This is a genomic window from uncultured Oxalicibacterium sp., assembly GCF_913776015.1.
Classification (GTDB): Bacteria; Pseudomonadota; Gammaproteobacteria; order Burkholderiales; family Burkholderiaceae_D; genus Oxalicibacterium.
In genome coordinates this window covers 1-57,671 of the sequence record NZ_CAJYMD010000053.1, presented here as the reverse complement: position 1 = coordinate 57,671, position 57,671 = coordinate 1, and the positions used below count along the sequence as shown (strand labels likewise).

Annotated in this window: 43 protein-coding genes and 2 pseudogenes (1 of these 45 running past the window's edge); 25 read left to right on the top strand and 20 right to left on the bottom strand. The window is 53.4% G+C overall.

Annotated elements, in window-relative coordinates:
• Positions 1–681 (top strand): annotated as a pseudogene (locus QZ725_RS09310) (YifB family Mg chelatase-like AAA ATPase) (its annotated part extends 255 nt beyond the left edge of the window); the annotation flags it as partial.
• Positions 682–768: 87 nt separating this feature from the next.
• On the opposite strand, the gene QZ725_RS09305 reads toward QZ725_RS09310, so the two are convergent.
• The 4 genes from QZ725_RS09305 to QZ725_RS09290 all read right to left on the bottom strand — a co-directional run bounded on the left by QZ725_RS09305 (position 769) and on the right by QZ725_RS09290 (position 11,503).
• Entirely contained in the window at positions 769–1,017 is a 249-nt protein-coding gene (locus QZ725_RS09305; protein ID WP_293778809.1) for a helix-turn-helix transcriptional regulator, read from the bottom strand.
• Positions 1,018–1,573: 556 nt separating this feature from the next.
• Positions 1,574–3,457, bottom strand: a complete 1,884-nt coding sequence (locus tag QZ725_RS09300) for a hypothetical protein (protein WP_293778807.1) — start codon at positions 3,455–3,457, stop codon at positions 1,574–1,576.
• A 14-nt stretch (positions 3,458–3,471) separates the two neighbouring features.
• The gene (locus QZ725_RS09295; protein WP_293778804.1) at positions 3,472–7,662 is read right to left on the bottom strand and encodes a hypothetical protein; all 4,191 of its coding nucleotides are present in this window, start codon (positions 7,660–7,662) and stop codon (positions 3,472–3,474) included.
• 13 nt (positions 7,663–7,675) lie between these two features.
• The gene (locus tag QZ725_RS09290; RefSeq protein ID WP_293778802.1) at positions 7,676–11,503 is read right to left on the bottom strand and encodes a hypothetical protein; all 3,828 of its coding nucleotides are present in this window, start codon (positions 11,501–11,503) and stop codon (positions 7,676–7,678) included.
• A 181-nt stretch (positions 11,504–11,684) separates the two neighbouring features.
• Here QZ725_RS09290 and QZ725_RS09285 point away from each other — a divergent pair, with 181 nt between their 5' ends.
• The gene (locus tag QZ725_RS09285; protein ID WP_293778799.1) at positions 11,685–12,170 is read left to right on the top strand and encodes a 3'-5' exoribonuclease; all 486 of its coding nucleotides are present in this window, start codon (positions 11,685–11,687) and stop codon (positions 12,168–12,170) included.
• 15 nt (positions 12,171–12,185) lie between these two features.
• Here the strand turns inward: QZ725_RS09285 and QZ725_RS09280 are convergent, their stop codons facing one another.
• The 5 genes from QZ725_RS09280 to QZ725_RS09260 form a co-directional block, all read right to left on the bottom strand.
• Positions 12,186–12,605 carry a hypothetical protein gene (locus QZ725_RS09280; RefSeq protein ID WP_293778796.1) on the bottom strand — a complete coding sequence of 140 codons (420 nt, stop codon included), beginning with the start codon at positions 12,603–12,605 and terminating at the stop codon, positions 12,186–12,188.
• A 101-nt stretch (positions 12,606–12,706) separates the two neighbouring features.
• Positions 12,707–13,087, bottom strand: a complete 381-nt coding sequence (locus QZ725_RS09275; RefSeq protein ID WP_293778793.1) for a hypothetical protein — start codon at positions 13,085–13,087, stop codon at positions 12,707–12,709.
• Entirely contained in the window at positions 13,068–14,885 is a 1,818-nt protein-coding gene (locus tag QZ725_RS09270; RefSeq protein WP_293778790.1) for a hypothetical protein, read from the bottom strand. Before QZ725_RS09270 ends, QZ725_RS09275 begins: the two co-directional genes overlap by 20 nt.
• Positions 14,886–14,887: 2 nt before the next feature.
• Positions 14,888–16,486, bottom strand: coding sequence for a hypothetical protein (locus tag QZ725_RS09265; RefSeq protein WP_293778788.1), 1,599 nt, complete (start codon positions 16,484–16,486; stop codon positions 14,888–14,890).
• Positions 16,483–17,655 carry a tyrosine-type recombinase/integrase gene (locus tag QZ725_RS09260; RefSeq protein WP_293778785.1) on the bottom strand — a complete coding sequence of 391 codons (1,173 nt, stop codon included), beginning with the start codon at positions 17,653–17,655 and terminating at the stop codon, positions 16,483–16,485. Before QZ725_RS09260 ends, QZ725_RS09265 begins: the two co-directional genes overlap by 4 nt.
• Before the next feature lie 85 nt (positions 17,656–17,740).
• Here QZ725_RS09260 and QZ725_RS09255 point away from each other — a divergent pair.
• Positions 17,741–18,334, top strand: a pseudogene (locus QZ725_RS09255) (ATP-binding protein); the annotation flags it as partial.
• A 117-nt stretch (positions 18,335–18,451) separates the two neighbouring features.
• Here the strand turns inward: QZ725_RS09255 and QZ725_RS09250 are convergent.
• Together QZ725_RS09250 and QZ725_RS09245 are read right to left on the bottom strand one after the other, a co-directional pair.
• Complete coding sequence (locus QZ725_RS09250; protein ID WP_293778783.1) at positions 18,452–18,748, bottom strand: hypothetical protein; 297 nt, start codon at positions 18,746–18,748, stop codon at positions 18,452–18,454.
• 84 nt (positions 18,749–18,832) lie between these two features.
• Complete coding sequence (locus QZ725_RS09245) at positions 18,833–19,618, bottom strand: 5'-3' exonuclease H3TH domain-containing protein (protein WP_293778780.1); 786 nt, start codon at positions 19,616–19,618, stop codon at positions 18,833–18,835.
• A gap of 141 nt (positions 19,619–19,759) precedes the next feature.
• Between QZ725_RS09245 and QZ725_RS09240 the strand changes: the two genes are divergently transcribed.
• Together QZ725_RS09240 and QZ725_RS09235 are read left to right on the top strand one after the other, a co-directional pair.
• Positions 19,760–20,311, top strand: coding sequence for a hypothetical protein (locus tag QZ725_RS09240; RefSeq protein ID WP_293778778.1), 552 nt, complete (start codon positions 19,760–19,762; stop codon positions 20,309–20,311).
• Between the two features lie 169 nt (positions 20,312–20,480).
• The gene (locus QZ725_RS09235) at positions 20,481–20,840 is read left to right on the top strand and encodes a DUF1840 domain-containing protein (protein WP_293778775.1); all 360 of its coding nucleotides are present in this window, start codon (positions 20,481–20,483) and stop codon (positions 20,838–20,840) included.
• A gap of 7 nt (positions 20,841–20,847) precedes the next feature.
• On the opposite strand, the gene QZ725_RS09230 is transcribed toward QZ725_RS09235, so the two are convergent.
• Positions 20,848–21,027 carry a hypothetical protein gene (locus QZ725_RS09230; protein ID WP_293778772.1) on the bottom strand — a complete coding sequence of 60 codons (180 nt, stop codon included), beginning with the start codon at positions 21,025–21,027 and terminating at the stop codon, positions 20,848–20,850.
• On the opposite strand from QZ725_RS09230, the gene rsmB reads away from it, so the two are divergent.
• From rsmB to QZ725_RS09200, 6 genes are all read left to right on the top strand, one after another.
• On the top strand, positions 21,026–22,348 hold the full coding sequence (rsmB, locus tag QZ725_RS09225) for a 16S rRNA (cytosine(967)-C(5))-methyltransferase RsmB (protein WP_293778771.1): 1,323 nt from the start codon (positions 21,026–21,028) through the stop codon (positions 22,346–22,348). The two genes, QZ725_RS09230 and rsmB, sit on opposite strands and share 2 nt — an antisense overlap.
• Before the next feature lie 111 nt (positions 22,349–22,459).
• The gene (locus tag QZ725_RS09220; RefSeq protein ID WP_293778931.1) at positions 22,460–22,975 is read left to right on the top strand and encodes a DUF4390 domain-containing protein; all 516 of its coding nucleotides are present in this window, start codon (positions 22,460–22,462) and stop codon (positions 22,973–22,975) included.
• A gap of 3 nt (positions 22,976–22,978) precedes the next feature.
• On the top strand, positions 22,979–25,291 hold the full coding sequence (locus QZ725_RS09215; protein WP_293778770.1) for an ATP-binding protein: 2,313 nt from the start codon (positions 22,979–22,981) through the stop codon (positions 25,289–25,291).
• 58 nt (positions 25,292–25,349) lie between these two features.
• On the top strand, positions 25,350–26,087 hold the full coding sequence (locus tag QZ725_RS09210) for a response regulator (RefSeq protein WP_293778769.1): 738 nt from the start codon (positions 25,350–25,352) through the stop codon (positions 26,085–26,087).
• Positions 26,084–26,452, top strand: coding sequence for a GTPase (locus QZ725_RS09205; RefSeq protein ID WP_293778767.1), 369 nt, complete (start codon positions 26,084–26,086; stop codon positions 26,450–26,452). Before QZ725_RS09210 ends, QZ725_RS09205 begins: the two co-directional genes overlap by 4 nt.
• A gap of 234 nt (positions 26,453–26,686) precedes the next feature.
• Entirely contained in the window at positions 26,687–26,944 is a 258-nt protein-coding gene (locus tag QZ725_RS09200; protein WP_293778766.1) for a DUF3567 domain-containing protein, read from the top strand.
• 138 nt (positions 26,945–27,082) lie between these two features.
• Here QZ725_RS09200 and QZ725_RS09195 read toward each other — a convergent pair whose 3' ends face one another.
• On the bottom strand, positions 27,083–27,238 hold the full coding sequence (locus tag QZ725_RS09195) for a hypothetical protein (RefSeq protein WP_293778764.1): 156 nt from the start codon (positions 27,236–27,238) through the stop codon (positions 27,083–27,085).
• Between QZ725_RS09195 and QZ725_RS09190 the strand changes: the two genes are divergently transcribed.
• Together QZ725_RS09190 and QZ725_RS09185 are read left to right on the top strand one after the other, a co-directional pair.
• Positions 27,237–27,872 (top strand): methyltransferase domain-containing protein, encoded by a 636-nt coding sequence (locus QZ725_RS09190; RefSeq protein WP_293778763.1) that lies wholly within the window; start codon positions 27,237–27,239, stop codon positions 27,870–27,872. The genes QZ725_RS09195 and QZ725_RS09190 overlap by 2 nt on opposite strands.
• A 114-nt stretch (positions 27,873–27,986) precedes the next feature.
• Positions 27,987–28,754, top strand: a complete 768-nt coding sequence (locus QZ725_RS09185) for a class II glutamine amidotransferase (RefSeq protein ID WP_293778761.1) — start codon at positions 27,987–27,989, stop codon at positions 28,752–28,754.
• A 48-nt stretch (positions 28,755–28,802) separates the two neighbouring features.
• Here QZ725_RS09185 and cls read toward each other — a convergent pair whose 3' ends face one another.
• The 4 genes from cls to def form a co-directional block, all read right to left on the bottom strand.
• Positions 28,803–30,110 carry a cardiolipin synthase gene (cls, locus tag QZ725_RS09180; RefSeq protein ID WP_293778758.1) on the bottom strand — a complete coding sequence of 436 codons (1,308 nt, stop codon included), beginning with the start codon at positions 30,108–30,110 and terminating at the stop codon, positions 28,803–28,805.
• 11 nt (positions 30,111–30,121) lie between these two features.
• On the bottom strand, positions 30,122–33,895 hold the full coding sequence (metH, locus tag QZ725_RS09175) for a methionine synthase (protein ID WP_293778756.1): 3,774 nt from the start codon (positions 33,893–33,895) through the stop codon (positions 30,122–30,124).
• 204 nt (positions 33,896–34,099) lie between these two features.
• The gene (fmt, locus tag QZ725_RS09170) at positions 34,100–35,047 is read right to left on the bottom strand and encodes a methionyl-tRNA formyltransferase (RefSeq protein ID WP_293778754.1); all 948 of its coding nucleotides are present in this window, start codon (positions 35,045–35,047) and stop codon (positions 34,100–34,102) included.
• 87 nt (positions 35,048–35,134) lie between these two features.
• Positions 35,135–35,668 (bottom strand): peptide deformylase, encoded by a 534-nt coding sequence (gene def, locus QZ725_RS09165; RefSeq protein WP_293778752.1) that lies wholly within the window; start codon positions 35,666–35,668, stop codon positions 35,135–35,137.
• A 176-nt stretch (positions 35,669–35,844) separates the two neighbouring features.
• Here def and QZ725_RS09160 point away from each other — a divergent pair, with 176 nt between their 5' ends.
• The 4 genes from QZ725_RS09160 to QZ725_RS09145 all read left to right on the top strand — a co-directional run bounded on the left by QZ725_RS09160 (position 35,845) and on the right by QZ725_RS09145 (position 41,731).
• On the top strand, positions 35,845–36,936 hold the full coding sequence (locus QZ725_RS09160) for a LysM peptidoglycan-binding domain-containing protein (protein WP_293778750.1): 1,092 nt from the start codon (positions 35,845–35,847) through the stop codon (positions 36,934–36,936).
• Between the two features lie 34 nt (positions 36,937–36,970).
• The gene (gene dprA, locus QZ725_RS09155) at positions 36,971–38,092 is read left to right on the top strand and encodes a DNA-processing protein DprA (RefSeq protein ID WP_293778747.1); all 1,122 of its coding nucleotides are present in this window, start codon (positions 36,971–36,973) and stop codon (positions 38,090–38,092) included.
• Positions 38,093–38,383: 291 nt separating this feature from the next.
• Entirely contained in the window at positions 38,384–38,860 is a 477-nt protein-coding gene (locus tag QZ725_RS09150; protein ID WP_293778745.1) for a DUF494 family protein, read from the top strand.
• A gap of 246 nt (positions 38,861–39,106) precedes the next feature.
• Complete coding sequence (locus tag QZ725_RS09145; RefSeq protein WP_293778743.1) at positions 39,107–41,731, top strand: DNA topoisomerase III; 2,625 nt, start codon at positions 39,107–39,109, stop codon at positions 41,729–41,731.
• A gap of 430 nt (positions 41,732–42,161) precedes the next feature.
• Here the strand turns inward: QZ725_RS09145 and QZ725_RS09140 are convergent, their stop codons facing one another.
• The gene (locus QZ725_RS09140) at positions 42,162–44,510 is read right to left on the bottom strand and encodes an FdhF/YdeP family oxidoreductase (RefSeq protein ID WP_293778740.1); all 2,349 of its coding nucleotides are present in this window, start codon (positions 44,508–44,510) and stop codon (positions 42,162–42,164) included.
• Positions 44,511–44,753: 243 nt separating this feature from the next.
• On the opposite strand from QZ725_RS09140, the gene QZ725_RS09135 reads away from it, so the two are divergent.
• From QZ725_RS09135 to QZ725_RS09100, 8 genes are all read left to right on the top strand, one after another.
• On the top strand, positions 44,754–46,172 hold the full coding sequence (locus QZ725_RS09135; protein ID WP_293778738.1) for a PLP-dependent aminotransferase family protein: 1,419 nt from the start codon (positions 44,754–44,756) through the stop codon (positions 46,170–46,172).
• A 161-nt stretch (positions 46,173–46,333) separates the two neighbouring features.
• Positions 46,334–46,639: an ArsR family transcriptional regulator gene (locus tag QZ725_RS09130; RefSeq protein ID WP_293778735.1), complete on the top strand. Its 306-nt coding sequence runs from the start codon at positions 46,334–46,336 to the stop codon at positions 46,637–46,639.
• A gap of 561 nt (positions 46,640–47,200) precedes the next feature.
• Positions 47,201–48,361, top strand: a complete 1,161-nt coding sequence (locus QZ725_RS09125) for a TRAP transporter substrate-binding protein (RefSeq protein WP_293778733.1) — start codon at positions 47,201–47,203, stop codon at positions 48,359–48,361.
• A 99-nt stretch (positions 48,362–48,460) separates the two neighbouring features.
• Complete coding sequence (locus QZ725_RS09120) at positions 48,461–49,093, top strand: TRAP transporter small permease subunit (protein ID WP_293778730.1); 633 nt, start codon at positions 48,461–48,463, stop codon at positions 49,091–49,093.
• Positions 49,090–51,111: a TRAP transporter large permease subunit gene (locus tag QZ725_RS09115; protein ID WP_293778727.1), complete on the top strand. Its 2,022-nt coding sequence runs from the start codon at positions 49,090–49,092 to the stop codon at positions 51,109–51,111. The genes QZ725_RS09120 and QZ725_RS09115 overlap by 4 nt, the downstream gene beginning before the upstream one ends.
• Positions 51,112–51,274: 163 nt before the next feature.
• A complete protein-coding gene (locus QZ725_RS09110; protein ID WP_293778725.1) occupies positions 51,275–51,793 on the top strand; it encodes a sigma-70 family RNA polymerase sigma factor in 519 nt (172 codons plus the stop codon).
• A 1-nt stretch (position 51,794) separates the two neighbouring features.
• Positions 51,795–52,865, top strand: coding sequence for a FecR domain-containing protein (locus tag QZ725_RS09105; RefSeq protein ID WP_293778723.1), 1,071 nt, complete (start codon positions 51,795–51,797; stop codon positions 52,863–52,865).
• 111 nt (positions 52,866–52,976) lie between these two features.
• Positions 52,977–55,382 carry a TonB-dependent receptor gene (locus tag QZ725_RS09100; RefSeq protein ID WP_293778721.1) on the top strand — a complete coding sequence of 802 codons (2,406 nt, stop codon included), beginning with the start codon at positions 52,977–52,979 and terminating at the stop codon, positions 55,380–55,382.
• Between the two features lie 66 nt (positions 55,383–55,448).
• Here QZ725_RS09100 and QZ725_RS09095 read toward each other — a convergent pair whose 3' ends face one another.
• A complete protein-coding gene (locus QZ725_RS09095; RefSeq protein ID WP_293778718.1) occupies positions 55,449–56,378 on the bottom strand; it encodes a hydroxymethylglutaryl-CoA lyase in 930 nt (309 codons plus the stop codon).
• Positions 56,379–56,538: 160 nt separating this feature from the next.
• Positions 56,539–57,564: a biotin synthase BioB gene (bioB, locus tag QZ725_RS09090; protein ID WP_293778715.1), complete on the bottom strand. Its 1,026-nt coding sequence runs from the start codon at positions 57,562–57,564 to the stop codon at positions 56,539–56,541.
• Positions 57,565–57,671: the final 107 nt, after the last annotated feature.

Sequence of the window (57,671 nt, the reverse complement as noted above, 5' to 3'; positions counted from 1 at the left end):
GCACTTGGCATTCTGGCGGCGTCCGGGCAAATGCCCGCCGATACACTGGACCGCTACGAATTCGCAGGCGAACTGTCGCTATCTGGCGAGCTGCGCCCGATACGCGGCGCGCTGGCGATGACTTTCGCGATGCAGCGCCTGCAAGGCAGCAACCCTCGCGAACGCGCCTTCATCCTGCCGCGCGCGAATGCGGATGAAGCCGCACTGGTGCGCGACATGACGATCCTGCCAGCCGATTCGCTACTACAGGTAGTCGCGCATTTTGCTGCGCGAGACAACGAAAGCAGATTGCAGGCGCATCGCTTGCCGCATACATCTATGCATGCACCGCGCTACCCGGATCTGGCTGAAGTCAAAGGTCAGCAGTTTGCCAAACGCGCAATGGAAGTCGCGGCGGCCGGTGGACACAGCATGTTGATGGTCGGCCCGCCGGGCACCGGCAAATCGATGCTCGCGGCCCGGTTTGCCGGCATCCTGCCGCCGATGAGCGATGAAGAAGCGCTTGAATCAGCAGCGGTGCAATCGCTGACGAACGGCTTCGACGCGGCACGCTGGGGCGTTCGTCCATTTCGGTCGCCGCACCATACGGCATCGGGCGTAGCACTGGTTGGCGGTGGCGGCACACCACGACCCGGCGAAATCTCGCTGGCGCATCGTGGCGTGCTGTTCCTCGACGAGCTGGTCCTTAGGTTGCTGTTAGCACTGCCTGTCCGTTTTGCCTATCCGTCCAAGCCTAAGCAAACAATTTTTGATCGGGTCTTGTAATGGTTACAGCCCGGCAACGGCCATCAATTGCGCCCCGGAAATGCCGAGCGCGCGCCTTATTTTAAGCAAATTCACAACTGCTAAGTTTCGCTCTCCTCGCTCTATGCGCCCCATATGGCTTCGATCAAGTCCCGCAAGATCGGCCAGAGCCTCTTGAGAGAGGCCTATCTCTTTTCGTAGCATCCTAATTGTCGCGCCGAGCGCTTTCAACTCTCTCTCATCGACTTCGACAATTTCCCGGGACCTTTGCATTTCATCATGATCGATTTATCATGCATGCACGGCCACGGCATTTACGGCCCATTTAGGGTTCTTTATTTATATCACTTTAATTATGGATGACGTGTGAAAGTTAAACCTTCGTTCGAAACGAGACCAGTACTAGTCAGGTTTCCTGCTGAGCTTTACGAGTACCTGCTCGAGATATCTGCAGCGGAAACTCTAAAACGAGGAAGTCCCGTATCTGTTCCTCGCGTCATTAAAGAACTAGTTCAAACATCTAAAACTAATCGTTAAGCCGGTGAGTGTTGTCTGATCTGGCTGCCCCACATAGACGAGTTATCACGAACCTATGCGGGCGGAAATTAAACATATAGGGGACAACTATGGGCTCCGAAAGGAGTACGTACAACTGGAGATGCTGTGAGGGCGACCTTAACGTGCCATACAAACTTCGGAACATCCACTTCTTATTGAGATATATCCTAAGCGTTGTAAACCTGTTGAACTCTGCGATTACTTTTATCTAACTGGAGTGCCCGCACCTGAAATGCAACAGAAATGGCGCGCGCCTCACAGGCACGATGGACTAGGCAACCGCGGCACTGGCAAGCGCTATAGCGCGAGACCATTTCCTTTTACGAACAGGAATAAACTTCTGAAATGTGGAAATAATAAATAGGAACTTTTCGCTAAAGGCACCGAGTTTGACTTTCAACGCAAATTCATCAAGTTTCTTCCCAGACCACTCCAAACTCTCGTCGTAGCTGCCAGCGAATCCGGATGCCACTAGTATCAAGATGAGATGAATAAGTAATTGTTCGGGCTCATCAATTTCCGGCAATCTCCGAATCACTTTAGTGGCAGTTACTTCAGCAAGAGATAAGTTCTGCTGAGAGGCTGCGATCAATGCCATTTCTTGGATGAGGTTCAACTCATCATCTGCACCAGACATCGTTGAGTCAATTATTTCCACTGCGACCTTGTACAGATGCTCTATTAAGGTCTCGTCGAAAGCATAACTGTATGAAAGAAGGGACAAGTGACTCCAGAGAGCCACCTGATGAGGAAGGTCCTTCTTACCGGCATCAAGGTTTTTGAGAACATCGAGGCTAAGAGTTTTCTGTCCATTATTAGTACTCTTCTGCGGCCTTCCAGAAAGCAGGTCAGGTATCTTATACAAGTGACTCAACGCAATAAATTTTAGCGGAACTTCTGATTCGGAAAATCTTTCGTAAAAAGTTGTGGGAGGAGCGATGCCATATGACGAAGCTATTTGTCTGGCCCTTATGAAAGTCAGTTGCCAGCTCACTTCCGCATATTGATTTCCCAAGTGCCATGTTGGATCCTTTACATGATCCAAGACAGCAATTGCAGTATGTTCGATGCTGCGATGCTTCGCAGCCCATTCCACCAAAGATTCGATAAATTTGTCATCATATTTTGCCGCAGCGCAAAGCAAATTTGCATGGGTACTAGCAGCAAGCCTTTTCCAATATGGCGGAGCGTCTCTAAACTCTTCGGTACTCCCCAGCTTAAAAAGGGTTAGGCTGACAAATGCGGCGTATAGCGACGGCACTCCTGCCTGATCAGATAACCTTTTGTCTGCATTGTCTGCCAAAACATTTATTGCTCGTTGGGCTACGTCATTAAGACCACTTATCGAAGCGGCTCGAGCCAAGGCCAGCTGGTAGGTGGTTAAGACTGCATAAGGAAGATTGGCATTATTTCTCTGTGCAAGAGTGTCACTAATAGTTTCGTCTGACACCTTAGCGCAAATAGAAACTGGATCAATGCGATCAGTAATATTGCAACCTTCAATGCAGCTTAATCCCCAAATAAAGTCTTTCTCGATTAGCGTCTTTAAATGTGGGATCAATATACAGTCGATGTATTCCGCGGCATCATTGCAGCTCAATACCGACCCAATAAGCGCCTCATAGTAAATTCGCGATGACGGAATAATGTCATCAATAGTGAAGCCCCCCTGATCGAGCATGTTGCCGATTTTACGCAAGGTCTCGCGCGGGAAAGTTGAGCGCTGCTGAATGAAGTCATACAACTGCGCGTCAGTCAATGGAGCGTTCTCTAATGATTCTCTCCATATATCTAAACTAGAGCCGTAACAAAGATTCTGATTTTGGATATTTTGAAGTCCGCGCAATCGAATTTCTGGATCCGGATCCAGAAGCGCCAATTCCGGCACATATAATTTTGCACCCTTCTGACTCTCTATTTCGTGCTGACCATTTTTTGAACGATGAATTGCAAAGTGGGTTTCATTTCCCACCACAGCAATCAGCCGCATGTCATCAGAATGACAGTTAGACAAAGCAGATCTTATAGCTTCTAGAGGTATAGTGCCTAAACCATCAACATGAAGATCGCTAGCGATTAATGATCGCAGTTTCGGATGCTGCGCGATCCTACCCGCAATCGTAGGGGGGGCGATCTTTTCGAAAAAAATATTCATAGCGCGCGGATATGTTATGAGCCTTTTACATCCAAGGTTTGCACAAGCACATCAACAAAATATTCCACAATTCTATTAATAACATCGCAATTTGCCGGAACGTAGCTTCTTAAAATTTCGTCTAACCACGCCGCATGCGCCGATCGGCGGATCGGATCATCGGTCAACAAGCCGAATAGAGCTACTAGCTGCGTCTTTATTTGCTCTTCATATTTATCATCTTCTGTCGGATTCGGGCTCCAAGTTAAATCCGTTTTTAGCACCACGAAGTTCCAGAGCCAGTTAGCTTTGATGGCTGCTTCTTCCGCTGGAACACACGCGTCGTTCCAAATTTCACGGATAAGGAACGTACCTGTGAGGCGTATCGACTGCTTATAAATTTCGTCGTTAGGCGTGCACAATACTCCTGATGCATTCAATCTAGCGATGTATTGACGAAGCACCTTGAGTTCGGCCGTTTCCACTAGCTTCTTATTTAAAACTTTAGACTTGCTCACATGTGAGCGAAGTTCATCAATGGATATCGGCAGACAGTAAAAGCATTGATTACGCAGCAGATGCATTCTTGCCCAATGATCTTCGATACTTAATTGACCTCTTTGTACCAGATCATCCAACAGATCAAAGGTAGTAACTATCTCCGTAGATTTACCTTTTCTGTCCAATAGCCCTCGCTCTGTATTGAGCATACGATCATCAATACAAACGACCTCCACGGGAGATGTATCGTTAAGCATGTCAGCAAGAATATGAGTTCTTACATCCTGCCAATTTTCTTTACGAGGACTTTGAGCCAACACTTTTAACTTCTTAGAAGCGAATGCATCTCTTAAAGATCTCCTTAACTTCCCAATCGCTTCAATCATTTCCGAATCGGTATGTTCGGTTCTAAGTAGGGCAATCCATTCCTCATGCAAGCTAGAATGAATGAATAATTTTCTGGAGGAAGAGAGTAAATGGTCAAAGATCTCGCTCTGCTTTAAGTACGTGATCGCAAGCCTGTCTAAGTAAAGGGCCCTGTCGTCATCCAATCCTCCACGAGGAATTGGGTTAGTACTTTCGAGTTTTCTTGTGGCGGCCTCCAAAACCGCCTCAGTTATATACCCCTCCGCGCATAAAGCGTTGGCTACATCAATTGAGTCTCTAACGTATGGAGAGTATTCGTCAATCGAAGCGGGCTTCTCCATAAATGTCGCAGCGTTATAAATCACCCCAGGATGAATATAGTAACCACCCGAATTTTTTGCAGCCTCTAGCAAAGATGCGGATTCCTCTCCGATCTCTGAGCTAAGCGCATGTCCTCCATCGACGTCCACAGTGCTAAGTCGGCCGCTGGCAACTTGCGCGATAAGAAATTTAGCTTCCGTTATTCGTGATGGCTGGTGGAATACGACCTTATCTCGCTCATCCAACAAAACTTCCATCACCCGAGAAGAGATATACACTTCGTCAAATCTCCTCAGAACCATCTCCAAAAGCCCCATTTCACTTAATAAAATCAATGTAGAAATGTCTAGCGCGATTCGCGTTATATGCGAAATGTCTACTAGCAATCTATTTCCCGATCTAATAGGGATAGGAACGCGGAGGCGAGGATCGCTAGTCGCGTTAGATCGGGCCGCCCCCCCGAGCAAGTTGAACAAAGGGATGTTGAACATGGCCACTGCCATGTGTAATGGTACTTTCGCCTCCCTAAAGAGATCATTCTTGGTTTGCCAGCTTTTGGCATTTCTTTTAAAGTATTCCACTACTTCGGAGCCATCCAAAACCTTGACTGGACCAGTTCCCTTAGATAGTTCAGCCGCCTTATGCATCCATGGCATAGCGAGGTCATCTCGGCGAACTGAAATAGCTATTTGATGAGCACCAATTAAAGCCTCCGCATCATCAGACGCTCTTGCCGCCACCTTCTGCGCCAATGCAAGCGCCTCATTCTGATCAGAAAATCCTATTAGCTTTGCCAAGCTAAGCAACGTTCGATTATCCAAGCGATCGCTTATATCCTTGGCTTTTACAACTATCGATGAAAATCTCTCCCAGTCGCCCATTGAAATTGCAAGGTTCATATCCAAGAAAAGATCTTGAGCATCACCACGCCGGGTCATCAGTACATCGTTAAGTAATTTTGCGCCTTCAAAATCTCCTGACTCATGGAGCAACCAAGCACGCTGTGAAAGCATGTCATCGTGCTGTTCCACTTGACTGCTAATGCTTTCCAGGAACGCACTAATTTCATTAGCCGAAATTTGGTTCTCTCGCATACATCGGACACAAACCATAGCGTGTGCAGAAGTAGGTGATCTTGAGTAAAGTTCTTGAGCTAGTGGCATTAAGCGCCTCCATGCTCCGCGCGCCTTTAGTACGCTGACCGCATTCATCAAATCGGGTAACGACTGAGTCCGCATGAAAAGATCAATCGCATGCTTTGTCGGATCCTCTCCCCGCTTATCAGAAAGCATCAAATCGAGCCGATTAACTAATTGCTCCTCGCATAACTGTCGATGTTCTTCCAAGAATTCCGAAGCACTTTCGTGCAACCCTAGTTCGGCTAAAGCCTGAACTTTTTTTACGATCAGCGGTGAAGGACCGTAAACAGCGGCAAGGGCATCCCATTCTTCATCCAAGAAAGTTACAAACTCTGCATACCTGGTATGGTGATCAAGAAGGTCAAACTTTGCGTTCAGCTGATCTAAAGAAAATCCCCCCGTCCTCTTAGCGTTTGCCAAGTACTTCTCAATAGGCTCAGGGTCAAACTCAATAGAATGAGCCCTTGCAATTGAAATAAGCTCCACCGCCTTGATCCCGTCAGCCATCGCGCTTCGAATTGCATCAGCCTCTTCCTTCTTAGTAGAGGAATCAAGCAGCTTTAAATGTCTTATGCCCAGCTCGCATTTTTTAGCAACACGATCATCCCCAACTTCTTTAGCCAAGGCCTCTGTTTCTTTTGCGGCTATTAAAGCCTTTTCCCGTGCTTGTTGAACATCAATTCCTTCTAAAACATGATCCAGCAGCGAGCTAAAGCCAGCATCCAATAAATGATAATGACCTTCCTTCGAGACCAATGGCAATAGGTGATAGACGGCGTATTGGTACGCTAAGTAGGTGCATTTGGTCCTGATCGCGCTAGGTAGATTTATAAGGATTTTATTTGCCTTATAAATCTCGTCATTTATCTTCAGCGCAAGACAGACATTATTCCAGCCAACTGGAGTAAAGAAGTCGGCGGAAAGATCGCCTAAACCATCTAAATAGTCGCATGCCTCCTTAGCACCTTTTTGCTTAAAAAGAATTTGAAAAAGTACACTGCGGCTATCCGAATTTTTCGAATCTCTGAGTAACTGCATTGCAGTATTTGCGTCGCCTTTTGACATTAAAAGCAAAGCCTGAGCGGCCTCAGGTATCTCAAATCCAGAATTGGCTAATTCCTGTAATTTTTTTTCCGCCGCATCTGTTTCTCCACCCCATGCTTCGGCCCTTGCTAGCCAGCAAGTGGCTTCCATTTCGAGTGCACGCTCAGCTTGCGCAAACTTTCCACCAGCATCAAGCTCACACAGAAACTTTTGCAGTTGCCCGCGGAAATCCTCTTCAGGAGTAGCTCTCCTCACAAGGATACGTTCCAATTCACTTTTTGCTGTTTGACTTACGTATGAGTTCGCTAGTGGACTCTTGCCATTTGCGGTCTCATGAATTTTTTGGAGTTGCCTTGAGATATCCTCATGGCTAGCGGTCACCAAGGTTGCAGTGCCAGTGTCCTTAATATCGGCGAAAACGCCTGCACGAAGCACTGCCGTAATGAGTGTGATCGCCGACTCTGCATAATGATGACTTTCTCCCGTTGCATTGCAGAATTCATTGATGAGTCGATCTTTAACATCTAGAGGCACCGCGACCTTCAACATCTGAGCGTGCACGAGGTTTCTAAGATCTCTTCGCACCAAGTCTGTACCAAGCCAATCTCGATAAGCTGGTTTCTTAAAAACATCGGGACTGATGTAGGTTGCATCAAGTTTACTTAGATAGCTCCTCCAAGTCTTATCCTGTTCAGCTTCAACTCCGAGTCTGGAAAAAATCCGTTCGTATAAGTCATCTGAGATAGATATCGGGACTGACTCTGGAGCCCGCGCAGCTCTCATTTGCTTATAACGCTTCACAAGAGATGGGGCAACAGCGCTCAACACGGCTGACAACGGGCGAATTAAATCCATGAATTTGAGATGCTTATCTAGGCGATCGTTTCATATTGACTGTGATTACATCGCCCCTTCTAGAATAAGACGCTATACAGCCATTATTTTTTAGAGCTTCCGTCAATCTAGAGTTGACATCGGTATCCTCAAGCGAAAATTTGTATTTCGATCGTTGTGCCAGTACGCCGAAACCACTTTCTGAAAACGTATTGAGAATAGTATTTAGCTTACTCTGTGAAAGATATTGCAAAAGCTGGATGAGCCCCTCTTTTCGTAACTCCTCTGCTAGTGAACTATCAGATACTGCTTCGAACAAAGTCTCTGAGTTACTAGGCAAGGCTAAAAACATTTGTTGTCGATTCGCCTCAGCACAGATACGCATTAATTCGTTTTTTCCTTGCAAACTATTTGCGACTCGATTGGCATCTAATCGTGACCATAGCTCGATTTTTTTCTGAAGAGTTACCTCATTATTTGTAGAAATCTTCACCAAAACCGCAATCGGAATTGCGTTAGGATCGACATCATTAGCGGCCTCACCCCAATGCCTTAATAAATATTCCGACAGCAAGTCTTCTCCTTGTGCAGCGACAACCTCTCGCAATTCCGAGGAGTAAGGAACATTTTTAAGTGCCACCACAGTCTTCCACCTATGAGCTGAGGCGTTCGCTGTGGAGAAGTTATTAGTGGGCCCCAAAAGCGCAACGAATATATTTCTGAATCTTTCATCATCTAGATCTTCGTCTTCAAGCAGGAACACTTGCAAACGCGTTCTGAGATCGCTAGTATCCCCTCTCAACGCAACTCGGAGATCGGACAAATTCGCTTCGAGATAATGAAAGAATGCCTCAGCCGCAAGCTGATTCGCCTCTTCGACAATAAACCTCTCGAAATACAGTGAGAGATTAGAAGCATTTAACTTCACGCGAAGTTTGCTTACTAAACTGACCCAGTGGTCTTCACTCACAGACTGAATGTTTTCCACTGCGACAGAAGTTTTTTCTATCAACTCACTACCTAAAGTGGTATCTACCTCGGACAAAAGAAATAACAAGGATTCTTCTGACTCTTCTAACTCTCCATCCTGAGTTAAGAGTTCGCCTACCACGAAATTCAAGTTTTCGTTGACTAGCTGCATCATAGTCGCACTCGGCAACCGTTTTAACTCTGTGTAGCTGATAGTTCCAGGACGCCGGTTGTCCCATAATCTATTGCAGATAACTTTTAGCGTGCGCAGATTAAGTTTCACGCATCGCAAATCTATCAGGTACCGAAGTGCATCTAGTGAATTTGATTCGCTTAGATTGTGGAACTGTATCGGGCGCTGTCGCAACCAGCCCCATCCGCCCAAACCTGACTCTAAGTCCAGGTAGAGGCTTGATACCATGTCAAACTTCTCAATCGCTGTTACGAATGCCTCAAGATGTTCGCGTGGAATAGATTCGAAGTCTTCAGCGTAAAGCGAACTAACGATTCTATGCAACAGCAACTCTTGATCGTAAGAATCTAAAGGTCGCTCAGCTTGTGTGAATATGAGGGACAAACATTCTGGATTACACAGACTTAATTCTCTGAATAAGTTGTGAAACGGTTGATGTTTCAGCTCCAGAAGTACGTCGACTAACCTATCAATGTGCCGATGTGCATCCTCAAGAATAGTCGCAAGTATCATCGCGTCCTGAGAGCCAACAGCTGCAGTGTCCAAATAAGCTATTAGGGCACAAACTAGACCGCGACCTTCAGCCAGTTCGCTCGATTTTAACTTTTTGAGCACTGCGCCTGGGTCATCAAGCTTTACTGAAACCGGACATAGCTCTCTGTTTCGGATAGCCACCAAAAATTCTTTATCGTTTGAAGTTTGTGCTCCGGGATAAAAGTAGCCAATATAATCTTGGTAATCGCTTCCGAAAAAGCTTGACCTCACTAGATACGGAAGAGCTCGCAGATCAGGACAGATTTTAGGAATGCTTGCTAAAAAAACTTCATCTTTATGAGCCGTGTCAAATCCTAGGGAATTAATTTTTCTAATATTCTTTTTTAGAACCTCAATTTGAACCGATCGATCGTGCTCAGATTTTTCCAACAGCGTGAATGCAGACTTATATGGTGGGAACCCCGCAGCCATCAGTTGGCTTACTTTGACGGCGGTACCTGTCTGGCTATAATTGGTAGCGTCCGCATGCAGAGTTACAGTAACGGAATTTAAAGTAAGTTTGTTAAAAATGTCTTCATCGTCAATAAAGTCGTTAACGCTTATGCGTGTTCGATTGTCATCCAGCAAATACGATACCGTGTCCTCGTGAGAGACACCAGCCATTTCCCTCATACGCAGATATACAAGAGAACGGAGTTCCTTTTTTTTAGTAGTGAAAAGACTCCGATAGCGATCTAACTCTTCCAGTTGAATTTTTAGCTGCTGTTGCAACTCTCTATGTTGAGAATCGATATGTTTATCAAAAGCGAGTAAAAGGTTATATAGAACACCTTTTCGATTTGTGAGATCGACGTACTCATCAGGGTAGACATTTCTAATAAATGTCATAGCAAACAATCGGTTGCAATCCAGATTAGTGATGCTTTTCCTAAGAGCACTTAGATAAATGTCATACTCATTGACGATATTTTTAATCAACCGCATGTCGTCAAGGTGATATGAAAGAGTTTCGATGAGCTCTGCGCTAAGGTCAGCATTTAAACTCTTATTTTTTAGGAGTTGCATCAACAGAACCCCCGAATTCGCGCTATTTACAAAAGGAATGATTGGGATAACGAGATCAAAGAATTTTGTTTTTTCACCTAATCCGAAAAATTCCTCACGCAACGCGTAAATGAAGTGAATTGGCCGCGTGATTTGTGGACAGTTCTTCACGATGAAATTGATTTCTCGAAGCCTGAAAAACACGTCTTGAATATTAAAACGGTCCAGATCCTCAATGATGACGACATCGATTTCACTTTGTTCGAAGCAGTAGATCAACTCATCCACATTTTTGTGCAGGGCTGTACCTTCTTTGGCAATCTCTACCTTTCCCCCTTTTACTGTCAGGCCATCAATTTTGATATTTAGCAGTATCCTGAGCAGTTTGTGGAGACCATATAGAGAACTTACTAAAGCAATGCTTAATGCCCATTCTGCGGGTATGGTGGACAACATTTCGATCGCCCACTGTGGATGTGTTAATCCGTAACTGCCAAAATTCGCGAGATACAATGATGCAACCGAGACACCCCATCCCAAACTTAAAATCGTGTACCAAATTACACTGCTAGCTGGGACTTGCGTAATTCTTTTTAAGCGTGTTTGAGGTAACGATTGAGACGGAACGGAATACAGCAGTTGTTGTACGATAGTTTCTTCAATCTGCTTGATAAGCTCACTGTTACTCTCATTATCGGTTTCGCTTTGACTTAATACCGCGCTGTTTTCTTCGTCGGATGCAGACTCTATGTTGTTCTCCGGGCGAAGTCGCTCTTTTCCGAACGAAGCCAAGGAAATCCACGCATAGTTGTACTCTGTATGAGCTTCTGCAAAGGTCTTCAAGAGGCTACTTTTGCCAGCTCCATACTTGCCTGTAATTGCAATGTTGCGAACATCTCTATGAAGCAATCCTTTCAAAAGCTCTGTCTCATACCGGCGGTACTGATCAGGCTTTACCTCAGTTGGAGTTAACGTCTCAAATGAAAAGTTATAGCTTGAACTTGTACCTCTAACTAAAAATTGCCTCCATTCTGACAACCCAAATTTAATAGCCGCGCTGTGAAATTTGAGCCGTTTAACTAGGCTTCGCCCCTCTCTGCGCTTTCTAATCTTACATCTACGGATTAATTTTTTTGCTTCTAGCGATAGCACTGTTTTCACCTATATCCGATATCGGATTAATTAGAAAATGACACATCTCTTCGAACTGAACTGTGTCGGAGGCATGCATTTTTATGCAAATGGGAAGCTCCATAATAAATCAGGATTAGTACGAATCTGCCCCCATAATTTGGGGATCCGTACGTTCTGTCATACAGAACCTAGTTAGGTGGATAACTACATGACTCAACAAATCTTCATCGATACCGAATTCACAGACTTTATTAATACAGAGCTGATAAGCATTGGAATGGTCACCAGTAAAGGTGCAGAGTTCTACGGCGAAGTCCCTTTCGAGTTGCAAGCCTGCAGCCCGTTCGTTCTCGAAGCGGTTGTTCCACAACTAGGTCAGATAGAGGGCGCAATGTTTTCTTTAGCAGAATTAGGTACGGCAATGCTTTTATGGCTAGAAAAAAATAGAGAAGCCACTTCGAACGTTGAAATAATTTATGACTACTCTACGGATTGGGATTTGTTTTGCGACGTTCTTAATTATCGTCAACCGGCATGGTGTCGTCCCAAGCGCGTATCGAATCTATGTGAAGCAGATAAGCATTCGTTTTACATACGAGAACGATTGTCCCGCCATCATGCTCTTTATGATGCAAAGGCACTTAAGCACGCATACGCTCAAAATCAAAAAATTGACTTCCGAACCGTAGGCTAGTGAATTCCTCTCTCACTACAGCTCGGCATTTCTTGTCTCAGATTGCTGCCGCTCTAAAAACTTGAGGTGCTTAGCAATTGCCTCCAGATGTTCCGCCTCGGGGTTCGGTGATTTTTCATAAAGAGCCCATGAGGATATGAAATTCGCACCGATAGAAGCCATTACGGCCGGGAGTATAACCGTCCAAAGACTAATTGCCTGACTCGCAATTTGAAATTGCTCAGAATCCAATTTCTTCACGTCACGTAGCAGCGTAAAGAAGATCTTCATGACCTCAAAACTGTTCAATGTCCATACTGCCAGCCCAATTAACAACAACCCAACGAATAGACTTGTATGCCCAGAGGGATTAGCGTTCCGTACTCGGATAACGCCCATGAATGTTAGGAAAGATAAAGAGAAGGCAATGAAATGAGCGTGATTTTCTAATGGCATGTTTTTGTCATGAGCTTGGGACACAGACCGTAGTAAAAAAATCGGCTCGCCCCATCGAGCCGATCCGGGGAGCGAGAGGAGCTTGAGAACTTCCCGCGCTGCTACTTATTTTTAGATCTGAGGGATTTTATTTCGGCACGCAACAACTCATTCTGTTGAGACTGGCGTCTTAATTCGAGATTTAGCTCAACGCAGATATACCTCAGTGCTTTTATGGTTCTCTGCAAGTGTGCCGCTTCATTTGTTCTTCTCACCTTAGGAGACGCGACCTTAGCCGTAAAACTTCCTAACTGTTTAATTTTTTCCAGTAGATCTGGATGATGCGCATACAGCGTCGCTCGACTGACGGCAGCCTGCCTGCACAATTCAACGATAGATATACCTACACCAGGATTATTTGACGTATGCACCAGAAAAGCGGCTTCGAGGCGCTGCCTTACGTTGAGAGAAATACCGGACTTGCTACCGAGATTTTTTTTCATTTTTCTTAACCAAACTGCTCAAAATCTGTTTGGTGAAATCGAACTGCCTTTCCACTACTCTACGTGTTTGATCAGGCAGCATTTCCTTCCGCAAAAACCCTTCTTGCTGCTCATAACGTCGCTCCCACCAAGCTGAGTAGGCCTTAGTTACAGCGAAGTTCTTACAAGATGCACACACAGAGGGTGAGCGACGCTCAGCATTTGGTCCAACCTCGCTCCCGCCACACATGGAAAGATCTTTTGCATATACACAGTATCCCCAATCACAGGGAGCAAGAACAACTCCGTCTTGAATGAGTTGATCTACCATGTTTGTCAAAGCTGCTTTGCCATTGAAACTACTTTGCGCCTGCCGAAACTTCATCAGCTTATCTCCAGCTTTGCCTCCAATCACAGTTGCATTGAGCAAATCGGTTAAGCCCTCCCTCATCTCCCTCTGGTTCTCATCGCGCAGTAAATCTTCTAAATCAAAATCGGTGCCAACATATGATCGATCTAATACTGCCGTATATAGATGCCCGTAGTGATAAGCTAGTGACTCGAGCGCACTTTTGTCGCGTAACGCAACAAAGCGGGCAAAGGTTTTTCTAGCCCTATGTGCATGGAATTGTGCCGGTGTAAAAGATGCTATATCGACTCTTTTTGCGATGAAGTGTCTCAACAGGTGGTTCGCCTCCATACCGCTCATTTGAGTAAAAGTACAAGAATGCGTTATTGCCGAACTTCCTCCAGGCCGCTTTAAAAACAACGGTGTATTTATAGCGTTGCCAGATAGAGGGCGAGAAAGCTCCTTGACGAAATTAATTGCATCAACGGCCGGCGAAGCCAGAATCCATTTCCTAGCCATTCCCTTCTTCTTACCTGCTATACCGTTGACATACCAATATTTTTCTTTGTCAGAATGAGAGATCAGCTCAAGGCATTTACGACGCAAAGATAGAACTTCGCCAATTCTCATTCCACTGAATAATAATATGACAAGCAAAGATGCACCCAGTGCACTGCGTACTAGTTCTATGTAATCCGAAGAGAAATTATGATTTTGTGGAAAAACAATTTGTCTAACCCTGGTCCCTTCATCAGAACTTTCAATTCCTTTATATAATTTTTTAGACAGCATTGCCCTTTGGCTTTTAGATACACCAACCCATTTCCTTCTTTCCCTGCGACACACGCTTTCTATCGAAAGAATTAGTGGGTAGTGCTTTTGCCAGTCTAAAGCCGTTGAGAGCATTTTTATCGCATCTGACATTGCAACAGGCTTCCAGCTCTCAATCACCTTGCATTGAGAAATTATTTGCGTAATTTCTGGAATCCCTTTAGGTGAAAATTTGAGTGCTGAAGTGTATCGGTCGCGAAGTATCCATAAGGTCTCTAGAAAGGTCACATATTCTGCGATCGTTCTGTCGGTTACCACACGGGATTCGTCACGGCGCAGAGGACTTTTGCGTTTTAATCTAGACTCCAGAAACGCTAGTGCATCTTGCTCACTGATCAAGTTGAATCGCCAAATGTTTCTGGCCACCATCCAGCGAACTAAGCACCTTAGTTTTTGGAAAGTTACTTGAACCGTCCCAGGACTCAATCTTCCAACACGTGACTCGGATAACAGAATCATTTCAAACATCAACTCTTTTGTACTCCTTTTCAAATACTCTCGTTGATGTTTTGTTCCATTAGAGGCCGTCCCAAAGAGAGACTCCCAGTTAACTGTCAATATTCGACCTGGATATAGAGGGTGCGGCCATAATCGCCAGGTTTTACTTCCCTTATACGAAATCGTACCGGCACCAATCATACTTATTCCAGTTCGGGAAACGCCCATTGTTTTTTTATTTGCTGTGCTACCTTCATCACCTCCGAGGCAACAAATGGCAATAGCTTCTGCTCGATTGCATCTAAAGTAGGTTGATATAGCATCCGAAATCTCGGTAGCCGGCCTTGATTAATAAATGCATCTTTTGAACTCAAAAGATGATCGCGTGCAGCCAAAAGCTTTGAAACAATCGAAGGATCGTCTAGCGGCACAAGTGCGCCTGGACAGGTTGCGCACCGAAAAAAATGGTCGCAAGGCCCTTTACTTCCGTGAGAATCTCCATATCCGTTGAAAGGATTCGAACACAGAAATCCAAATACGGTTTGTGCAGATACAGATGACATCTCAGGCGATGAGGCAGTTGCGAGCGTTGAGGCTAACACCAACTCATTTAAAGCTGCTTGGCTTTGCGCAATAAACTTATTATGATCAAATGCGCGATCGTTTAGGCTCGTGTAATTAGCAGTAGTAGCGACTGACTTGTGATTCAACCTATTTTTAGCGGCAAGAATAGATCCGCCAGCTTGATGATGTAGTCTCGCATTTGTTTTTCGGAGATCTACAAAATCGAAGTCTGGGAGCTCATGTACCTTAATGAAATTTGTTAGATAGTTGTGCCAAGACTGCGCACTTGGAATCTTGACTACCCTTCCATTTGAGCACGCGATAAACAACCTATCCTTAAAGTCACCTGCCCTCGGGACTAGTCGCTCATTTAGCGCTTTCAACCTTCTAACTAAAGAGGGTGCCGAATTCCATTTTTTTGCTGGAAAATCTACTCTCTGGAATTTTTTAGCCCGAGGCTTTTCCCACGCTATCCACTCTCTATCGTCTCGCAAGGGATTCGCTTCTATACAGTTTCGCCGCAGGTCTGCCGTTGAGTGGGGATTCCCAGCAATTTGAAGTTGTATGGCTAAGTAAAAAGGCAGTAAGTCCTCATTGGAAAGAAAGACGTATCTACTCAACTCTCGTAGACCGCCAGCCTCCAACACTCGTCGAGCTAAGCTCTCACCACTAGTGCCGATTGCTCGTTGAGTTGGAAAATTGCCTTGACCAAGCTCGAGTAGCCTATTCACGAGCTTGGTCTTAGGATTGGTTAAATCCGTAAGCTCAACACTAGCAACCTGCAAACGCTTCTCGATATTCTCAATATCACTCAGTGCGCAGTTAAGTATCTTCTCCGCAGTCTTCTCATCAATTTCCGCACGTCTAGCTGGGGGTTGACGAGGAAAACTTCGAACATCAAGGGTCAAGGGGCCGTCAATTGCATTGCTACGATTGCGACTCACCCAAGAAATTACACTTCTTACGCTATTGAATAGAGACTGCTTCGTTGAGCCACAAAGAACTTGTGGTGCAAGCCAATCATAGAAAATAGAAACAATGTTTTTGGGCAATGCATCGGTATGTGCCAGTCCATTCTGGACCATACATAACGCAAGTTTTCTTAAACAACGCCAGGTTTGCGCTTGGGTAGTTTTAGCTTGGTGACCGCATAGCGCTCGATGCGCCTCGATGAGAGCTTTATTTATTTTTTTAGATAGACCAAGCGATCTAGTGTTGAAGGGGATGAGGCGACTCATTTTTTCATCCCTGGAGAGATTCCATATCCGTATAAAAATTGAAGCGCTTTCTCAACAGCTGGCGAAGTAATCTCCAAACTTCGCAGATAAATGTCTGTCGTTTGCAAAGAAGAATGGCCCATAAGTATTTGCAGAACTTTTAGGGAGTTGAAATTGCCATTCTTAGTAGAAGATTCCTCCAGAATTTTTAACGCGGTAATAGCAAAAGTATGACGCAACCCATGAAACGTAGCCTTACAGTCAACTAGATCGGCGGCTTTACGAAACTGCTTAGACAACGTTGTCCGATTTACCGGAGTTCCAGAGCTATTCAGGAAAACATAACTCTCTGCTCCTGGGATAGGTTCTGGTCTTTCAGTGGCCACATACCAGAAGGTTTCATTCAATAACTGTGGGACGACATAGATGCTTGTTCGCTTCCCACCTTTTCTATCTACACGCATCTCATGTAAAGATTTTTGCGAGATATCTGACTGCGGCAATGACCTTAGCTGCAGGTTACATATCTCAAAACGTCTTAACCCAGTGGCGATACCCCACTTGAACATGAGCCTATACAAAGGTGAGAGCATCGACACTAAGCTTGCCAACACATCCGGGCCAACTGGAATCGGAATGCGACTGCTAATCCTTGGGCCTAAAATGGATGGTTTCAAGGGATTGAAAACCGATCTTGAATTCGGCCGATATGACGACGCACTCGCTCCGCACATTTCTACTTGCTTCCCAAACCGACTTTTTGACCACCCCTCCTTGTGGCTCCAAACTACGAATTGAACTGCGACCGTCAATCGCAAAGCAATCGTTGCTGAAGATAAGGAATATGGAAATTGTTTGGACAGAAAAAGCCGAAATTGTTGGATTTCAGCTTCACTGACATCTAAATGAGGTATGTTTTCGCATGCTAGAAAATCAAGCCATACGATTAAAGATTCCGCATAAGAGCGAACAGTATCCCCAACTACGCTTCTGCTTTTTGATGCCACATATCCGAGATATGCGGTAGCTGACCATTCTATGTCGTCATGCTCATTAATCACGAGCGACATCAAACTGAGATTTTGGAAGCGGCGAGGGAATTCATGATTGTTCAGCCTCAAACACTTAAGCTCAGCGTCGATCTCTTTTGCCAAGGCCGATGGACGAAATGAAACTATTTTGAACTTCATATCATTCCTCATGCTGGACTTAGGAGCTACGACTTTAATACTAAAACTCGTCGACGTAACACAGACAGACAATTGCGGGAACCTAATACCCGAATTTCACCGCTCGGTACTGGAGGTTTTGCGCGAACCACTCGAATCCGGCCAGATCACGATTTCGCGTGCAGCACGACAGGCGGACTATCCCGCACGCTTTCAGTTGATCGCCGCCATGAACCCCTGCCCATGCGGCTACCTCGGCCATCCGGCCAACAAATGCCGTTGCACGCCCGATCAGGTCGCGCGCTATCAAGGGCGTATTTCCGGCCCGTTACTGGACCGCATCGACATGCAAATTCAGGTGGGTGCCTTGCCGCACGACGAGTTAATGAAGGAAAGCGATGGCGAACCGTCCGCCACGATCGCGCAACGCGTGGAAAACGCGGCAACAATGCAGATACAACGCCAGGGAAAACTCAATCATTTGCTGGGCAGCAGCGAAATCGATCGTTATTGCCAGCCGGACGAGGAAGGCGAACAGCTATTGCGACAAGCCATGGTACGTCTGCACTGGTCGGCGCGCGCCTATCATCGTGTGCTGAAAGTCGCACGCACCATTGCCGATCTTGCCGGGGAACCCCGCGTTCGTCGCAACGATGTCGCGGAAGCCATTCAGTATCGCCGTGCGATGCGGGAGCAATAGCACAGCGAACAGAAATTTGGTGTCGTTACTACGTTTACGGGTGTGGTTCGCCACTTGCGACAGAGTGTTTAGCCGCAACTGTATGCGCAAGCTTTATAACTGTGCGAAAAAATCACCTTATTTAATTGCAGGTGCCTCGGCGATTTCAGGCCGGCCTTTGGGATACGGATGCAGGCAGTACACGCTGCCGGTTTTTCCCTGCATATGTGCTTGCGGATAGGTGCCATCAATTCGATACAGAATATGTTTGGCGAAGACAACACGATCACCATTGATGACCGGGTCTTTTAAGCCACTCTTTTTCAGACAGGCTTTACTGGTGCGGTCATAGAGCGCATTCCAGGCCCCTTCCGAGGAAGCCCACGCACCGCTGGTAATCGCCGCCAGCGTCAGCAACAAGAACGTTTTTTTCATGCCTACTCCTTGCCGTTTCCGATAATGCATGGAGCCGTCGTCAAGACACGAAGTTCCATGCAGGACATCAAGAAAAGAGATCGATCACGCCATGTCTGCTGCATCAAAAGCCAGCATATTCCACGTAACGCCCAAGCGCACATCCGTTTTCAGCGCCACCAGTTGTCGCGAGAGCGCCAATTGCGCCGCGCCCTGCCGCAAACGCTCTCCCATGGCATCCTTGAGAATGCCTGCGCCAGCCATGATGTGCTCGATGTCACCATAGCTTTGCAACAGCTTGGCGGCCGTCTTGATGCCAATCTTGCGCACACCGGGAACACCATCGGTCGCATCGCCAGTCAACGCCAGCAAATCGGGCAACTGTTCAGGCGGCACACCGAATTTGCTTTCCACCCAGGCGCGATCATGCCACTCGTTGCGAAAGTGATCCCACAGCAAGGCGCCGTATGCAATCAGGCCATGCAGATCCTTGTCTGTCGAAGCGATGATGGCATCGCCTCGCTCTTCATCCAGCCAGCGCATGACACACGTTGCAATGACATCGTCGGCTTCCACATCGGAAATGACGACGCTGTGCACACCCCATGCTGCCAAGCGTTCGCGAAATGCGGCCAGACCATTCTGCAACGCTTCCGGCATGGGCTCTCTCTGCTCGCGATAGGAAGGATGCAAAGCATGCCGCCAGGTCGCTCCGCCCGCGTCGAACGCGGCCAGCACATGTGTTGGCTGATGGGTATGCAAGAGCTTGCGAAAAGAGGACAGCGCATGCCGCAAGGCACTGTCGGCTCGCGCAACCGGATCAGGCTCGTCATTCGCCTCGTAGACACGGCGCACAATATTGAGCGCATCGATTGCAAGCAGTTTTCCCATCGGTCCTGTCGTCGGTCTTTTATTGGCTTGAATGACAAGTAAAGAATTCTACGCGCCCCGCCTCGACATGCAAGGCCATCGGTGTACCATGATGGCGTCAACCTTTCGGTATTTTCGCCCTCTCACCATACGCAAGACATCATGCAGATCACGTCGCCATCGTTTCTGTTCGTCGCTGTTGCCTTCGCCCTGACCGCATGCTCACCGCATCTGGATTGGCGCGACGTGCATGTACAGGAAGGCGCCTACTCGATCGCAATGCCTGCTACACCGACCGGCGCGACACGCGATATCAATCTGAACGGACGACAAGTCAGCATGAACATGACGGCAACCGAAATCGATGGCATCACGTTTGCCGTCGGCACGGCCGTATTGCCGGATGCAGGCAAGGCACAAGCAGCCTTGGCCGATATGCAAACCGCCTTGGTGCGCAATATAGACGGCTCACTGACAAACGAACGTACCCTGACCATGCCGTTCGATCCGAATGGCAGCAAAGGCACGCTCGCCGTGTATGCAATCGAAGCGCAGGGACGTGCCTCGCCAGCAACCGACAATCAGCCACGCACCCTGCATGCGCGCTTCTTCGCGCGCGAGAACCGTGTCTATCAGATCGTCGTTACCGGCGCAAAAGACAAGGTCACGAAGGACATGACCGATGTCTACTTCTCTTCCTTCAATTGGAACTGAACGGAACCGCACGAAGTTTCCCGCTGTCTATTCTTCACATCGCCGCATGAACGAAAACATGTCGCGATATGCGAGTGAATCGATGCTCGCTGCACGATGCGGGTAGTGCTATTGCGCTGCAGAAAATCGTGATATCTTTTAATCACGCTTATAAAACAAGGAGGCGCTCATGCTAGTCACATTCAAATCCAGGGCCAGTGCGGAAGTTGTCATGTATGAAGCACACGCCAACCGGATTCTCGATCTCCTGCATAAAGATCACAAGCGTGGCGTTATTACCGCAGAAGAAACTGCCAACGCCATCCGGATTCTCGAATCCGAAATCAAGACTTCCAAGGCACATGAAGCTCATGCCGCGTCCGAAGCCATCCAGCGCGACATCGTCACGCATCATGGCGAACATGGCGATGACAACGAACATGAACAACCTGAAACCGTTACCTTTTCGTCGCGCGCATTCCCTCTTCTGGAAATGCTGAAAGCCGCCAACAAGGAAAATCAGGATGTGTTGTGGGGTGTGCTTCCTTAAGCGTACATTATTCATGTGAAGAAAATGTGAGGCGAAGCATTACCTCAAACGGCACGCCAAGGCGTGCCGTTTTCTTTTCATGCACAACCAAGCGAGATCGCACGTCAGCAGCATTGACCGTTACAATGGCTGCCGTCCCGATTTTCACGACAGACAAGTTTTTCTTGCTGTCGAACACCGAGCCCATGTCGTCAACCGCATCACCACTTCCCTTCGATTCCCTGGCTTTCAGTCTGCATTGCGCTGCGCAAGCCATTGCTGCCGTTGGCGCGGGTGTGGCGCTGCCGCAGGCACTGGACAAGGTATGGCGGCAGACTTCCGCACCACCACAGGCTCGTGGTGCCAGCCAGGATCTGTCCTTCCATACGATGCGCAACATGGGCCGCGCCGAAGCCTTGCTCAACAGCATGACATCGCGCCAGACCGAACCGGCCGTGCTTCATGCCCTGCTGTGCTGCGCGTTGGGTCTGTTATCCGATGACGAACAAAATGATGGGCCGCACTACAACGCTTTCACGCTGGTCGATCAGGCGGTAACGGCGGCGGCATCCGATACCACGATGGCGCATGCCAAAGGCATGGTCAATGCCATTCTGCGGCGCTTCCTGCGCGAACGCGATGCCTTGATGAAAGAGGTACTGCGCACACCGATTGCGCGCTACAACTATCCAACGTGGTGGATTGATCGCTTGCATTCGGCCTATCCCGGTCGCTGGCAAACCATGCTGCATGCCGGCAATCACGCACCGCCCCTGACACTGCGCGTCAATCGCCGCCATCTGACCGCGCAGGATTATCTGCACCGCCTTGCCGCACAAGATATCGCCGCAACGCAAATCGGACCGGACGCCATCCGGCTCGCGCTGGCAACGCCAGTGCAGGCGATTCCCGGTTTCGCCGAAGGCTGGGTGTCCGTACAGGATGCCGCCGCACAACTGGCTGCCGATTTGCTGGATGTACAGGATGGCATGCACGTGCTGGACGCCTGCGCCGCCCCCGGCGGTAAGACCGGCCATATTCTGGAACAGGCCGATTCGCAGGTACTGGCGCTGGATCACGATGCGCAACGCCTCAAGCGCGTCGAGGAAAATCTGCAACGTCTGGGATTGCATGCCACGCTGAAGCAGGGCAATGCCGCTTTCACCGACTGGTGGGATGGCACATGCTTCGATCGCATTCTGGCCGATGTGCCCTGTACTGCTTCCGGCATCGTGCGTCGGCATCCGGATATTCGCTGGCTGCGGCGCAAGACCGATACAGTGCAACTGGCTGAAGTGGCGCGCGACATTCTCGACAACCTTTGGCAGATGCTCAAGCCGGATGGTAAATTGCTGTTTGTGACCTGCTCGGTATGGCCGCAGGAATCGGAACAGCAGGCGGCTGCGTTTGCACAACGCCATTCGGATGCGATGCGCCTGCCAGCACCCGGCCAGCTTTTGCCGACCGCGACGGATGAACAGGATCACGACGGCTTGTTCTACGCGCTGTTTCAAAAAACGGCGTCATGATTTCTCGCCAAAGACAAACCCCTATATCGGCCCACACGGGCCATCCATAGCGTGAAAAGCCGACGAACCTTTTCTTCCTTCCTGCTGTGCGCGCTCCTGCTGCTGACTTGCATGCTGCCGCTATCTGCTGCCCATGCGGATGGCGTCACGGTTCGCGATGTGCATCTCGAAAATTCGGAAGAAGGCTATCGGCTGTCGGCAGCATACGACCTTGAACTCAATCGGGGCCTCGAAGACGCCCTGGCGCGCGGTATCCCTCTGTATTTCACCACCGAGGTCGAAATCATTCGTCCGCGCTGGTTGTGGTTCGATTCCAAGGAAGTGTCGCGCACGCAAACCGTGCGCATTTCCTATAACGTGCTGACACGCCAATACTATGCCGCCATGACCGGCCGCATTCATCAGAGCTTCACTTCTCTGGACGACGCGCTCTCCATGGTACGTCGCCCGAATCGCTGGCTGGTGGCCGATCAAAATACGCTCAAGCCCGGCGAGACCTATGAAGTTGCCGTACGCATGCAACTCGATGTTGCCCAATTGCCGAAGCCGTTTCAGGTCCATGCGATGAACAGCAGCGACTGGCGCCTTTCCTCCGACTGGCAACGCTTTACCTTTAAGGCGGAGTAGGGTGTGACGAGGCTGCTACGCTATTTGCTGGTTGTCGGTGGCGCCGTCGTCAGCATCATGCTGTTCCTGCTGGCATCGGCCTCCGAAAATTCCAATCTCTTCGAACGCAATTATCCTTGGCTGCTGATCCTGAATGCCGTGGTGGCGGCGTCGCTGCTCGGCCTGGTTGGCCTGTTGCTGTTCCGACTCTACAAGCGCTACCGCGCCGGCAAATTCGGCTCAAAGCTGATGGCGCGACTGGTGATGCTGTTTGCGCTGATCGGCATCTTGCCGGGTGTGCTCATCTATACCGTTTCGGTGCAATTCGTCTCGCGCTCGATCGAGTCATGGTTCGATGTGCGGGTGGAATCGGCGCTTGAGGCCGGCCTCAACCTTGGGCGCTCGGCGCTGGATTCATCGTTACGCGAATTGCAGGGCAAGGCGCGCAGCATGGCACTCGAACTGTCCGACATGTCCGATGCCACGCAGATCACACAACTGTCGCGCATGCGCGATCAGAACCTGATTCAGGACGCCCTGATCGTGACCAGCACCGGGCAGATGGTTGCCAGTTCGGGTTCACAACTGAATTCCCTGATGCCCGATTTTCCGACCTCGGAAATGATGCGCCAGGCACGCCTGACGCGCAGTTACGGCGTCATCGAGGGCACCAACGAGTTCCAGGATGGCAACAGCGCCGTCAACGCGCCCAACACCATCACCGCACCGGCTGCGCATTCGCCGAGTCTGCGCTTGCGCGTGCTGGTGGAAATCCCGGTTTCGTCACGAGCCTGGTCGCTGCAAACCGAACAACGTTATCTGCAACTAATACAACCCGTACCGGAACAACTCGCACAGAATGCGGAATCGCTACGCGTCGCCTACAGCGAATATCAGGAACGCTACCTCGCGCGTACGGGCTTGCGAAAGATCTATATCGTCACGCTGACGCTCACCTTGCTACTGGCGATCTTCGGCGCGATTGCGGCAGCCTTTCTGATCGCTGGTGATCTGGCCAAACCGCTGTTGCTGCTGGCCGAAGGCACCAAGGCGGTGGCTGAAGGTAATCTGTCGCCACGTCCGATCGTCGCCAGTTCCGATGAACTCGGCACACTGACCAAATCGTTCAACACCATGACGCGTCAGCTTTTCGATGCACGTGCCTCGGTCGAACGCAATCGCGCCGAACTGGAATCGGCCAAGGCGTATCTGGAATCGGTACTGGCCAACATGTCGGCCGGCGTGATGGTGCTGGATCGTCATTTCCATCTCGTTACCTGCAACGAATCGGTCGAACGCATCCTGCAGCACGATTTTTCGCAATACATCGGCAAGCCGCTGCAGGAGATTCCGGGTCTCGAACACTTTGCGCAAGTCATCACGCAATCGTTCTCGACGCTGAGTGCACGCACCGCTGCCGGCAATGTCGATGCAAATCTGCATTGGCAGCATCAAGTCGACATTCCGCGCCGCAGCGGTGGCAGCAACGAGGCCGACAACGACATCGTGTTGCTGGCACGTGGCTCGCGCCTGCCGGCAATTCGCGAGAGCGGTTATGTCGTCGTGTTCGATGATATTTCGGATGTCATTTCCGCCCAGCGCTCGGTCGCCTGGGGCGAAGTCGCGCGTCGCCTAGCGCACGAGATCAAGAATCCTCTGACGCCAATCCAATTGGCTGCAGAACGCCTGCACATGAAGCTCGACGGCAAGCTCGACGAAAGCAATGCGCAGATACTCGAACGCAGTACGGAAACCATCGTCAATCAGGTCGCGGCGATGAAGCGCATGGTCGATGATTTCCGCGACTATGCACGCACGCCGCCGGCCGTGCTCTCAGCGCTGGACCTGAACGCACTGATCGAGGAAATCCTGCATTTGTACCTGGCTGGCGATGGTGCCGACATCATCCATGCTTCGCTGGCCGATGGCTTGCCGCAGGTGATGGGCGATGCCACGCAATTGCGCCAAGTGATTCACAACCTGCTGCAAAATGCACAAGATGCCGTCGCCGAGAAAGCCAATCATGATCGTGCGGTCAACGGCGAGGCCGCCCCGCGCATTGATATCATTACTGAAGAAATTCACTATCGCAGTGCGGATGGCGCCGTCAGCAATGCCGTGCAATTGACCATTACGGATAACGGCCCGGGTTTTGCTTCCAAGATTCTGGCGCACGCATTTGAACCGTACATCACTTCCAAACCACGCGGCACCGGTCTTGGGCTGCCGATGGTGAAAAAAATCGTCGAAGAACACGGCGGACGTATCGATGTACGCAATCGCACCGATGGGACAGGTGCAAGAGTGGCAATTTTGCTGTTAAAGTTATCTTCCTGAGAGCAACAGCCATAGAAGCGCCGGGAATGCACGCAAGACAATCGAAGAGGACAAACTGATGGCCAATATCCTTGTTGTTGACGATGAGATGGGAATCCGGGAATTGCTGTCCGAAATTCTCGGCGATGAAGGGCATGTCGTCACCACGGCCGAAAATGCACATCAGGCCCGCGTGGAACGCGCCGCAACCAAACCCGATCTCGTATTGCTGGATATCTGGATGCCGGATACCGATGGCGTTACGCTACTGAAGGAATGGCAACGCGATGGCTTGCTGACCATGCCCGTCATCATGATGTCCGGCCATGCCACCATCGATACCGCCGTCGAAGCAACACGCATCGGTGCGCTCAATTTCCTCGAAAAACCGATTTCGCTGCAAAAGCTGCTCAAGGCCGTGCAACAGGGACTTTCGCGCGGACAGGAACCAGCGCGTTCTGCCATGCCGCCAGTACGCGCACCGATCGCACAAACTGCCGACACCGCGCTGCAAGTACGCCATGTGACGACCGACAGCAGTCCTGCGCCACAACCCTTGCCCGTGTATGCAAGTGCTACCGCATCTGCGCCCGCGGCATCGGGGCCGGACATGCACTTTTTCACGGCCTCCTTCGAACTGCCCTTGCGCGAAGCGCGTGATGCCTTCGAACGCGCGTATTTCGAACATCATCTGGGCCGTGAAGGCGGCAGCATGACGCGCGTGGCAGAAAAAACAGGGCTTGAACGCACTCACCTCTATCGCAAACTCAAGCAATTGGGTGTCGAACCAGGAAAAGCTTCCAAGCGGGGCGTATGATCCCTGTCACGATCGTGACAGGCGGCCGTGCTGCCGATCGCGAAGCCGCCATTCAAGCCAGACTCGATCCTGCGCTTGTCACAGCCGTCATCATCGAAGGCTTGCCGGACGGCACCACGCGGCTCGATGTTCAGAGCTCTACCCAACCGCCTCACCTCCAACTGCAACGCATCGCACCCGGCTGTCTGTGCTGCACCGGCAATCTGGTCATGCGCGTCACCCTCAACCGGCTTTTGCGCAGCAAACCCGCCCAGTTGTTCATTGCCATCTCGAATGCCAGCCACCTGCCACAGTTGCGCGCAGCGCTCGGCTCACCGCCCTACGATACGTGGCTGAGATTGCACGAAGATATGGTATTGCCATAAGGAAACAGCAACTTTCTTCCCGTTTTTGCTGTCTCTTGCATGAAGGCGCATGAAAATTTGTGACAAGGCACCCTTCTTGCTCAACCTTTTGCGTCTTCAACCGTTAATCAAGGCAAGAAGCAAGAGAAGACGAAAGCTGTATGCATGCACGTAGGCAATCTTGAAATTCTGCATTCAAGGGCCATGTTCCTAACAACGCGATCGCTCTGATCGTGACAGCAACGGGAGAATGTTATGAATCTGATTTATAACAGCGAGCAGTACAGCGTCGTGGAGTTTGGTGTTGATGATGATATGGATGCGCTGCGATTTGGCGGCTATGAAATCATGGACAAACCGGCAAAACGCGAAATCTTCATCGCCGGTCCAATGGCCGAACTGTTCAGGCAAAACGTGCGCGAGCTGATCGCCAGCGAACCAACACAGGAAGAGATCGATGACTTTCTGGGTTCGTATGACATGATGATGAATCATCCGACAACCTATCACTGATAGTGCTCCTGCTTCACCGCAACGAGCAAGATGGATCGGTCGTTGCAAACCGTTTCACATTAACTGTATGGCCTGCACCTAGTCGACGCCCGACACTCGTGTCACAAGCGTTTCACGAGCTGCGCTAGACTGATGGCTTCAAGTCGGATTTATCTGCTCTTGCTTGCTGTTCCATCGCGGTGAAATGCCTGCATGTTCGGCAACGATCATGCAGGCATTTCTGTTTTCAGCGTCTTGTTTGCTTCGCTCCATGTTTGCCAATTCCTCTTCTATCACCAGCAGCCAGACTGGCATGCATGAACAATTGGGCGATCTCGTCGCCCGCCATGCCGCACACGTTTTCCAAAAGCCCATACTGGAATACAACCGCAACGCCTTCCTGCATAGCCTGCAGGCATGGCAAGCGGCGGGCAGCAAGCCTCTGATCCTCGATACCGGATGTGGGGTCGGCCTGTCCACCCTGCATCTGGCCCAAGCTTTCCCCGATCATTTCGTCATCGGTATCGACCAGTCAGCCGATCGCCTGTCGCGACACACGCATTGGGAAGGCGAACTACCCGTCAATCAGATTCGTGTACGCGCCGATCTCGTCGATTACTGGCGCCTGCTGCATGCAGAACGCATTGCCCCGGCACGGCAATATCTGCTGTATCCCAATCCGTGGCCCAAGATCGGCCATCTGGCGCGGCGCTGGCATGGGCATGCCATTTTCCCGACGATTGTCGCGCTGGGCGGTGCCATCGAATGTCGCAGTAACTGGCACATCTACATTGATGAATTTGCCGCAGCACTCACGCAACTTGGCGGCGTATCCGTACAAGCCGAACCTTACCTGCCACTACCGGCGATCACGCCATTCGAAGCCAAATACCTGGCTTCCGGCCACGGGCTCTGGCGTTGTCGTGTGCAATTGCCGGCAACGTTCTGATGCAGCACCTCCCTCAACTGTACATAGCGAATCACGAGCATCCATAACATGCAATGCGCCTGCAGATCGTGATACTGTGTGTGCCGTTTTCCCGCCATCTTTTCGTATTCCGCCATGTGCCAGCTGCTCGCAATGAATTGCAATGTCCCGACCGATATCGTGTTCAGTTTCACGGGATTCGCAACGCGCGGCGGCGGTACAGACCATCATGCGGATGGCTGGGGCATTGCGTTTTTTGAGGGGGCAGGCGTTCGACATTTCGTCGATCACGAAGCGGCCGTGCGCTCACCGATCGCCAACCTGATTCGCAACTACCCGATCAAGTCCAAAAACGTGATTGCGCATATCCGCAAGGCGACACAGGGCAGGGTAGCGCTGGAAAACTGCCACCCCTTCGTGCGCGAACTGTGGGGCCGCTATTTCGTCTTCGCCCACAATGGCGACCTGAAGAATTTCACGCCCGAATTGAATGGTCCGTATCAACCGGTCGGCACCACCGATAGCGAAGCGGCTTTCTGCTACATCCTGCAGGAACTGCGTCGTCGCTTTGACGATGCCTTGCCGATGCTGCCCGAACTCACCGCCACCATTGCCGAGCTGGCAAAAGAAATCGCCCAACACGGCACCTTCAACATGATGCTGTCGGACGGCTCGGCGCTGTTTGCACACTGCTCGACCAACTTGCATTACATCGTGCGCAAGTACCCGTTTGCCGAAGCTGTACTCAGCGATGAAGACATGAAGGTGGATTTTTCCGAAGTGACGACGCCCAACGACCGCGTCGCCATCATCGTCACCGAACCGCTGACCACCAACGAAACCTGGACTTCGTTCAAGGCGGGTGAACTCAAGGTCTTCATCGACGGCTTGCCGCAGGACTAAACGGGTACTACGCCAGCATAACGTCGAAAATTCTGCTGGCAACCTTGCCTACAGCAACGGCCCCAGCCACGATGCAATGCGCTCGTGCACCTTCTCGCTGAACGGCCGGTTTTGCCATTCTTCATACGTGATGCGATGCGCGTGGCGTAGATCGTCTTCAAACACCTTGATCTGCTCGGCGGCAAATGCCGCGTTGTAGATATTCAGATTGGCTTCATCGTTCAGCCGGAACGAACGATCGTCGAAATTGGTGGAGCCGACCGAGACCATCAAGCCATCGACGATCATGACCTTGCAGTGATACATGGTCGGCTCGTATTCGTAAATCTCGATGCCGGCCTGTAGCAACTCGCCCCACATGCCGCGCGACGAACGTCGCACCACATCCACATCCATATGTTCACCGGGCACGATGATCTGCACCTTCACGCCGCGTTTGGCGGCATCGATCAGTACACGGCGCGTCATGTCATCCGGCACGAAATACGAAATGGAAAGATGTAGCGTCTTTTGCGCCGCCGTCATCGACATGAGATACATGAGCCGCATGCTTTCGCTGCCGCCCTGTGGCGAACTGCTGAACATTTGCGCGTGATGGTCGCCCACCGCTTCCAGTGGCGGGAAATAATCGGGACCGTCGAGCACCTCGCCCGTGGTCTTGATCCAGTTATCGATGGCGACCGCCTGCATCTGCGCCACCACCGGCCCTTCGACGCGATAGTGCGAATCTCGCCAGTGATCCGGGTCTTGTGCATTGCCGGTCCACTGGCCGGCAATGCCGACACCACCCGTGAAACCGATCTTGCCATCAACTACCAGCAACTTGCGGTGCGTGCGATTGTTGATGCGCGCGACGTTGTACCACTTCAGCGGATGGTATTTGCGCACCTCGACACCAGCCTGTTCCATGATGTCGAGATAGGATTGCTCCATCTTGCTGCTACCGACCCAATCGATCAGCACATGCACCTTGACGCCGGCACGCGCACGCTCGGCAAAGGCTTCGGCAAATTCCTTGCCGATCGCTTCGGACCAGTAGATATAGGTTTCGAAATTGATGGATTTCTGTGCGCCGCGAATCGCTTCGAGCATGGCCGGGAAGATTTCCTCGCCATTGATGAGCGCCTGCGTGCGGTTGCCGTGGACGATTGCCGGACCAAGCAGCGCGCCCATGCTGCGCTCGAACTGCGGATCGTCAATGGAATACAGACGCGGAATCTCTTCCTGCACCTTTTTCTGTCCCATCGAGAAATTGAGGAACAACAGAACGACCGCCAGTGTCGCCACGACGCTGCCGAGGATAATCAGGAATTTGCTTTTCTTGCTGCGATCTTTCCAGATTATTCTCGTGCGCATGGTCTATATCGTCATAAATTGGGAGCCAGCCAGCGCTCCACATCGTCCTTGGAAACCCCGCGTCGCTCGGCCATGTCGGTCACCTGATCGTCGCCGATCTTGCCCACCACGAAATACTTGGCTTGCGGATGGGCGAAGTAGAAACCGGACACAGCAGCACCGGGGAACATCGCAAAGGAATCGGTCAGCATCATGCCGATCTCTTCCGCCTTCAGCACCTTGAACATATCGGCCTTCACGGTATGTTCGGGACAGGCCGGATAGCCAGGTGCCGGACGAATGCCGAGATAGGCTTCCTTGATCAATTCCTCATTGCTCAGCTTTTCGTCTGCCACGTAGCCCCACAGATCGGTCCGCACGCGTTCATGCAGATACTCGGCAAAGGCTTCGGCCAGACGGTCGGCCAGCGACTTGAGCATGATCGACGAATAATCGTCGTGCGCATCCTCGAATCGCTTTTCATACTTCTCGATGCCCAGACCGGCGGTCACCGCAAACAGGCCGATGTAATCGGCCACACCCGATGCCTTGGGTGCAATGAAGTCGGATAGGCATTGATTGGGCCTTTGTACCCCGTCGACGACCGGTTTGACTGTCTGTTGCCGCACACCGTAATACGTAAAGGCAACTTCCTTGCGCGACTCGTCGGTATAGACCTCGATATCGTCGTCATTGACAGTATTCGCTGGCAGCAGGGCGATCACGCCATTGGCGGTCAACCAGCGGCCATCAATGACTTTCTTGAGCAATGCCTTGCCTTCTTCGAAAACTTTGGTCGCGGCTTCACCGACAACTTCATCCGTCAGAATTGCAGGGAAAGGGCCGGCCAGATCCCAGGTCTGGAAGAAGGGGCCCCAGTCGATGTAGCGCGCAATGGTCGCGAGATCGACATTACGGAATTCGCGGCGACCGATGAACTTCGGCTTGACCGGTTTTTCGGCACCTTCGAACGACAGTTGCATGCGATTTGCACGCGCCTCAGCCAGCGTCAGCAGCGGCGTCACCTTCTTGTTGGCGTGCTGCTCGCGGATACGTTCGTAATCGGCAGCAATTTCAGCAATATAGGCATCGCGCTGTTCTGGTGTCAGCAAGGATTGTGCGACCGAGACGGAACGCGACGCATCCGGCACATACACCACCGGGCCTTCGTAATTGTTGGCAATCTTGACCGCCGTATGTGCACGGCTAGTCGTCGCACCACCGATCAGCAACGGCATGCGCAGACCACGGAAATATTCATCGCGCTGCATTTCCTTGGCGACGTAAGCCATCTCTTCGAGCGATGGTGTGATCAGACCGGACAAGCCGATGATGTCGGCATTTTCTTCCTTCGCCTTGGCGAGGATCTCTGCGCACGGCACCATCACGCCCATGTTGACGACTTCAAAGTTGTTACATTGCAGGACCACCGAAACAATGTTCTTGCCGATGTCGTGCACGTCGCCCTTGACGGTCGCAATGACGATCTTGCCCTTGGGCTTGGACACCACGCCGGTTTCGATTTCGAGTTGGCGCTTTTCTTCCTCGATGAAAGGAATCAGATGTGCCACGGCCTGCTTCATCACGCGCGCGGATTTGACAACCTGCGGCAGGAACATCTTGCCCTGACCGAACAGATCGCCGACCACGTTCATGCCATCCATCAGCGGGCCTTCGATCACGTGGATCGGACGGCCGCCGTTATGCAGCAATTCCTGCCGCGCTTCTTCGGTATCCTCGACGATCCATTGCGTAATGCCATGAACAAGGGCGTGCGACAGGCGCTGCTGCACCGTGCCGGCACGCCATTCGAGCGTGGCTTCTTCCTTCTTGTCGCCAGCCTTGAGTGTGGCGGCAATTTCGATCATGCGTTCGGTCGCATCTTCCCGACGATTGAGTACCACGTCTTCGACACGTTCACGCAACTCGGCCGGCAAATCGTCGTACACGCCGACCATGCCGGCGTTGACGATACCCATCGTCATGCCGGCCTTGATGGCGTGATACAGGAACACTGTGTGAATCGCCTCACGCGCAGGATCATTGCCGCGGAAACTGAAGCTCACGTTGGACACACCACCGCTGATCTTTGCGCGTGGCAGGTTTTCCTTGATCCAGCGCACCGCGTTGATGAAATCGACCGCGTAGTTGTTATGTTCTTCGATACCGGTTGCGACAGCAAAGATGTTCGGATCGAAGATGATGTCTTCCGGCGGGAAATTCAATTCGTTGACCAGCAGCCAGTACGCTCGACCGCAAATCTCGATCTTGCGTTCGAAGGTATCGGCCTGGCCTTTTTCATCAAAGGCCATGACGATCACCGCCGCACCGTAGCGCTGGCACAGGCGCGCCTCGTGCAGAAATTTTTCTTCGCCTTCCTTCATCGAGATCGAGTTGACGATGGCCTTGCCCTGCACGCATTTCAAGCCGGCTTCGATCACATTCCATTTCGACGAATCGATCATGATCGGCACGCGCGCGATATCCGGCTCGGAGGCGACAAGATTCAGGAAACGCGTCATGGCCGCTTGCGAATCCAGCATCGCTTCGTCCATGTTGATATCGATGACCTGCGCACCGTTCTCGACCTGCTGGCGTGCGACAGCCAATGCCTCGTCGTATTGCTCGTTGATGATCAGGCGCGCAAACGCTTTCGAGCCTGTGACGTTGGTGCGTTCGCCGACGTTGACGAACAGCGATTGATCATCGATGACGAACGGCTCCAGGCCGGACAGCTTGAGCGTCGGTTCGATCTCCGGCATCTTGCGCGGCGCAATCGACTTGACCGTTTCGGCAATCGCACGAATGTGATCGGGCGTGGTACCGCAGCAGCCGCCGGCAATGTTGACGAAACCGCTGTTGGCAAAATCTTCCAGCAGCGAAGAGGTGACATCCGGCGTTTCATCGAACCCGGTATCGCTCATCGGATTCGGCAAACCCGCATTCGGATAAATGCAGACGAAGGTGTCAGCAATCTTCGACAATTCTTCCGCATATGGGCGCATCAACGCGGCCCCCAACGCGCAGTTGAGGCCAACCGTCAACGGGCGCGCATGACGAATCGAATGCCAGAAGGCTGGCACGGTCTGGCCCGAGAGAATGCGGCCCGACGCATCGGTGACAGTGCCGGAAATCATGATTGGCAGGCGCTTGCCCGATTCCTCGAAGAACTGGTCGATCGCGAACAAGGCTGCCTTGCAGTTGAGCGTATCGAAAATGGTTTCCACCAGCAGCACATCGGCACCGCCTTCGACCAGCGCGCGCGTCTGTTCCAGATATGCCGTCGCCAGTTGGTCGAAGGTCACGTTGCGCGCGCCCGGATCGTTGACGTCGGGCGAGATCGAAGCCGTCTTCGGCGTCGGGCCGAGCGCACCGGCCACGAAGCGCGGCTTGTCGGGTGTCGAATACTTGTCGCAGGCAGCGCGCGCGAGCTTGGCCGAGACCACGTTCATCTCGTAGGCCAGATGCGCCATGTGGTAATCGTCCTGCGCGACCGTGGTGGCACCGAAGGTATTGGTTTCGATCAGATCGGCACCGGCGGCCAGATACTGTTCGTGAATCGTGCTGATGACATCGGGCCGCGTCAGCGACAGCAATTCGTTATTGCCCTTGACAAACAATTCGCGTCCTTCCGGCACCGCAACACCGGCTGCTGCCAGATCGGCAAAGCGCGTGCCGCGATAATCTTCCTCGGTCAGCTTGTACTGCTGAATCATGGTACCCATGGCGCCATCCAGAATCAGGATGCGCTTGGCCATCAATTCGCGCAGGAGGACTTCGGTATCGGAAGGAGCGGTTTTCATCATCGTTTCTCTGGCAATGTCATGGCGGCATCAAATGCAAAAAACCCGGCCTGCAGTCGGACCGGGTTTCGCACCAACGCCGCTTTAGCAGTATTTGGATGAACGGCACGTTGCCGTCCTGCGCCCGCAAGCTGGTTTGATCTGTTCAATCAAATCGGCGCAAAGGCAAAATTATACGTGAAATCAAGGATTTGCCGCCATCTGCCATTAGCAGAATTGACCGCCTTCCAGCGGAAACCCCTTGAGAAATTCAGCCGCTGGCAAACGCTTGCCACCGGGCTTCTGCAATTCCGTCACACGCAATGCGCCCTCGCCACACGCAACCAGCACACCATCCTGCGCATTTGCGGCAATCACCTGGCCCGGTTGCCAGTCGCCGCAGGCCACAGCTTCGGCGCGCCAGAACTTGACTGCCGTGCCGTCGAAATCGGCCGATGCGCCAGGAAACGGCATGAACGCGCGAATCTTGCGCGCCAGTACTGCTGCCGGCTGCGTGAAATCAAGCGCAGCTTCTTCCTTGGCGATCTTGGCGGCATAGTTGGCACCGTCAGGCTGCGGCGTTGCCGTGAGCGGCCCATTTTCCATCTGGCGCAAGGTATCGACGATCATCTCGCCACCCAACGCGGCCAGCTTGTCGTGCAGGCTGGCAGTCGTATCGTCAGCCGCAATCGGCAGGGCGCGCATGGACAGCATCGGGCCGGCATCCAGGCCCAACTCCATTTGCATAATGGTCACGCCGGTTTCCGCATCGCCAGCTTCGATCGCGCGATGAATCGGTGCCGCACCACGCCAGCGCGGCAACAGCGAAGCATGAATGTTGATACAGCCCAGTGGAGGAATATCGAGCACCGATTGCGGCAGGATCAAGCCATAGGCGGCCACCACCATCACATCGTGCGGCGTATTGCGTAACAGCGCATGCGCCTCGGCCGCCACCTCGGCATACTTGCCATCGAGTCGCAGCGAGACTGGCTGTGCCACCGGAATACCATGCGCAACGGCAAACTGCTTGACGGAAGATGCCTGCAATTGCATGCCGCGTCCGGCAGGGCGATCGGGTTGCGTAAGAACCAGCGGAATCTCGAAGCCGGATTCATGCAAAGCAGCGAGAGCGACGGCGGCGAATTCCGGCGTACCGGCAAAAATGATTTTCATGATGGCAATCGCATCCGCAGAAATGAAAATGAAAACGGGCGACCGCGCCTGTTTCTTCGCGTCGCCCGCTCGATGCAAGGAAGTCGTTCAGCGTGACGCTGTGCGCTGTGCACTGCGCGCCAGTTCGCGCTCTTCCTTGACAAGTTTGGTCTTGATGCGATTACGCTTGAGTGGCGACAGGTATTCCACGAAGACCTTGCCCAGCAAGTGATCCATCTCGTGCTGAATGCAGACCGCCAGCAAGCCATCGGCATCGACTTCGAATGGCTGACCGTCCACATCCCAGGCACGTACCTTGACCCGTGCCGGACGTTCGACCCCATCGTAAATGCCGGGCACCGACAGGCAGCCTTCGTCGTAGACTTGCTTTTCTTCGCTGGCCCACAGGATTTCAGGGTTGATATAGGCGCGCAACTGATCGTGCGCTTCCGAGGTATCGATGACGATCACTTGCTCATGCACATCGACCTGCGTCGCCGCCAGGCCGATGCCTGGCGCGTCGTACATAGTTTCGGCCATGTCCTCGACCAGCTTCTTGATGCGCGCATCAAACACGGTCACCGGTTTGGCAACCTTGTGCAGACGCGGATCGGGATATCGCAGGATAGGCAGTAAAGACATACGGGCTTTTGCGCAACAGGGTAATGAAGGGTTGACGGGCTTTCTTGCTGTTTCAACAGTTTGTGTGCAGAATTTGATTCACCACGGCAAGTTTTTCGACGAGGATGCTCGTTCGATACCTGCAGCAGCACACGACTCAAATGGCGTCAGAATTGGTCGAAACAACCGGACACACCATGAAAAATTTTAGCACAGCTGCCCTTCTCCTCGTACTTGCCTCCGCCTTCGTTCCTACAGCCCAAGCCCAGACCAGCACCGACGCCAATGTGGCACGTTGCGCCTTCCGCGCCGATGCGCCGGACCGTCACGTGGTCGTGCGCGGCGATACGCTGTGGGACATCTCGGGACGTTTTCTCGAAAAACCTTGGTGCTGGCCACAGGTTTGGAACCTGAATCGCGACCAGATTCGCAATCCGCACTGGATCTATCCGGGGCAGATCGTCTATTTCGATCGCGCCCAAGGTCGCCTGCGCATCGGTGACGGTAGCGCAAGCGCCGCAGACGGCGCGACAGCGACCGTACGCCTGTCTCCCCGCATTCGTAGCGAAGAAGCTGGCAATCAGGCCATCGCGTCGGTATCGCTGCGCGAGATCGGCCAGTTCCTGACCGAGCCGCTGATTGTCGATGCCGATGAACTGGCCGGCACGCCGCGCATCGTCGCCACACGTGAACAGCGCGTCGTCGTCGGCAATGATGACACGGCGTATGTACGCGGCGATCTGGGCGACAACAAGGAATTCCGCGTCTTCCGCTCCGGCAAACCGCTCAAGGATCCTTCGACCGGCAAGGTGATCGGCTACGAAGCCGCCTTCCTCGGCACCATGCTGCTCAAGCGCACCAGCACCGAAGAAAACCAGCCGCATACCTTCGTCGTCACCAGCGTCAAGCAGGAAATGGGCGTGGGCGATCGCCTGCTGCCGATCGAACCGACACCCTTTATCAACTATGTGCCACATCCACCTGCACAGCCACTGCAAGGGCAAATCGTCTCGATTTACAACGGCGTTTCACAAGCCGGGCAGAACCAGATTGTCACCATCAATCGTGGTCGCAACGATGGCCTCGACATTGGCACCGTGCTGGAATTGCAGCGTTTGGGCCGCACCATGCGTGACCGCACCAGCACTGAAAAGGAAACCATCAAGCTGCCGGATGAACGTTATGGCCGATTGTTCGTTTTCCGTGTCTTCAACAACATCAGCTATGGGCTGGTGTTGCAGGTACGCGATACGGTGCAGGTTGGCGACGTCGTCAGCTCGCCTGAATAAGCGACACGGATGATCGCCTACCCGCGCGCAAGCAATGTCTTATCAGGTCCGCATGCAGTGGCCTGAAGATGATCTCGCGATGTGGCTGCGTTTGCTGCAGACGCCGGGCGTCGGCAGCGAAACCGCGAGGCGACTGCTCGGGGCATTCGGCCTGCCAGAACAAATCTTCGCCGCCGATCATGCCGCCCTTTGCAAAGTCGTTAGCGAACGCATCGCGCGCGCATTGCTGACGTCGCCTTCCACAGAACAATCGCAGCAACGCGAGCGCACGCAGGAATGGGCGGCACAACCCGGCAATCGGATTTTCACACTGGCCGATCACGACTACCCGCGCCAACTGCTCGAAATTCCCGATCCGCCGATCCTGCTGTACGCCAAGGGTCAGCATGCCCTGCTGGCGCAACCAGCATTGGCCGTGGTCGGCAGCCGTAATGCCACCGCGCAAGGCATCGCCAATGCCGGCAAGTTTTCCGAAACCTTGAGCCAGGCTGGCATGACCATCGTTTCCGGCATGTCGCTCGGCATCGATACGGCCGCACACCAAGGCGGCTTGCAAGGACAGGGCGCGACGATTGCCGTCATCGGCACTGGTGCCGATATCGTTTATCCGGCGCGCAATCGTGCGCTTGCGCATCGCATTGCCGAACAGGGTTGCCTGCTCAGCGAATACGCACTCGGCACACCGGCGATTGCCAGCAACTTCCCACGCCGCAATCGCATCATCAGCGGCCTTGCACGCGGCGTGCTGGTGGTCGAAGCGGCGCTGCAATCGGGCTCACTGATTACGGCACGCATGGCAGCGGAACAGGGGCGAGACATGTTCGCCATTCCCGGCTCGATCCATTCGCCGCTGTCGAAAGGTTGTCACCAATTGATCAAGCAGGGTGCCAAGCTTGTCGAATCGGCGCAGGACATTCTCGAAGAACTGCAATACCTGCCGCAAGGCGCGGCGACGATGTCCACAAACAATGCCATACCGGACATCACCATCGATCATCCGGTCTTGCAGGCAATGGGATTCGATCCCGTGCATATCGATACACTTGCCACGCGCTGCGCGCTCGATGCAGCCGCAATCCAAACCGAGCTGCTGCATCTCGAACTCGAAGGACGCGCCGAAATGCTGCCCGGCGGCATGGTGCGTCGCCTCGATTAAGCGTTACCAACACCACTTTGTGCCGATTCGTTGCTGGTGCGACATGCTTGCATGCCATCCTGCAAACGAAAGCCTTTTCATCCTGGCATTTGTTTTCCTTTTGAACATCGCGCCCGCGCAACAAACCCCGTCTTTTTTTTCGACCCCGGATATTTTCAGGTATGCTTGGACCAAGTAAGCGCTACTTGATCTGCCGCTGGTGTCATGAAGATGTGAACATGACTTTTGTGCATCCGATCCTGGCGACATTCTTCCGGAATGTTTCCCTAACCCAAGCGCTACGGTGAAGCCATGTTTGATGTTCTAGTTTATTTGTACGAAACCTATTACCGGCCTGATGCCTGCCCGGAATCCGATGTGCTGGTGAAGAAACTTTCCGCCATTGGTTTCGAGGAAGACGAAATCGCCAAGGCACTGGGCTGGCTCACGGCGCTGGCACAAGCCAACGACGCCTACTCCGACTCCTTCCCGCACCAGACCGCGTTTTCCTTCGGCTTCCGCCTTTACGTCAACCGCGAGATCGATGTGATCGGCACGCCCGGCATCGGCTTCATCCAATTTCTCGAATCAGCCAAGCTGATCAATCCGGTGCAGCGCGAAATCATCGTCGAACGTGCACTGGCTGCCGCCGAGTCACCGATTTCGCTCGACAAGCTCAAGGTCATCGTTCTGATGGTGCTGTGGAGCCAAGGCAAGGAACCGGACGGTCTGATCTTTGACGAACTGTTCGTCGATGACGAAGATGCGCCGCCACGCATGCTGCACTGATCCGCATTGCCGGCCATGCCCACGGCGTGGCCTTTCCGGCAACAAACCAGCAGAAACACCCCGTCTCAACGCCTTCAGCCGGCTGCCGCTTGCGGTTTTTGTCGCAACACGCTTATCATTGCCCGCTTGACGGGTCCGACTTGTTCGTATCTTTCCCGTACCGCACTGAAACCTGTCTTTCCGGCAAGTTCATTCAGGCGCACTGCGCGCAGTTTGTCGCGTTTCTTTCGAGATTCTCTATTTAATATGACAAAAACTCTCATCATTGCCGAGAAGCCATCCGTCGCGAACGATATCGCGAAGACGCTCGGCGGCTTTACCAAGCACGATGAGTACTTCGAATCCGACGAATACGTTCTATCGTCCGCCGTCGGCCATCTGGTCGAGATCGCGGTACCTGAGGAATACGACGTCAAGCGCGGCAAATGGACCTTCACCCATCTGCCGATGATCCCGCCGCACTTCGCGCTGAATCCGATTGCCAAGACCGAATCGCGCCTCAAGGTACTGAACAAGCTGATCAAGCGCAAGGATGTCACCGGCCTCATCAACGCATGTGACGCGGGGCGGGAAGGCGAACTGATTTTCCGTTTGATCGCGCAATATGCAAAAGCCAAGCAACCGATCAAGCGCCTGTGGCTGCAATCGATGACGCCCACCGCGATTCGCGAAGCGTTCAAGAACCTGCGCGACGACAAGGAAATGCTGCCGCTGGCCGATGCCGCACGCAGCCGCAGCGAAGCCGACTGGCTGATCGGCATCAACGGCACGCGCGCCATGACGGCCTTCAATTCAAAGGAAGGCGGTTTCTACCTGACCACCGTCGGTCGCGTGCAGACGCCAACGCTGTCGATCGTGGTCGAGCGCGAAGAAAAGATCAAGAAATTCATCCCGCGCGATTACTGGGAAGTGCGCGCCGAATTCGTCTGCGCCGCCGGTATCTATCAAGGCCGCTGGCTCGACACCAAGTTCAAGAAGGACGAAACCGATCCCGAAAAACGTGCCGAACGTTTGTGGAGCAAGGCTGCAGCCGAATCGATCGTCGCCGCCTGCCGTGGCAAGATCGGCGTGGTTACGGAAGAATCCAAGCCGACTACCTCGATGGCACCGGCGCTGTTCGATCTGACCAGCCTGCAACGCGAAGCCAATGCACGCTTTGGTTTCTCGGCCAAGAACACGCTGGGTCTGGCGCAGGCGCTGTATGAAAAGCACAAGGTGCTGACCTACCCACGTACCGATTCGCGCCATCTGCCGGAAGACTATCTGCCGACCGTGCTGGAAACGCTGGAAAATCTGGCCGAGAACAACAACTACCACCAGTTCGCCAAGCAGATCACCAAGAATAACTGGGTCAAGCCGAACAAGCGCATTTTCGATAACACGAAGATCAGCGATCACTTTGCGATCATTCCGACCACGCAAGCGCCGAAGAATCTGTCCGAGCCGGAACAGAAACTGTACGACCTCGTGACGCGCCGCTTCATGGCGATCTTCTTCCCGGCTGCCGAATTCCAGGTCACAACGCGCTTTACCGAAGTTTCGGGCCATCAGTTCAAGACCGAAGGCAAGGTGCTGACCAATCCGGGCTGGCTGGCGGTCTATGGCAAGGATGTGGATGAAGAGAAGGATGGCGAAAACAGCGGCAATCTGGTTCCGGTCGCCAAGGATGAAAAAGTGCAGACCGAATCGGTGGTTGCCAACGGCCTCGTCACCAAACCGCCAGCACGCTATTCGGAAGCCACGCTGCTGTCGGCAATGGAAGGGGCCGGCAAGCTCGTCGATGACGGTGAACTGCGCGATGCGATGGCCGGCAAAGGCCTCGGCACACCAGCCACGCGCGCGGCCATCATCGAAGGTCTGCTGACCGAAAAATACCTGCTGCGCGAAGGTCGTGAACTGATTCCGACTGCCAAGGCGTTCCAGCTCATGACACTGCTGCACGGCCTCGGTGTAGATGAACTGACGGAACCCGAATTGACCGGTGAATGGGAGTACAAGCTGTCGCAGATCGAGCGCGGCAACATCAGTCGCGACGAATTCATGCGCGAGATTGCGCAGATGGCGCAGATCATCGTCAAGCGCGCCAAGGAATACGACAACGACACGATTCCCGGCGACTACACGACCTTGCAGACACCATGCCCCAACTGCGGCGGCGTGGTGAAGGAAAACTATCGTCGCTTTGCCTGCACCAAATGCGAATTCTCGATGACCAAGGTTCCCGGTGGTCGCCAGTTCGAGATCGCCGAAGTCGAAGAGTTGCTAGCCAATCGCACCATCGGACCGCTGCAAGGCTTCCGCTCCAAGATGGGACGCCCCTTCGCTGCCGTGCTGAAAATCTCACGCGATGAAGACATCAACAACTTCAAACTCGAATTCGATTTCGGCCAGAACGACGATGACGAGAACGCAGAACCGGTTGATTTCAGCGATCAAACCTCGCTCGGCCCCTGTCCGAAATGTGCCGGTGGCGTGTACGAACAACCACTGTCTTATGTCTGCGAAAACTCGGTTGCCAAACCGAAGACCTGTGATTTCCGCAGCGGCCGCATCATCCTGCAACAGGAAATCCTGCCCGAGCAGATGCGCAAGCTGCTCAACGACGGCAAGACCGATCTGCTGCCCGGCTTCATCTCGCAACGCACACGCCGCGCCTTCAAGGCCTATCTGGTCAAGGGCAAGGATGGCAAGGTGAGCTTCGAGTTCGAACCGCGCAAGGAAAAAGCGCCGGCCAAGGGCAAGGCAGCCGCCGAGGTGGAAGAGGGTGCCGCCGAATCGACGGCAAAAGCACCGGCCAAGAAAGCGGCAAAAAAAGTGGCAGCGAAAAAGCCGGCAGCAAAGAAGGTCGCTGCCAAGAAAACCGCGAAATAAACTACTGAAACATTCCTGCAAAAAATCCCGACGAGCCTTTACGGTTGTCGGGATTTTTTATTACCGTAATACAGCATGAACTGCCTTAATCGCTCTCTCAGCGAAAGCTTGCGCGGCCCGGTCTTGCATACCCCGCAGGGACGCATATTGCTGGCTGCAACCGCCCTTTACTGGCTGTAGTACTCGGCCTGCAACCACCGCCAAGATGGTCTGTTGATGCTGTACGCTTCATCCCGATTTCATGGCCGTTCATTCTTTTCCTTATTCTCATCAAGGATAACAATCCCTCTTTTCTTCCTTCATGACGGCACGCGGCATGGCTGGGTGGATATGCATGCGTCCTCTCCCTTTATCCTTTCGTTCAGCACATCTTCAAATAAAAAAACCGCCTGTCTTGTGAACAGGCGGCGGGAAGATGGGCTGGCAACGATCAGGCTGCCAGCGCCATGTCTTTCTGTGCGGATGACTGAAAAAGCTGTTGCGATAGGGTGAGCAATACCGGGATCGATTTCGAGGTTGGCGTATTGCAGATGTCGCCCGTACTGTGCAGCGGTACCAGCGGATTGGTTTCCGGATAGTAGGCGCCGATGCAACCGCGCGGAATGTCGTAGGCCACCACTAGGAAGCGATCGGCGCGGCGCTCGATACCGTCTTCCCACACCGTTGCCATATCGACCCAGTCGCCCGCCTTGAAACCCAGCATGGCGATATCTTCGGGATGGATGAACACCACGCGCCGCTGGCCGAACACGCCGCGATAACGGTCGTCGAGCGCGTAGATGGTGGTGTTGTACTGGTCATGCGAACGTGTGGTCATGAGCGTCATCAGTTTTTCACCATGCGCTGCTCTGGCGCGACGAATCGGTGTATCGAGTTGCACCGCATGTGCAATGAAATTGGCCTTGCCAGTATCGGTTTGCCATTCGCGTTCGCGGGCCGCCACGCGCAGATGAAAGCCGCCGGGCTGGGCGATGCGTTTGTTGTAGTTTTCAAATCCGTCGAACACGCTTTCGATGGCATCGCGGATACGGTCGTAATCAGCCGCGTAGCCGAGCCAATCCACTTTGCCCGATCCCAGCGTGGCATGCGCGATATTGGCGACGATGGCGGTTTCCGACATGAGGTTGGCCGAAGCCGGCTTGTTCATGCCGTAGGAGATGTGCACCATGCTCATCGAATCCTCAACCGTGACGCCCTGCGGCACACCATTCTGCACGTCGATCTCGGTACGACCCAACGTCGGCAGGATCAGCGCCGCCTTGCCATGCACCAGATGACTGCGGTTGAGCTTGGTGGTGATGTGTACGGTCAGCTCACACGAGCGCAGGGCATTGAAGGTACACGGCGTATCGGGCGTGGCCATGGCGAAGTTGCCGCCAAGGCCTATGAAGACTTTTACTTCACCATCGAGCATGGCTTGCACGGTTTCCACCACATCCAGCCCGTGTTCACGCGGTGGCGCAAAGTCGAAGACCTTGCCGAGCTGATCGAGAAACGCCTGCGACGGTTTTTCTTCGATGCCAACCGTGCGGTTGCCCTGCACATTCGAATGCCCGCGCACCGGGCACAAGCCGGCACCTTCGCGGCCGATATTGCCGCGCATCATGAGCAGGTTGGAAAGCAGTTGCACCGTTTGCACCGAATGCTTGTGCTGCGTGATGCCCATGCCCCAAGTAGCGATGACACGCTTGCCGTTGACGTAGATACGTGTGAGCGCTTCGATCTCCTCGCGCGAAACACCGGATTCGTCGACCAGCTCCTGCCAGTCCTGCATGCGTAAGTCGTCTGCGAAGGCGGCAAAACCATGTGTGTGCTCAGCGATGAAAGCGACATCCAGCACGCGCTCCTTGCCGGCTTCGCGGGCATCGTCATCAAGCTCCAGCGTGCGTTTGGCAACCGCCTTGATCAGAGCAAAATCGCCACCGAGCTTGGGCTGGATGAATGTCGATGCGATCTTGGTGCTCGACATGGTCAGCATCTCGACCATGCTTTGCGGATCGGTGAAACGTTCGAGGCCACGCTCGCGCAAGGGATTGATCGAGACGATGACAGCACCACGCTTGGAGGCTTCACGCAGTTCGCCCAGCATGCGCGGATGATTGGTGGCAGGGTTCTGGCCAAAGATCAGCAGCGTGTCGGCCTGTTCGAAATCGTGCAGCGTGACCGTTCCTTTACCCACGCCCACAGTGCCGGGCAAACCACGGCTGGTAGCTTCGTGGCACATGTTCGAGCAATCGGGGAAGTTATTAGTACCGAACATGCGCACGAACAATTGATAGACGAATGCCGCTTCGTTGCCGGCACGGCCCGATGTGTAGAACGCGGCCCGATCGGCATGCGGCAGCTTGTTGAGATGTGCGGCGATCAACTGGAAGGCATCGTTCCATGCGATCGGGACGTATTTGTCGCTACTGACGTCGTACACCATGGGGTCGGTCAGGCGGCCGTGCTGTTCGAGCTCGTAATCGGATTGTTCTAGCAAGGCGCTGACCGTGTTCTTTTCAAAGAAGGCGGGCGTCACGCGCTTGGTCGTCGCTTCGGCCGCAACGGCCTTCACACCGTTTTCGCAAAATTCAAAAGTGGATGCGTGTTCGCGGTCCGGCCAGGCGCAACCGGGGCAATCGAAACCTTCCGGCTGGTTCTGCTTGAACAGCGTGCGGTAGTTGCCGCCGGCCACCTTTTCCTTGATGAGATTGATGGCAACGTATTTGACCGCACCCCAGCCACCCGCTGCGTGGTGATAGGGTTCGATACTGGATTTGGATTTCACTTTTTGCATGGCGATCACACCTTGTCATGAAGGCACGGTTGCATGCATGAAGCATTTTTTCCTGCATGTTCACCGCTTGATCGCAAGATTAAAACTCCCTGCCGACAGGATGGGCATACACATCTCCCCAAATAAAAAGAGTACAGTTGGCGATTGTTTTCTGCACAATATTTAGGCAATGAATACGAGACATAAGTCATGCAAAAAGAGACATGACTGTGATCGTGGTTATCCCGAACATCGAGGCATGCATTGAAGCTGTACGAAAAACTGGCAAACGAGATTGAAGAACAAATTGCGCGCGGTGTGTTTCGCGCGGGGGAACGCCTGCCTTCCATTCGACAGATGAGCCAGCATCACGCATTGAGCATCACCACGGTGGTTCACGCGTATCTGCTACTGGAAAGCAGGGGACTGATCGAGAGTCACCCGCAATCCGGTTATTTCGTACGCGAATCGCCGCGCGCCGCACAACCGGAATTGCGTACTTCGCAACCGATCAATGTTTCTTCGCATGTGGATGTTAGCCGGCTGGTGCTCTCGACCTTACGGTCGATCAGTGCGCACGAAGCCATTCCGCTCGGCTCGCCCTATCCCGACCCTGCACTTTTCCCATCGGAGAAAATCAATCGTCGCGCCTACGGCATCGCGCGTCGTCGTTCGCAGTGGGGCGTGACCGATGCCCTGCCGCCGGGCAATCCGCAATTGATTCGGCAGATTGCCCGCCGCTATCTGGAAAACGGCACGGCCATCGATCCCAATGAAATCGTCGTCACCATCGGCGCGACCGAAGCCATCAACCTGTGTCTGCAAGCTGTGGGGAAAACCGGCGATACGGTGGCGGTGGAATCGCCGACTTTTTACGCGATGCTGCACGCCATCGAACGCATGGGCATGAAGGCGATCGAGATTGCCACGCATCCGCAGGAAGGCATGGATCTCGATGCCTTGCGCAAGGTGATGGATGCACAACCGATCGCCGCCTGCATGGTGATGCCGAATTTCCAGAATCCGCTGGGCTTTCAGATGCCCGATGCAAAAAAGCGTGAACTGGTGGCATTGCTGACCGAGCGCAAGGTACCGGTCATCGAGAACGATGTGTACAACGAACTGTATTTCGGCGACGCCCATCCGAGTTCGCTCAAGTCGTACGATACCGAAGGCTATGTGATGCACTGCGTCTCGTTCTCCAAGAGCCTGACGACCGTGTCACGCATCGGCTGGGCGCTGCCGGGGCGGTATCGCGATCAGGTCGAGAAGCTGAAATTCCTCAACACACTTACCACGCCGACCATCCCGCAACAGGCCATTGCCGAGTATCTGGAACTGGATGGCTACGAGCACCATCTGCGTCAGGTGCGCAAGCTGTTCGCGCAACAGGCGAACATGATGCGTGCCGCGGTACAGCGCTTTTTCCCGGCGGGCACACGCACGTCACAGCCACGTGGCGGATATGTCTTGTGGATTGAACTGCCGCTCGGTATCGACTCCATGAAGCTTTACGAGCAGGCACTGGCGCGTGGCATCACCATCGGCCCCGGCACCATGTTTTCCGTCAGCGACAGCTATCGCCATTTCATTCGGCTGAACTACAGCTATGCATGGACGCGTGAAATCGACGAAGCCATCAAGACCATTGGGCAACTTGCCGCCGATCTGTTACACAATTAGGCAGGCACGACCGGATTTGCGGCCATCACCCTCGATGCGTGATGACAGCCTGCGGTTGATGCCAGGTCGGGCGCTCCCTATAATCGATTGCAAGATATCGATTACGCCACTGATGCTTCCCACAGAATGCTGCACGTTCCTCGATACCCGGAGACTTGCCGATGACAGCCCCACAGCAATCCACCGAGGAGCACGATGGCCTCGACCCGATCAAAGTGACGATCTTGCGCCATCTTTGGGAAGCCGCGCAGGAAGCCGGCGATGCGCCTTGGTCACTCGCCAAACTCAGCAAACGCACCTGCATTCCGATGACCACGCTGCTGCGCGTACTCAATGAATTCGACAACGCCGGCATCGTGGACATGCGCGCACACGACGATGGACGACGCTTCGCAGCACTCAATGCCACGGGGCTGGAAATTTTCTCTACCTTGTTCGGCGTACAGCAGGGCAATCATCCAAGCTGATCGGTTCGTTCCCGCAGCATGCCGCAAGCATTGCACAGTCCATGCTTGCCGCTTTATTCTCGGACAATCGTATCCATCACCAACTTTCTCTATCGCCAGCCTTAGTGCACGTGATGCATACCCGGTGCAAAACCCGCATGGCAACGGCCTTCACGGCAGCGATATTGACGAATGTTCTCTACATACATGCACCTGTAAGCATCCCGTAAGAAAGTGCGCACGATAATGCACGGGTACGCGATATGGGGATCACGTAAAAAAACCATCCAATCTTCGTAAAGCGTCCGTTACAATCGTCTCAAGTCGGTGTCCGCCGTAGTCTGGCGATCCGATTGCGGATGTGATGCCAGACATCGCTTCCGCTTCTCCCTTGCTGCATGGCGTCGTCGCACGACGCCCTGATTTGACGAAAGGAGTCCCGCCACCTTCATCTCTTCCCTGGTCAGGCCTGCCTGCCATTTTGCTATTTGACGTGCCAAGCCGTATCGGAAGAATTTCCGTTTCTGCTTTTCCCTTTGATGTTCAGCGTTCCACTCTAATTAAAACGACAGGAGACAGACAATGAAATCGAATCACGATCAAAAGAAGCCGCAATCCGCAGCGACTTCCTCGCGCCGCAAATTCATCGGCACCACCGCAGTCGGTGGCGCTGCCGCAGCCGCGCTTGCTTTTCCAATGGTCTCGACCGCACAAACGACGACCAACCTGCGCTTCCAGAGTACCTGGCCAGCCAAGGATATCTTCCACGAATTCGCGCTCGACTTTGCCAAGAAGGTCAATGACATGACCGGCGGCGAACTAAAAATCGAAGTGCTGCCGGCAGGTGCCGTGGTACCGGCCTTCGGCTTGCTGGATGCGGTTTCCAAGGGCACGCTGGATGGCGGCCACGGCGTGATGGGTTACAACTACGGCAAGCAGGCAGCGATTGCACTGTGGACGTCCGGCCCGGTGTTCGGCATGGATGCCAACATGGTGCTGGCATGGCATAAATACGGTGGCGGCCGCGAACTGCTCGAAAAACTGTATACGCAGATCGGCGCCAACGTGATTTCCTTCCTGTCCGGCCCGATGCCGACGCAACCGCTGGGCTGGTTCAAGAAACCGATCACCAAGCCGGAAGACTTGAAGGGCCTGAAGTTCCGTACCAACGGCCTCGCCATCGATCTGTTCACCGCCATGGGTGCGGCCGTGAATGCGCTGCCGGCCGGTGAGATCGTACCGGCACTGGATCGCGGCCTGCTTGACGGTGCCGAATTCAACAACGCCAGTTCGGATCGCGTACTCGGCTTCCCCGACGTTTCCAAGGTCTGCATGCTGCAGAGCTTCCACCAAAGCTCGGAACAGTTCGACATCAGCTTCAACAAGACCAAGTACAACGGTCTGCCTGCCAAGCTGAAGGCCATCATCCAGAATGCTTCCGAAGCAGCATCGGCCGATATGTCGTGGAAGGCAATCGACCGCTACTCGACCGACTATCGCGACATGGCAGCGAAAGATGGCGTCAAATTCTACAAGACACCGGACACGCTGTTACAGCAACAGCTCAAGATCTGGGACGACATCGTGGCGAAGAAGGGTTCCGACAATGCGCTGTTCAAGGAAGTCGAGAAATCGCAACGCGACTTTGCAGCCCGCGCGATGAAGTGGGACATGGACACCAACAACAATCGTCGCATGGCCTACAACCACTACTTCATGAAGGCTGCACCGAAGAAGGGTTGACCTCTCCGTGATCCATCACGGCCTGTGCAAGCGGGCCGTGCCTGAACAACGTGTGCCGCGCAAACGGCGCACGTTCCTGTTATGGAATCGGAGGCTGGTATGCGGAAAGTCCTGTTTTTGATCGACAAGCTCAGCACCCTGGTTGGTCAGGCGTTTTCCTGGCTGATCGTGGCGCTGACACTGCTCATTTCGTGGGAAGTGTTTTCACGCTACGTGCTCAACGCCCCCAATCCCTGGTCATTCGACCTGATGATCATGATGTACGGCACCACCTTCATGATGGCCGGTGCCTATACGCTGGCGAAGAACGGCCATGTGCGCGGCGACGTGCTGTATGGCTTCTTCCCGCCACGCCTGCAGGCCGGGCTCGATCTGGCGCTGTATTTCCTGTTCTTCATCCCCGGCATCATCGCGCTCATCTGGGCGGGTTATGACTACGCTGCCGAATCGATCGCGATTCGCGAACACTCGACGCTGACAGCCAACGGCCCGCCGCTGTATCCGTTCAAGGTCGTCATCCCGATTGCCGGCGTACTGCTGATCCTGCAAGGCGTGGTCGAGATCGTGCGCTGCATTGTCTGCCTGCGCAATGGCGAGTGGCCAAGCCGTGAGCAGGACGTCGAGGAAGTCGATGTCGACAAGCTCAAATCCATGGTCAGCACCACGGATCGCGATATCGCCGAAGCCGATCGTGCCTTGGTAGAAAAACAGCAACACGGAGGCCATGCATGAAAAAAGAAGCCTGGTTCGGCCTGACCATCCTGTTCGCGATCGTGATTGCGATCGCGGTCCTGATGCCATCCCCCGAGAATCTCACCAACGGCCACCTCGGCCTGCTGATGCTGGCACTGGTCGTGGTTGCCATCATGCTCGGCTTTCCCACAGCCTTTACGCTGATGGGCATGGGTGTGATCTTCGCGTGGTTTGCATTTCACAGTCGCGACCCGTCGATGGCGACGACACTGACGCTGGATCTGATGGTGCAACGCGCCTATTCGGTCATGGCCAATGACGTGCTGATCTCGATCCCGCTATTCATCTTCATGGGCTATCTGGTCGAGCGCGCCAACCTAATCGAGAAACTGTTCAAGAGCCTGCACATCGCCCTAGCACGCGTGCCGGGATCACTGGCTGTTGCGACCATCGTTACCTGCGCCGTGTTTGCGACGGCAACGGGTATCGTCGGTGCGGTCGTCACGCTAATGGGCTTGCTGGCACTGCCGGCGATGCTCAAGGCGGGCTACAGCACGCAACTGTCGGCCGGCTCGATCACGGCAGGCGGCTGCCTTGGCATCCTGATCCCGCCGTCGGTGCTGCTGATCGTGTATGGCGCAACAGCCGGCGTCTCGGTTGTTAAATTGTATGCAGGCGCACTGTTTCCCGGCATTCTGCTGACGGTGATGTACATCGGCTACGTCATCATTCTGGCCAAGTTGCGACCCAGCATGGCACCACCGCTTCCGCCAGAGGAACGCCGTGTGGCGCTTCCGGCCTATGCAGAAAAGATCTCGCAAACCGTGAGTCAACGCGCATTGCCCGGACTGATCGGTGCCATCAAGGGCCGCCGCGCCAACGATGCCGGGGTGTCGTCACGCACGCTGCTTGGGCAGCTCGGTATTGCGTTGTTGCCAGCGCTGGCTTTCGCGCTTGTGATGGGTTTCACCTATCGCATGGTTACCGTTCCGGATGCCGGGCCGGTGGACATGACGGAGATGTCGTTCGATGTGGGGGATGATGCTTCTAGTCATGGCGGCCTGGCCGAACCACCCGTTAGCGACAGCTTTGGCGAGCCGCCTGCTGCCAGTACCAGCGAATCGAATGGCTTGATGGAACCGCCATTGACTGCGCAAGAAGCAGGGACTACGACCGGCAGCAACGAAGGTCTGGCCGAACCGCCAGGTACGGCAATGGAAAGTGCGTCAGCCCCAGCAGAACCCATGATGCAGGATAGCAATGCGGCACCCGAGCAGAAAGCCGCAGAGCAGGCGGGCAGAAAACCTGCACCTACTGCCTACTGGATTGCCTTCTGCATTCTGCTTGCACCATTGCTGCTGTTCTATGCACTGCTGACGTTCGCACGTCTTGAGATTTTCAAGATGCTGCTGGGTTCGCTGTTCCCGCTCGCGCTGCTGATCATGGCAGTGCTCGGCTCCATTGTGCTTGGTCTTGCCACACCGACTGAAGCAGCTGCAATGGGTGCCTTTGGCGGCGCACTGCTAGCAATTGCCTACCGGCGCTTTAATCTGACGATGTTGCGCGAGTCGGCTTTCCTTGCCGCAAAAACCAGTGCGATGGTGTGCTGGCTGTTCGTGGGTTCGTCGATTTTTTCGGCCTCATTCGCGCTGCTGGGTGGACAGGAAATCATCAACGACTGGGTACTCGGCATGGACCTGACACCGATCCAGTTCATGATCCTGGCGCAAGTCATCATCTTCCTGCTGGGCTGGCCGCTCGAATGGACCGAGATCATCGTGATCTTCATGCCGATCTTCGTTCCGCTGCTGCCGCACTTCGGCATTGATCCGCTGTTCTTCGGCCTGCTGGTTGCGCTGAATCTGCAAACGGCTTTCCTGTCGCCGCCGGTCGCCATGTCGGCGTTCTATCTGAAAGGCGTGGCACCACCGCATGTGACGCTGAACCAGATTTTCCTTGGCATGCTGCCGTTCATGGGAATTCAGATCATTGCACTGATCATACTGTATCTATTCCCTGGCATCGGTCTGTGGTTGCCGAGTGTGCTGTACAACTGATCCTCTGCGAAGATCGAACATAAAGGGGCCGCAAGGCCCCTTTTTCTTTGCGGAAATCCTTTGTGGATCGCACACCACGTCCGTTTGGATGCAGCAGTCGCCTTACTTTATAATGAGAACGATTCTTAATACAATTGCACACGCCCGTGCCCACGGAGAACGGATGGCGGCAACTGACACCGCGTTGCAGGAAAAAATGCATGACTTGTATTGCGAGCATCAAGGCTGGCTGTTCGGCTGGCTGCGTCGCAAGCTCGGCTGCGCTCATCAGGCTGCCGATCTGACGCAGGATACCTTTGTGCGCATCATCGCCTCACGCGACGCCTTGCTTGCCATGCGCGAACCGCGCGCGTATCTGACGACCACCGCAAAACGCTTGCTGGTTGATCAGGCCCGCCATCAACTCATCGAAACGGCGTATCTGGAAGCATTGCAGGCATTCGCCCTGCATAGCGATAGCAGCCCTTCACCGGAACGCATCCTGCAAACAGTGCAGGCACTGGTGGAAATCGACGCTGTGCTAGAGCGCTTGTCGGCCAATGCGCGACAGGCGTTCCTCTTGCATTACCTTGATGGCCTCACACACGCCGCCATTGCAAACCAGCTCGGCGTATCGACCAGAATGATCCAGAAATATCTGGTGCAGGCCTTGGCACACTGCACGCATTCGCTGGATTATTGACATGAGCGAATCATCGAACCGACAAATCAACGAACTGGCTGCGACATGGATCATGCGCCTGACCGCTGACGATGCCCATGAACGCCAGCAAGCGCAACATGGCTTTGCCGAATGGAAAGCCAGCGATATACGCCATGCAGAAGCCGCCGCACGCATCGAACAGTTGATCGAGCGCATGCAATCGATACGGCAAGAGAACAACGAGGATGTGCGGCCTGCGCATGCGGCATTGCACGCCGTCGCGGCGAAACGCAAAAGCGGACGTAGCAGAACGTTTATCCGTACCTTCGTGCTTGCCATGGCCATCGGCGTTCCGTCCTGGTTTGCACTGGATGCACCGCCACCGTCGCAGTTACTGGCCGATCTGCGGACCAGCGAAGGCCAGTGGCTGACGCGCACGCTGGAAGATGGCACGCGCATCACACTGAGTGGCAGCAGCGCGGTCAACGTGCAATTCAATGCTGACAGCCGCACCTTGGTGTTGCTGGAGGGCGATATCCGCGTAGACGTTGCCAAGGACGCCGCACGTCCCTTCATCGTGCAAACGCCGCTGGCGCGCATTCGCGCACTCGGTACGCGCTTTGCCGTCAGCCACGGCGGTGATCGCACCGTACTGAATATGTTCGAATCGCGCGTGCTTGTGCAAACCGCAGATGAACAAAAACGCGGACCCACTGCGGGGACGGTAATCGCCGCGGGGCAGCGCGTCGAATTCCAGCCACAAGGTATCGAGCGGATTGCATCCATGGATGCGCCTCGCGTCGAAGAAAGCCTGCAACAGCATCGTCTGGTGGTACAGGATCAACCCTTGCCCGAAGTGCTGCGTCAATTGAGCCGCTATCGCCCGGGCCGTCTTCAATACGACAGCAAGGCACTCGCGCATTTGCGTGTCTCAGGCGTGCTACCGCTCGACCATCCCGATCAGGCATTACAACTTCTGCAAGCCAACTTTCCGGAACTGCGTATGCGTTCTTTCACCTCGCGTCTGGTGTGGATCGATGTGAAGCCGGCTTCCAATCAGAATTCGAAGCCGGAGTCGGAACCAAAGCTGAAAGCGCCACAATCATCCTGACCGAATCTATCAAGACCCTTACCAATCAGGTAGCAGATTATTTGCAGGCGACAGTTCCACTTTTTTGTTTTGGCTCGTCTAGGTCAATGAAGCCAACAAAAAGGAACTCGCATGTACCTCAGAAAACATCTCACTATCCAGCGCACGCTTTCGCCACTCGCGCTGTCATTGCATTTGCTCTTTGCTGCCGGCAGCTTCACCCTGCAAGCCGATGCTCTGGCCCAAACGCGCAGCTACAGCATTCCGGCGGGACCGCTGGACGCGACACTGAACCGCTTTGCACAGGAAGCCGGCATCGCCATCGTGATCGATGCACGCAAGGTCGCCAATCTGCAATCGCCAGGCCTGCAAGGTCCGCATGATGTAGATGCCGGGTTCGCGGAATTGCTACGTGGCAGCGGCTATAGCGCCAGCAAAACAGCCGCCGGCTATGTGTTGACGCCTAGCGCCACACCCGTCACGCGCCCTGCAGTCAGCAAACAGGATGATGATGCCGTCATGCAGGCAATCGTGGTAACCGCCTCGCGCTCGAACATGGAAGCAGAGAAAGCGCCGCAGACAGTGCAGATCATCGAGAAGGCCGAAATCGAACAACAGATGACGTTGTCGACCAATACATCGGATGTATTAAGCAATCTGATCCCATCCTATTCACCGAGCCGCGGCAAGATGACGGGCAGCGGCGAAACCATGCGTGGGCGCACACCGCTGATCCTGATCGATGGCGTACCGCAATCGAACCCCTTGCGCCCAACGGGACGCGAAGTGCATACGATCGATTTCGCGATGGTGGAACGCATCGAAGTCATTCAGGGCGCGAATGCCATTAACGGCCTGGGCGCAACGGGCGGCACTATCAACATCATCACCAAGCGTCCGGCCAAGGGCAGCTTCAACCAGCATGTCGATGTGCAAACCACGATGCCGACCTCGAACATCGATAGCGAAGTCATGAACTACAAGACGACGTATCGCGCCGATGGCCGGCTCGACAAACTCGACTATCTGTTTTCCGTCGGTTATGAGAATCAAGGGCTGTATCGCGACGGCGCTGGCCGCGCGATCGGCGTTGACAATACACAAGGCGATTTGATGGACTCGCGCATGGTCGATTTTTTGGGCAAGATCGGCTACTGGATCGATGACGAACAGCGGCTGCAGTTTTCGCTGAATCGCTATCAATTGAAATCGAAAGGCAGCTATCTGTCGGTCAATGGAAATCGCGCACAAGGCATTCCCACCACTTCCGTCAAAGGGACACCACCTGGTACCGTGCCATGGAACGATGTCTGGACCTCGGCTGTTACCTATGATCATTACAACCTGGCCGGCATGGAATTATCGGCCATGGCCTTTCATCAGAAGTTCGAAGGGCTGTTTGGGGCAACCAATTCAGAAAATTTCCAAGACATCTCCATCGCACCGGATGGCACACTCTATGACCAAACGCGTTCTGCAGCGACCAAATACGGCAGCAAGGTAAATCTGACCAAATCTGATCTCGTAGACGGCAGATTGAAAGTCACTGCAGGGTTCGACACCTTGTTTGATCAAGGAAAGCAGGATTTATATGGCACGGGTCGCACCTACGTGCCGGAATCCAAATACAACAACATCTCCCTCTTTACGCAAGCCGAATTTCAGTTACTCGACAGATTGAAAATTCACGCAGGCGTCCGTCGTGAAAAAGCAGATCTGCGCATTGATACCTATCGCACTGTGGCTGCCAACAATGGCGTCACCGTCGAAGGAGGCAAACTCAAATTCAATGAAACGCTTTATAACATCGGCCTCGTCGCGACACCTACTGACAGCTTGACCTTGTTCAGTAGCTATTCAGAAGGCTTTGGCATGCCAGATGTCGGTCGGGTTCTACGAGGCATCGATACTCCTGGACAGAGCGTAAGTAGCCTGAACACCCTTTCACCGGTCCTCACCAAAAGCAAGGAATTCGGGGCACGCTACAAAAAAGGGCCATGGGACATGGAAGCCAGCGTATTCGAGTCCACGTCTCCGCTCGGCACGCGTGTCGAGAGCGTCAATGGTGTGTACATCCTGGCTCGGGAGGCCACAAGAATCAGAGGCTTTGATCTCAATGCTGGGTATCGTATCAACAAGATTCATCAAGCAAGGCTCGGCTATTCGCAAACGAGCGGTCGCTACGATAGTAATGGTGACGGCACGCTAGATCGCAAACTGGACGGTGCCAATATTGCTCCAACGCGCGTGATTCTTAGCTGGAATGCCAACTGGAACGAAAAAATGTCGTCCTTTGTTCAGGCACAGCATGCATTCACGCAATCTTTCAATACACCAGCAACTCATTTCAAAGGCTACACGCTGGTGGATGCCAGCATGCGTTACAAGCTGCAAAAAGGCACATTGCGATTCGGTGTCGCCAACTTATTCAACCAAAACTACATCACCTACTATTCACAGTCAGGCCAAGTTGACAATGCACGGTATTTTGCTGGACGTGGCCGCACATTGACGATCGGCTACGCACTGGATTTCTAAGCGATCCCGCAATTAAAAAAGCCTGTCATACGACAGGCTTTTTTACGATTCCGACCAATTCACGCATCACATCGAACAAGCGACCCCACGCTTGGCCGCAATCGCATTCCCCGCACGGCCCGCTGGCTTACGGCCCAACTGTGCGGAAATAAATTGCCCGGCATCGACCACGGCATCCAGATCGACGCCGGTTTCGATGCCCAAACCCTGCATCATGTAGAGCACATCTTCAGTCGCGACGTTGCCCGTGGCACCTTTCGCGTACGGGCAACCACCCAACCCCGTAACCGACGCGTGATAGATCGTGATTCCGACTTCGAGACTGGCATAGATGTTGGCCAACGCTTGTCCATAGGTGTCATGAAAGTGCCCAGATAATCCGTTGATCGGGAACACGCTGGCCGCGCGCTGCATGATGGTTTGCACATGCCGCGGCGTGGCAACGCCGATGGTGTCGGCGATATCGATTTCGTCGCAGCCAAGATCACGCAATCGCATCGTCACGTCGGCGACGGCATCGGCCGAGACCTCGCCTTGGTAGGGGCAACCGAAGGCACAACTCAAGGCACCGCGCAGACGCAATCCATTGTCCTTGGCCGCACGCGCGACCTCGACAAAACGCTCGATGGATTCGGCAATCGAGCAATTGATATTGCGTTGCGAAAAAGCTTCCGATGCGGCGGCAAAAATCACGACTTCATCAACATCCGCTGCCAGTGCCGCCTCGAAGCCCTTCATGTTGGGCACCAGCGCCGAATACAACGTGTCGGGGCGCCGCGTAATGCCGGCCATGACTTCGCTCGACGTTGCCATTTGCGGCACCCACTTGGGCGAGACAAAGGAAGCCGCTTCGACATTCACGAAGCCGGCTTGCGACAGACGATCGACGAGTTCGATCTTGATTGACGCAGGAATGGTTTGCGCTTCATTCTGCAAACCGTCACGCGGACCGACTTCGATGATCTTGACGGCGCGGGGCAGGGCGGGCAAAGACATGGCGTTGTTCCGGAAAATAACTTGAAGAAATGATTTGAAAAATCTGATCAGGCCTGATCGCCGCCTTGCAAGAAACACGACGCCATGAGCGGCAACGACCATCGGCGATCAAACAAAAACGGCCGGTCTGCACCGGCCGTTCGTATCCTGAAACAATCGATCAAGACGATACTTCGCAGCGTGCATCGATCGCATTGTTGCGCGAATGCATGCCGAGTTTGTTGAGCAGGGCGACGTCGGCATCGGCTTCGGGATTACCGGTCGTCAGCAGCTTCTCACCGTAGAAGATCGAGTTGGCACCGGCCACGAAACACAATGCCTGAATCGCTTCGCCCATTTCGCGGCGACCTGCGGACAGACGCACGCGCGCTTTCGGCATCGTGATGCGGGCGACGGCCACGGTACGCACGAATTCGAGCGGGTCGATTGGTTCGGTACCATGCAAAGGCGTGCCTTCGACTTGCACGAGGTTGTTGACCGGTACCGACTCAGGATAAGGCTCCATGTTGCAGAGTTGCGCCATCAGGCCGGCGCGTTGCAAACGCGATTCGCCCATACCGACGATCCCGCCACAGCACACCTTGATACCAACGCCACGCACGCGTTCCAGCGTATCCAGACGGTTCTGGTAATCGCGCGTGGAGATGATGTTGTTATAGAACTCGGGGGCGGTGTCGAGATTGTGGTTGTAGTAATCGAGACCGGCATCCTTGAGTTTTTCCGCCTGGCCTTCACCCAGCATGCCGAGCGTGGCGCAGGTTTCGAGGCCGAGCGCCTTCACTTCGCGCACCATCTCTTCGACCTTTTCCAGATCGCGATCCTTCGGTTCACGCCATGCCGCGCCCATGCAGAAGCGCGTTGCGCCATGCGCCTTGGCTTCGCGTGCGGCGGTCAGCACTTCTTCCAGCGGCAGAATCTTTTGTGCGGTTACGCCAGTGTCATAGCGTGCTGCTTGCGGGCAATAACCGCAATCTTCAGGGCAACCGCCGGTCTTGATCGACAGCAGGGTGGCGAACTCGACTTCATTCGGGTCGAAATTCTCGCGATGCACGGTTTGCGCACGGAAGATGAGTTCGTTGAATGGCAGGTTGAACAGCGCGAGCACGTCTTCGACGGGCCACTTGGTCGGGACGATGGGCGCGACCGGTGCGGCAGGTGCCTGGAACGTGATGGGTTGCGACGACATGAAAACTCCTTCAATACACTTTGATACGGTTACACGCTGTCACTGGCCGCCTTCAATGGCCAATCCGGCAACAGCGAAAAATTCAGATAATCGGCCGCAGCCGAGGG

What these genes read in the sequence shown, in the direction of transcription:
- QZ725_RS09305 (WP_293778809.1), bottom strand. Translation starts at nt 1,017, where the DNA reads ATGCAAAGGTCCCGGGAAATTGTCGAAGTCGATGAGAGAGAGTTGAAA.
- QZ725_RS09300 (WP_293778807.1), bottom strand. Translation starts at nt 3,457, where the DNA reads ATGAATATTTTTTTCGAAAAGATCGCCCCCCCTACGATTGCGGGTAGG.
- QZ725_RS09295 (WP_293778804.1), bottom strand. Translation starts at nt 7,662, where the DNA reads ATGGATTTAATTCGCCCGTTGTCAGCCGTGTTGAGCGCTGTTGCCCCA.
- QZ725_RS09285 (WP_293778799.1), top strand. Translation starts at nt 11,685, where the DNA reads ATGACTCAACAAATCTTCATCGATACCGAATTCACAGACTTTATTAAT.
- QZ725_RS09280 (WP_293778796.1), bottom strand. Translation starts at nt 12,605, where the DNA reads ATGCCATTAGAAAATCACGCTCATTTCATTGCCTTCTCTTTATCTTTC.
- QZ725_RS09275 (WP_293778793.1), bottom strand. Translation starts at nt 13,087, where the DNA reads ATGAAAAAAAATCTCGGTAGCAAGTCCGGTATTTCTCTCAACGTAAGG.
- QZ725_RS09270 (WP_293778790.1), bottom strand. Translation starts at nt 14,885, where the DNA reads ATGATTGGTGCCGGTACGATTTCGTATAAGGGAAGTAAAACCTGGCGA.
- QZ725_RS09265 (WP_293778788.1), bottom strand. Translation starts at nt 16,486, where the DNA reads ATGAGTCGCCTCATCCCCTTCAACACTAGATCGCTTGGTCTATCTAAA.
- QZ725_RS09260 (WP_293778785.1), bottom strand. Translation starts at nt 17,655, where the DNA reads ATGAAGTTCAAAATAGTTTCATTTCGTCCATCGGCCTTGGCAAAAGAG.
- QZ725_RS09250 (WP_293778783.1), bottom strand. Translation starts at nt 18,748, where the DNA reads ATGAAAAAAACGTTCTTGTTGCTGACGCTGGCGGCGATTACCAGCGGT.
- QZ725_RS09245 (WP_293778780.1), bottom strand. Translation starts at nt 19,618, where the DNA reads ATGGGAAAACTGCTTGCAATCGATGCGCTCAATATTGTGCGCCGTGTC.
- QZ725_RS09240 (WP_293778778.1), top strand. Translation starts at nt 19,760, where the DNA reads ATGCAGATCACGTCGCCATCGTTTCTGTTCGTCGCTGTTGCCTTCGCC.
- QZ725_RS09235 (WP_293778775.1), top strand. Translation starts at nt 20,481, where the DNA reads ATGCTAGTCACATTCAAATCCAGGGCCAGTGCGGAAGTTGTCATGTAT.
- rsmB (WP_293778771.1), top strand. Translation starts at nt 21,026, where the DNA reads ATGTCGTCAACCGCATCACCACTTCCCTTCGATTCCCTGGCTTTCAGT.
- QZ725_RS09230 (WP_293778772.1), bottom strand. Translation starts at nt 21,027, where the DNA reads ATGGGCTCGGTGTTCGACAGCAAGAAAAACTTGTCTGTCGTGAAAATC.
- QZ725_RS09220 (WP_293778931.1), top strand. Translation starts at nt 22,460, where the DNA reads ATGCTGCCGCTATCTGCTGCCCATGCGGATGGCGTCACGGTTCGCGAT.
- QZ725_RS09210 (WP_293778769.1), top strand. Translation starts at nt 25,350, where the DNA reads ATGGCCAATATCCTTGTTGTTGACGATGAGATGGGAATCCGGGAATTG.
- QZ725_RS09205 (WP_293778767.1), top strand. Translation starts at nt 26,084, where the DNA reads ATGATCCCTGTCACGATCGTGACAGGCGGCCGTGCTGCCGATCGCGAA.
- QZ725_RS09200 (WP_293778766.1), top strand. Translation starts at nt 26,687, where the DNA reads ATGAATCTGATTTATAACAGCGAGCAGTACAGCGTCGTGGAGTTTGGT.
- QZ725_RS09190 (WP_293778763.1), top strand. Translation starts at nt 27,237, where the DNA reads ATGCATGAACAATTGGGCGATCTCGTCGCCCGCCATGCCGCACACGTT.
- QZ725_RS09195 (WP_293778764.1), bottom strand. Translation starts at nt 27,238, where the DNA reads ATGCCAGTCTGGCTGCTGGTGATAGAAGAGGAATTGGCAAACATGGAG.
- QZ725_RS09185 (WP_293778761.1), top strand. Translation starts at nt 27,987, where the DNA reads ATGTGCCAGCTGCTCGCAATGAATTGCAATGTCCCGACCGATATCGTG.
- cls (WP_293778758.1), bottom strand. Translation starts at nt 30,110, where the DNA reads ATGCGCACGAGAATAATCTGGAAAGATCGCAGCAAGAAAAGCAAATTC.
- metH (WP_293778756.1), bottom strand. Translation starts at nt 33,895, where the DNA reads ATGATGAAAACCGCTCCTTCCGATACCGAAGTCCTCCTGCGCGAATTG.
- fmt (WP_293778754.1), bottom strand. Translation starts at nt 35,047, where the DNA reads ATGAAAATCATTTTTGCCGGTACGCCGGAATTCGCCGCCGTCGCTCTC.
- def (WP_293778752.1), bottom strand. Translation starts at nt 35,668, where the DNA reads ATGTCTTTACTGCCTATCCTGCGATATCCCGATCCGCGTCTGCACAAG.
- QZ725_RS09160 (WP_293778750.1), top strand. Translation starts at nt 35,845, where the DNA reads ATGAAAAATTTTAGCACAGCTGCCCTTCTCCTCGTACTTGCCTCCGCC.
- dprA (WP_293778747.1), top strand. Translation starts at nt 36,971, where the DNA reads ATGTCTTATCAGGTCCGCATGCAGTGGCCTGAAGATGATCTCGCGATG.
- QZ725_RS09150 (WP_293778745.1), top strand. Translation starts at nt 38,384, where the DNA reads ATGTTTGATGTTCTAGTTTATTTGTACGAAACCTATTACCGGCCTGAT.
- QZ725_RS09145 (WP_293778743.1), top strand. Translation starts at nt 39,107, where the DNA reads ATGACAAAAACTCTCATCATTGCCGAGAAGCCATCCGTCGCGAACGAT.
- QZ725_RS09140 (WP_293778740.1), bottom strand. Translation starts at nt 44,510, where the DNA reads ATGCAAAAAGTGAAATCCAAATCCAGTATCGAACCCTATCACCACGCA.
- QZ725_RS09130 (WP_293778735.1), top strand. Translation starts at nt 46,334, where the DNA reads ATGACAGCCCCACAGCAATCCACCGAGGAGCACGATGGCCTCGACCCG.
- QZ725_RS09125 (WP_293778733.1), top strand. Translation starts at nt 47,201, where the DNA reads ATGAAATCGAATCACGATCAAAAGAAGCCGCAATCCGCAGCGACTTCC.
- QZ725_RS09120 (WP_293778730.1), top strand. Translation starts at nt 48,461, where the DNA reads ATGCGGAAAGTCCTGTTTTTGATCGACAAGCTCAGCACCCTGGTTGGT.
- QZ725_RS09115 (WP_293778727.1), top strand. Translation starts at nt 49,090, where the DNA reads ATGAAAAAAGAAGCCTGGTTCGGCCTGACCATCCTGTTCGCGATCGTG.
- QZ725_RS09110 (WP_293778725.1), top strand. Translation starts at nt 51,275, where the DNA reads ATGGCGGCAACTGACACCGCGTTGCAGGAAAAAATGCATGACTTGTAT.
- QZ725_RS09105 (WP_293778723.1), top strand. Translation starts at nt 51,795, where the DNA reads ATGAGCGAATCATCGAACCGACAAATCAACGAACTGGCTGCGACATGG.
- QZ725_RS09100 (WP_293778721.1), top strand. Translation starts at nt 52,977, where the DNA reads ATGTACCTCAGAAAACATCTCACTATCCAGCGCACGCTTTCGCCACTC.
- QZ725_RS09095 (WP_293778718.1), bottom strand. Translation starts at nt 56,378, where the DNA reads ATGTCTTTGCCCGCCCTGCCCCGCGCCGTCAAGATCATCGAAGTCGGT.
- bioB (WP_293778715.1), bottom strand. Translation starts at nt 57,564, where the DNA reads ATGTCGTCGCAACCCATCACGTTCCAGGCACCTGCCGCACCGGTCGCG.